This window comes from Stenotrophomonas sp. ZAC14A_NAIMI4_1, assembly GCF_003086915.1.
Lineage (GTDB): Bacteria > Pseudomonadota > Gammaproteobacteria > Xanthomonadales > Xanthomonadaceae > Stenotrophomonas.
The window spans coordinates 849,687-904,444 of record NZ_CP026002.1 but is presented as its reverse complement, the minus strand read 5'-3'; the positions used below and the strand labels follow the sequence as shown (position 1 = coordinate 904,444).

61 protein-coding genes (2 of these 61 cut by a window edge) are annotated in these 54,758 nt (G+C 65.9%); 50 read left to right on the top strand and 11 right to left on the bottom strand.

From position 1 onward, the window contains the following. The 30 genes from fusA to C1926_RS04015 all read left to right on the top strand — a co-directional run. Positions 1–462, top strand: the 3' end of a protein-coding gene (gene fusA / locus C1926_RS04165) for an elongation factor G (RefSeq protein WP_108758328.1). The gene continues 1,680 nt to the left of window position 1, outside the view; the window shows 462 of its 2,142 coding nt (coding positions 1,681–2,142); its start codon lies off the left edge, out of view; it ends in the stop codon at positions 460–462. A 51-nt stretch (positions 463–513) separates the two neighbouring features. Then, positions 514–1,704, top strand: coding sequence for an elongation factor Tu (gene tuf, locus C1926_RS04160; protein ID WP_108758327.1), 1,191 nt, complete (start codon positions 514–516; stop codon positions 1,702–1,704). Positions 1,705–2,036: 332 nt separating this feature from the next. Then, positions 2,037–2,348 (top strand): 30S ribosomal protein S10, encoded by a 312-nt coding sequence (gene rpsJ, locus C1926_RS04155; protein ID WP_010341589.1) that lies wholly within the window; start codon positions 2,037–2,039, stop codon positions 2,346–2,348. Positions 2,349–2,359: 11 nt separating this feature from the next. After that, entirely contained in the window at positions 2,360–3,010 is a 651-nt protein-coding gene (gene rplC / locus C1926_RS04150) for a 50S ribosomal protein L3 (protein ID WP_059066096.1), read from the top strand. Between the two features lie 12 nt (positions 3,011–3,022). Then, positions 3,023–3,628 (top strand): 50S ribosomal protein L4, encoded by a 606-nt coding sequence (gene rplD, locus C1926_RS04145; RefSeq protein ID WP_004145337.1) that lies wholly within the window; start codon positions 3,023–3,025, stop codon positions 3,626–3,628. Further along, positions 3,625–3,924 carry a 50S ribosomal protein L23 gene (gene rplW, locus C1926_RS04140; protein WP_079220754.1) on the top strand — a complete coding sequence of 100 codons (300 nt, stop codon included), beginning with the start codon at positions 3,625–3,627 and terminating at the stop codon, positions 3,922–3,924. Before rplD ends, rplW begins: the two co-directional genes overlap by 4 nt. 10 nt (positions 3,925–3,934) lie before the next feature. Continuing rightward, entirely contained in the window at positions 3,935–4,762 is an 828-nt protein-coding gene (rplB, locus tag C1926_RS04135) for a 50S ribosomal protein L2 (RefSeq protein WP_004145339.1), read from the top strand. A gap of 6 nt (positions 4,763–4,768) precedes the next feature. Beyond that, entirely contained in the window at positions 4,769–5,038 is a 270-nt protein-coding gene (gene rpsS / locus C1926_RS04130; RefSeq protein ID WP_004145340.1) for a 30S ribosomal protein S19, read from the top strand. Between the two features lie 12 nt (positions 5,039–5,050). Next, positions 5,051–5,386: a 50S ribosomal protein L22 gene (gene rplV, locus C1926_RS04125; RefSeq protein ID WP_004145348.1), complete on the top strand. Its 336-nt coding sequence runs from the start codon at positions 5,051–5,053 to the stop codon at positions 5,384–5,386. Between the two features lie 18 nt (positions 5,387–5,404). After that, complete coding sequence (gene rpsC / locus C1926_RS04120; protein ID WP_004145350.1) at positions 5,405–6,139, top strand: 30S ribosomal protein S3; 735 nt, start codon at positions 5,405–5,407, stop codon at positions 6,137–6,139. A gap of 5 nt (positions 6,140–6,144) precedes the next feature. After that, a complete protein-coding gene (gene rplP, locus C1926_RS04115) occupies positions 6,145–6,558 on the top strand; it encodes a 50S ribosomal protein L16 (protein WP_004154486.1) in 414 nt (137 codons plus the stop codon). Next, positions 6,558–6,743 carry a 50S ribosomal protein L29 gene (gene rpmC / locus C1926_RS04110; protein WP_004145353.1) on the top strand — a complete coding sequence of 62 codons (186 nt, stop codon included), beginning with the start codon at positions 6,558–6,560 and terminating at the stop codon, positions 6,741–6,743. Before rplP ends, rpmC begins: the two co-directional genes overlap by 1 nt. Positions 6,744–6,754: 11 nt before the next feature. Further along, positions 6,755–7,024, top strand: a complete 270-nt coding sequence (gene rpsQ, locus C1926_RS04105) for a 30S ribosomal protein S17 (protein WP_079220755.1) — start codon at positions 6,755–6,757, stop codon at positions 7,022–7,024. An 11-nt stretch (positions 7,025–7,035) separates the two neighbouring features. Beyond that, complete coding sequence (gene rplN / locus C1926_RS04100; protein ID WP_010483978.1) at positions 7,036–7,404, top strand: 50S ribosomal protein L14; 369 nt, start codon at positions 7,036–7,038, stop codon at positions 7,402–7,404. A 16-nt stretch (positions 7,405–7,420) separates the two neighbouring features. Then, complete coding sequence (gene rplX / locus C1926_RS04095) at positions 7,421–7,738, top strand: 50S ribosomal protein L24 (RefSeq protein ID WP_079220756.1); 318 nt, start codon at positions 7,421–7,423, stop codon at positions 7,736–7,738. Between the two features lie 11 nt (positions 7,739–7,749). Further along, positions 7,750–8,292 (top strand): 50S ribosomal protein L5, encoded by a 543-nt coding sequence (rplE, locus tag C1926_RS04090; protein ID WP_079220757.1) that lies wholly within the window; start codon positions 7,750–7,752, stop codon positions 8,290–8,292. 18 nt (positions 8,293–8,310) lie between these two features. After that, complete coding sequence (gene rpsN, locus C1926_RS04085) at positions 8,311–8,616, top strand: 30S ribosomal protein S14 (protein ID WP_079220758.1); 306 nt, start codon at positions 8,311–8,313, stop codon at positions 8,614–8,616. A gap of 256 nt (positions 8,617–8,872) precedes the next feature. After that, complete coding sequence (rpsH, locus tag C1926_RS04075; protein WP_005408210.1) at positions 8,873–9,271, top strand: 30S ribosomal protein S8; 399 nt, start codon at positions 8,873–8,875, stop codon at positions 9,269–9,271. Positions 9,272–9,289: 18 nt separating this feature from the next. Then, positions 9,290–9,814 carry a 50S ribosomal protein L6 gene (gene rplF / locus C1926_RS04070; protein WP_108758326.1) on the top strand — a complete coding sequence of 175 codons (525 nt, stop codon included), beginning with the start codon at positions 9,290–9,292 and terminating at the stop codon, positions 9,812–9,814. A gap of 32 nt (positions 9,815–9,846) precedes the next feature. Then, positions 9,847–10,200, top strand: coding sequence for a 50S ribosomal protein L18 (gene rplR / locus C1926_RS04065; RefSeq protein ID WP_079220760.1), 354 nt, complete (start codon positions 9,847–9,849; stop codon positions 10,198–10,200). Positions 10,201–10,361: 161 nt separating this feature from the next. Next, positions 10,362–10,904, top strand: coding sequence for a 30S ribosomal protein S5 (gene rpsE, locus C1926_RS04060; protein WP_004145411.1), 543 nt, complete (start codon positions 10,362–10,364; stop codon positions 10,902–10,904). Further along, the gene (gene rpmD, locus C1926_RS04055; protein WP_004154497.1) at positions 10,897–11,088 is read left to right on the top strand and encodes a 50S ribosomal protein L30; all 192 of its coding nucleotides are present in this window, start codon (positions 10,897–10,899) and stop codon (positions 11,086–11,088) included. Before rpsE ends, rpmD begins: the two co-directional genes overlap by 8 nt. Before the next feature lie 6 nt (positions 11,089–11,094). After that, positions 11,095–11,538: a 50S ribosomal protein L15 gene (gene rplO / locus C1926_RS04050; RefSeq protein ID WP_108758325.1), complete on the top strand. Its 444-nt coding sequence runs from the start codon at positions 11,095–11,097 to the stop codon at positions 11,536–11,538. A 7-nt stretch (positions 11,539–11,545) separates the two neighbouring features. Then, entirely contained in the window at positions 11,546–12,913 is a 1,368-nt protein-coding gene (gene secY / locus C1926_RS04045) for a preprotein translocase subunit SecY (protein ID WP_108746021.1), read from the top strand. 345 nt (positions 12,914–13,258) lie between these two features. Continuing rightward, entirely contained in the window at positions 13,259–13,615 is a 357-nt protein-coding gene (rpsM, locus tag C1926_RS04040; protein WP_025879318.1) for a 30S ribosomal protein S13, read from the top strand. An 11-nt stretch (positions 13,616–13,626) separates the two neighbouring features. Further along, positions 13,627–14,016 carry a 30S ribosomal protein S11 gene (gene rpsK / locus C1926_RS04035; protein WP_004145443.1) on the top strand — a complete coding sequence of 130 codons (390 nt, stop codon included), beginning with the start codon at positions 13,627–13,629 and terminating at the stop codon, positions 14,014–14,016. 15 nt (positions 14,017–14,031) lie between these two features. Next, on the top strand, positions 14,032–14,661 hold the full coding sequence (gene rpsD / locus C1926_RS04030; RefSeq protein ID WP_004145446.1) for a 30S ribosomal protein S4: 630 nt from the start codon (positions 14,032–14,034) through the stop codon (positions 14,659–14,661). A gap of 56 nt (positions 14,662–14,717) precedes the next feature. Then, on the top strand, positions 14,718–15,716 hold the full coding sequence (gene rpoA / locus C1926_RS04025) for a DNA-directed RNA polymerase subunit alpha (RefSeq protein WP_079220762.1): 999 nt from the start codon (positions 14,718–14,720) through the stop codon (positions 15,714–15,716). Between the two features lie 189 nt (positions 15,717–15,905). Next, positions 15,906–16,289: a 50S ribosomal protein L17 gene (gene rplQ / locus C1926_RS04020; protein ID WP_079220763.1), complete on the top strand. Its 384-nt coding sequence runs from the start codon at positions 15,906–15,908 to the stop codon at positions 16,287–16,289. Between the two features lie 270 nt (positions 16,290–16,559). Continuing rightward, positions 16,560–17,066, top strand: a complete 507-nt coding sequence (locus C1926_RS04015; protein WP_079220764.1) for a disulfide bond formation protein B — start codon at positions 16,560–16,562, stop codon at positions 17,064–17,066. 114 nt (positions 17,067–17,180) lie between these two features. Here the strand turns inward: C1926_RS04015 and C1926_RS04010 are convergent, their stop codons facing one another. Continuing rightward, a complete protein-coding gene (locus C1926_RS04010; protein WP_108758324.1) occupies positions 17,181–19,313 on the bottom strand; it encodes a TonB-dependent receptor in 2,133 nt (710 codons plus the stop codon). Between the two features lie 221 nt (positions 19,314–19,534). On the opposite strand from C1926_RS04010, the gene C1926_RS04005 reads away from it, so the two are divergent. Next, positions 19,535–20,926: a 3-deoxy-7-phosphoheptulonate synthase class II gene (locus C1926_RS04005; protein WP_079220766.1), complete on the top strand. Its 1,392-nt coding sequence runs from the start codon at positions 19,535–19,537 to the stop codon at positions 20,924–20,926. Positions 20,927–21,637: 711 nt separating this feature from the next. After that, positions 21,638–22,825 carry a mechanosensitive ion channel family protein gene (locus C1926_RS04000; protein ID WP_174214077.1) on the top strand — a complete coding sequence of 396 codons (1,188 nt, stop codon included), beginning with the start codon at positions 21,638–21,640 and terminating at the stop codon, positions 22,823–22,825. A gap of 70 nt (positions 22,826–22,895) precedes the next feature. Here C1926_RS04000 and C1926_RS03995 read toward each other — a convergent pair whose 3' ends face one another. From C1926_RS03995 to typA, 3 genes are read right to left on the bottom strand one after another with little or no spacing between them, the layout of a single operon-like run. Further along, positions 22,896–24,518 carry an amidase gene (locus C1926_RS03995; protein ID WP_108758323.1) on the bottom strand — a complete coding sequence of 541 codons (1,623 nt, stop codon included), beginning with the start codon at positions 24,516–24,518 and terminating at the stop codon, positions 22,896–22,898. A 41-nt stretch (positions 24,519–24,559) separates the two neighbouring features. Beyond that, complete coding sequence (locus tag C1926_RS03990) at positions 24,560–25,027, bottom strand: DUF2127 domain-containing protein (RefSeq protein WP_108758322.1); 468 nt, start codon at positions 25,025–25,027, stop codon at positions 24,560–24,562. Positions 25,028–25,036: 9 nt separating this feature from the next. Then, the gene (typA, locus tag C1926_RS03985; RefSeq protein WP_108758321.1) at positions 25,037–26,884 is read right to left on the bottom strand and encodes a translational GTPase TypA; all 1,848 of its coding nucleotides are present in this window, start codon (positions 26,882–26,884) and stop codon (positions 25,037–25,039) included. A 249-nt stretch (positions 26,885–27,133) separates the two neighbouring features. Here typA and C1926_RS03980 point away from each other — a divergent pair, with 249 nt between their 5' ends. From C1926_RS03980 to C1926_RS03955, 6 genes are all read left to right on the top strand, one after another. Further along, positions 27,134–27,625 (top strand): peptidylprolyl isomerase, encoded by a 492-nt coding sequence (locus C1926_RS03980; RefSeq protein ID WP_079220769.1) that lies wholly within the window; start codon positions 27,134–27,136, stop codon positions 27,623–27,625. A gap of 117 nt (positions 27,626–27,742) precedes the next feature. Continuing rightward, positions 27,743–28,729: a malate dehydrogenase gene (locus tag C1926_RS03975; RefSeq protein ID WP_079220770.1), complete on the top strand. Its 987-nt coding sequence runs from the start codon at positions 27,743–27,745 to the stop codon at positions 28,727–28,729. A 206-nt stretch (positions 28,730–28,935) separates the two neighbouring features. Beyond that, positions 28,936–29,550 carry an RluA family pseudouridine synthase gene (locus C1926_RS03970; protein ID WP_108758320.1) on the top strand — a complete coding sequence of 205 codons (615 nt, stop codon included), beginning with the start codon at positions 28,936–28,938 and terminating at the stop codon, positions 29,548–29,550. A 657-nt stretch (positions 29,551–30,207) separates the two neighbouring features. Then, positions 30,208–32,088, top strand: coding sequence for a propionate--CoA ligase (gene prpE, locus C1926_RS03965; RefSeq protein ID WP_108758319.1), 1,881 nt, complete (start codon positions 30,208–30,210; stop codon positions 32,086–32,088). A gap of 226 nt (positions 32,089–32,314) precedes the next feature. Continuing rightward, on the top strand, positions 32,315–32,818 hold the full coding sequence (locus C1926_RS03960) for a hypothetical protein (RefSeq protein WP_079220773.1): 504 nt from the start codon (positions 32,315–32,317) through the stop codon (positions 32,816–32,818). A gap of 50 nt (positions 32,819–32,868) precedes the next feature. Then, a complete protein-coding gene (locus C1926_RS03955) occupies positions 32,869–33,924 on the top strand; it encodes a suppressor of fused domain protein (RefSeq protein WP_108760621.1) in 1,056 nt (351 codons plus the stop codon). A gap of 122 nt (positions 33,925–34,046) precedes the next feature. On the opposite strand, the gene C1926_RS03950 is transcribed toward C1926_RS03955, so the two are convergent. From C1926_RS03950 to C1926_RS03935, 4 genes are all read right to left on the bottom strand, one after another. Next, positions 34,047–34,658, bottom strand: coding sequence for a glutathione S-transferase N-terminal domain-containing protein (locus C1926_RS03950; RefSeq protein ID WP_108758318.1), 612 nt, complete (start codon positions 34,656–34,658; stop codon positions 34,047–34,049). 86 nt (positions 34,659–34,744) lie between these two features. Next, entirely contained in the window at positions 34,745–35,203 is a 459-nt protein-coding gene (locus tag C1926_RS03945; protein ID WP_004154513.1) for a cell wall hydrolase, read from the bottom strand. Between the two features lie 294 nt (positions 35,204–35,497). After that, the gene (locus C1926_RS03940; protein ID WP_108758317.1) at positions 35,498–37,528 is read right to left on the bottom strand and encodes an NADPH-dependent 2,4-dienoyl-CoA reductase; all 2,031 of its coding nucleotides are present in this window, start codon (positions 37,526–37,528) and stop codon (positions 35,498–35,500) included. 105 nt (positions 37,529–37,633) lie between these two features. Further along, positions 37,634–38,275 (bottom strand): hypothetical protein, encoded by a 642-nt coding sequence (locus C1926_RS03935; protein WP_108746028.1) that lies wholly within the window; start codon positions 38,273–38,275, stop codon positions 37,634–37,636. A gap of 556 nt (positions 38,276–38,831) precedes the next feature. On the opposite strand from C1926_RS03935, the gene C1926_RS03930 reads away from it, so the two are divergent. From C1926_RS03930 to C1926_RS03915, 4 genes are all read left to right on the top strand, one after another. Next, positions 38,832–39,926 carry an OmpA family protein gene (locus C1926_RS03930; RefSeq protein ID WP_108758316.1) on the top strand — a complete coding sequence of 365 codons (1,095 nt, stop codon included), beginning with the start codon at positions 38,832–38,834 and terminating at the stop codon, positions 39,924–39,926. Positions 39,927–40,144: 218 nt separating this feature from the next. Beyond that, positions 40,145–40,657, top strand: coding sequence for a hypothetical protein (locus tag C1926_RS03925; RefSeq protein ID WP_079220776.1), 513 nt, complete (start codon positions 40,145–40,147; stop codon positions 40,655–40,657). Positions 40,658–40,677: 20 nt separating this feature from the next. Beyond that, positions 40,678–41,487, top strand: a complete 810-nt coding sequence (locus C1926_RS03920) for a pseudouridine synthase (protein ID WP_079220777.1) — start codon at positions 40,678–40,680, stop codon at positions 41,485–41,487. Positions 41,488–41,573: 86 nt separating this feature from the next. Continuing rightward, on the top strand, positions 41,574–41,909 hold the full coding sequence (locus tag C1926_RS03915) for a hypothetical protein (RefSeq protein WP_108758315.1): 336 nt from the start codon (positions 41,574–41,576) through the stop codon (positions 41,907–41,909). 117 nt (positions 41,910–42,026) lie between these two features. Here the strand turns inward: C1926_RS03915 and kbl are convergent, their stop codons facing one another. After that, positions 42,027–43,235: a glycine C-acetyltransferase gene (gene kbl, locus C1926_RS03910; protein WP_108758314.1), complete on the bottom strand. Its 1,209-nt coding sequence runs from the start codon at positions 43,233–43,235 to the stop codon at positions 42,027–42,029. A 196-nt stretch (positions 43,236–43,431) separates the two neighbouring features. Here kbl and C1926_RS03905 point away from each other — a divergent pair, with 196 nt between their 5' ends. Next, entirely contained in the window at positions 43,432–44,127 is a 696-nt protein-coding gene (locus tag C1926_RS03905) for a TorF family putative porin (protein WP_079220780.1), read from the top strand. 93 nt (positions 44,128–44,220) lie between these two features. Here the strand turns inward: C1926_RS03905 and tdh are convergent, their stop codons facing one another. Continuing rightward, the gene (gene tdh, locus C1926_RS03900) at positions 44,221–45,243 is read right to left on the bottom strand and encodes an L-threonine 3-dehydrogenase (RefSeq protein ID WP_079225101.1); all 1,023 of its coding nucleotides are present in this window, start codon (positions 45,241–45,243) and stop codon (positions 44,221–44,223) included. 214 nt (positions 45,244–45,457) lie between these two features. Between tdh and C1926_RS03895 the strand changes: the two genes are divergently transcribed. The 7 genes from C1926_RS03895 to C1926_RS03865 all read left to right on the top strand — a co-directional run bounded on the left by C1926_RS03895 (position 45,458) and on the right by C1926_RS03865 (position 54,074). Further along, entirely contained in the window at positions 45,458–47,620 is a 2,163-nt protein-coding gene (locus C1926_RS03895) for a S46 family peptidase (protein ID WP_108758313.1), read from the top strand. A gap of 271 nt (positions 47,621–47,891) precedes the next feature. Then, positions 47,892–48,536, top strand: a complete 645-nt coding sequence (locus tag C1926_RS03890) for a histidine phosphatase family protein (RefSeq protein WP_108758312.1) — start codon at positions 47,892–47,894, stop codon at positions 48,534–48,536. 34 nt (positions 48,537–48,570) lie between these two features. After that, positions 48,571–49,842, top strand: coding sequence for a bifunctional tetrahydrofolate synthase/dihydrofolate synthase (gene folC / locus C1926_RS03885; RefSeq protein ID WP_108758311.1), 1,272 nt, complete (start codon positions 48,571–48,573; stop codon positions 49,840–49,842). A gap of 79 nt (positions 49,843–49,921) precedes the next feature. Then, positions 49,922–50,956: an SPOR domain-containing protein gene (locus C1926_RS03880; protein ID WP_108758310.1), complete on the top strand. Its 1,035-nt coding sequence runs from the start codon at positions 49,922–49,924 to the stop codon at positions 50,954–50,956. A 37-nt stretch (positions 50,957–50,993) separates the two neighbouring features. Further along, positions 50,994–51,743: a CvpA family protein gene (locus C1926_RS03875; protein ID WP_108758309.1), complete on the top strand. Its 750-nt coding sequence runs from the start codon at positions 50,994–50,996 to the stop codon at positions 51,741–51,743. Between the two features lie 30 nt (positions 51,744–51,773). Further along, positions 51,774–53,240, top strand: coding sequence for an amidophosphoribosyltransferase (purF, locus tag C1926_RS03870; protein ID WP_079220786.1), 1,467 nt, complete (start codon positions 51,774–51,776; stop codon positions 53,238–53,240). Between the two features lie 9 nt (positions 53,241–53,249). After that, positions 53,250–54,074: a ferritin-like domain-containing protein gene (locus C1926_RS03865; protein ID WP_108758308.1), complete on the top strand. Its 825-nt coding sequence runs from the start codon at positions 53,250–53,252 to the stop codon at positions 54,072–54,074. A gap of 110 nt (positions 54,075–54,184) precedes the next feature. Here the strand turns inward: C1926_RS03865 and C1926_RS03860 are convergent, their stop codons facing one another. Further along, on the bottom strand, positions 54,185–54,758 hold the 3' end of the coding sequence (locus C1926_RS03860) for a DUF2235 domain-containing protein (RefSeq protein ID WP_108758307.1). It continues 893 nt past the right edge of the window; only the last 574 of its 1,467 coding nucleotides appear in the window; its start codon lies beyond the right edge, outside the window; the stop codon is at positions 54,185–54,187.

Here is a 54,758-nt window from a genome sequence, read left to right as displayed (position 1 = left end):
TCGATCGAAAAGGGCCTGCGCGAAACCATCACCAGCGGTCCGCTGGCTGGCTTCCCGGTGGTGGACGTGAAGGTCAAGCTGGTCTTCGGTTCGTACCACGACGTCGACTCCTCGGAAATGGCGTTCAAGCTCGCTTCGTCGATGGCCTTCAAGCAGGGCTTCGCCAAGGCCAAGCCGGTGCTGCTGGAGCCGATCATGAAGGTCGAGATCGTGACCCCGGAGGATTACCAGGGTGACGTGATGGGCGACGTGAGCCGTCGTCGTGGCGTGCTGCAGGGTTCTGACACCACTGGTGACGGCTCCGCTTCGATCATCAACGCGATGATCCCGCTGGGTGAAATGTTCGGTTACGCCACGGCTCTGCGTTCGCAGACCCAGGGCCGCGCCACCTTCACCATGGAATTCGACCATTACGAGCCGGCGCCGAACAACATCGCCGAAGCCGTCATGAAGAAGGGCTGAGCCTCGCTCAGCCTCTCCTGAAACCACTTACGACAATCAAGGGATACAACAATGGCAAAGGGTAAGTTCGAGCGCACCAAGCCGCACGTCAACGTCGGCACCATCGGTCACGTCGATCATGGCAAGACCACGCTGACCGCCGCGCTGACCAAGATCGGCGCCGAGCGCTTCGGTGGCGAATTCAAGGATTACTCGGCGATCGACGCCGCTCCGGAAGAGAAGGCTCGTGGTATCACGATCTCGACCGCACACGTCGAATACGAATCCACCGAGCGCCACTACGCGCACGTGGATTGCCCGGGCCATGCTGACTACGTCAAGAACATGATCACCGGTGCCGCCCAGATGGACGGCGCGATCCTGGTGTGCTCGGCCGCTGACGGCCCGATGCCGCAGACCCGCGAGCACATCCTGCTGTCGCGTCAGGTCGGCGTGCCGTACATCGTCGTGTTCCTGAACAAGGCCGACATGGTTGACGATGCCGAGCTGCTGGAACTGGTCGAAATGGAAGTCCGCGAGCTGCTGAGCAAGTACGACTTCCCGGGCGACGACACCCCGATCATCTCGGGTTCGGCCCGCCTGGCGCTGGAAGGCGACCAGAGCGACATCGGCGTGCCGGCCGTGATCAAGCTGGTCGAAGCTCTCGACAGCTGGATCCCGACCCCGGAGCGTGACGTCGACAAGCCGTTCCTGATGCCGGTGGAAGACGTGTTCTCGATCTCGGGCCGCGGCACCGTGGTGACCGGTCGTATCGAGCGCGGCGTGATCAAGGTCGGCGAAGAAATCGAAATCGTCGGCATCCGTCCGGTGCAGAAGACCACCGTGACCGGCGTCGAAATGTTCCGCAAGTTGCTGGACCAGGGTCAGGCAGGCGACAACGCCGGTCTGCTGCTGCGCGGCACCAAGCGTGACGACGTCGAGCGTGGCCAGGTTCTGGCCAAGCCGGGTTCGATCAAGCCGCACACCAAGTTCGACGCCGAAGTCTACGTGCTGTCGAAGGACGAGGGCGGCCGCCACACCCCGTTCTTCAAGGGCTACCGTCCGCAGTTCTACTTCCGTACCACCGACATCACCGGTGCGGTTGAGCTGCCGGAAGGCGTCGAGATGGTGATGCCGGGCGACAACATCAAGATGGTTGTCACCCTGATCAACCCGGTCGCCATGGACGCCGGCCTGCGCTTCGCAATCCGCGAAGGTGGCCGTACCGTCGGCGCCGGCGTGGTTGCCAGCATCCTCGAGTAATCTGCTACACTCTGCGCCCCGATGTTGCCTGGGTAGGGCATCGGGGCGTATCAAACGGGAAAGTAGGCACAGGATGTGCCTTGTGTTCCCCGGACCAGGAAGGGTCAATGCCATTCAGGCGGCGTCAACAGGAAACTGTTGACAGCTGCCTTGCGTGCCATTATGCTTCGTCGTCTGGGCAGGCCTGTTTCTAGGTCTGCCTACGTTTTTGAGGTCTACGGATTGACCTTGTCGGCCTGCAGGAGTGCGGGCCGTCCGTATTCAGGGATTTCATGGGACAAAGCAACCCAGAGGCTTTGTCTGTCGCTCTTTTAACGAAGGAACCTACCGCCATGGCGGACCAAAAGATCCGGATCCGGCTGAAAGCGTTCGATCATCGTCTGATCGACCGTTCGGCCAGCGAGATCGTTGAGACGGCCAAGCGGACCGGCGCGCAAGTGCGTGGCCCGATCCCGCTGCCGACCAAGATCGAGCGTTACACCATTCTCGTTTCCCCGCACGTCGACAAGGACGCGCGTGACCAGTACGAGACCCGCACGCACAAGCGCGTGCTCGATATCGTTGACCCGAATGACAAGACCGTGGACGCGCTGATGAAGCTCGAACTGGCTGCCGGCGTCGACGTTCAGATCAAGCTGACCTGAGGACTACGACCATGACGAAGAAGTATTCGTTGGGCTTCGTGGGCCGCAAGGCTGGCATGAGCCGCGTGTTCACTGAAGATGGCCGCTCCATCCCGGTGACCCTGATCGAAGCAACCCCGAACCGCATCGCGCAGATCAAGACCGTCGAAACCGACGGCTACAGCGCCGTGCAGGTGACCGTCGGCGCTCGTCGCGCTGCCCTGGTCAACAAGCCGGAAGCCGGCCACTTCGCCAAGGCGAAGGTGGAAGCGGGTCGTGGCCTGTGGGAATTCCGCGTTGAAGACGCGCAGCTCGGCGATTTCGCCGTTGGCGGCGAAGTCAAGGCGGACATCTTTGAAGTCGGCCAGATCGTCGACGTCCAGGGTGTCACCAAGGGTAAGGGCTTCCAGGGCACCATCAAGCGCTACAACTTCCGTATGGGTGACGCTACCCACGGTAACTCGCTGTCGCATCGCGCGCCGGGTTCGCTGGGTCAGCGCCAGACGCCGGGTCGCGTGTTCCCGGGCAAGAAGATGTCCGGTCACATGGGCTCCGTGCAGCAGAGCACCCAGAACCTGGAAGTTGTCAAGGTCGACGTCGAACGCGGTCTGATCGCGGTTCGCGGCGCCGTTCCGGGCGCGGCGGGTGGCGACGTGATCGTCCGTCCGGCGAGCAAGGCATAAGGAGAGATGACGATGGAACTCGTTATCACGGGTAGCAATAACAAGGTCTCGGTCTCCGACGCCGTGTTCGGTCGCGATTTCAGCGAAGATCTGGTCCACCAGGTCGTCGTTGCTTACCGCAACGCCGGTCGCGCCGGCACCAAGGCGCAGAAGACTCGCTCCGAAGTGGCAGGTACCACCAAGAAGTCGAAGAAGCAGAAGGGCGGCGGCGCGCGTCATGGCGCACTGACGGCTCCGATCTTCGTCGGCGGCGGTGTCACCTTCGCGGCGAAGCCGCGCAGCTTCGAGCAGAAGGTCAATCGTAAGCAGTACCGTGCCGCCATGTGCGCGATCCTGTCCGAGCTGAACCGTCAGGGCCGTCTGACCATCGTGGAGTCCTTCGATGTCGAAGTGACCAACACGAAGGGTCTGATCGCCAAGCTGGCCGGCCTGGAAGTGGGCAAGCGCCCGCTGATCGTCACTGAAGAAGCCTCCGAGCACCTGTACCTGTCCGCCCGCAATCTGCCGTACGTGCAGGTGCGTGACGTCCAGGGTCTGGACCCGGTGTCGCTGGTCGGTGCCGACACGGTCGTCATCACCGCTGATGCGGTCAAGAAGGTCGAGGAGTGGCTGGCATGAACAGCAACGAAAAAATCTTCAGCGTGCTGCGTGCCCCGCGTGTCTCCGAAAAGACCGCTCGCATTCAGGAACTCTCCAACCAGTATGCCTTCGAAGTTTCGAACGAAGCCACCAAAGCCGATGTAAAGGCCGCGGTTGAGCAGCTGTTCGGCGTCAAGGTCGAGGCTGTCAACGTGGTCAACGTCAAGGGCAAGAACAAGTCCTTCCGTAACCGTGCTGGCCGCCGCGGCGATTGGCGTAAGGCTTACGTTCGCCTGGCCGACGGCCAGTCGATCGATGTAACGGCCAAGGCCTGAGGTACATCCCATGCCATTGATGAAATTCAAGCCCACTTCCCCCGGCCGCCGTTCGGCCGTGCGCGTGGTTACCCCCGACCTGCACAAGGGTGCTCCGCACGCCGCACTGGTCGAGTCGCAGAGCCGCTCGGGTGGTCGTAACCACCATGGCCGCATCACCGTGCGTCACGTCGGTGGTGGTGCCAAGCAGCACTACCGCATCATCGACTTCAAGCGCAACAAGCTGGGCATCCCGGCGCGCGTGGAACGCATCGAATACGATCCGAACCGCACCGCCCACATCGCCCTGCTGTGCTACGTCGACGGCGAGCGTCGCTACATCATCGCCCCGAAGGGCCTGAAGGCTGGTGATCAGGTGATCGCTGGTTCGGATGCCCCGATCAAGGCTGGCAACACCCTGCCGCTGCGCAACATCCCGGTCGGTACCACCATCCACTGCATCGAACTGAAGCCCGGCAAGGGCGCTCAGATCGCCCGCGCCGCTGGTGCGGCCGTGCAGCTGGTTGCCCGCGAAGGCATCTACGCCACCCTGCGCCTGCGCTCGGGTGAAATGCGTAAGGTTCCGGTCGAGTGCTGCGCCACCATCGGTGAAGTCGGCAACGACGAGCACAGCCTGGAAAAGCTGGGCAAGGCCGGTGCCAAGCGTTGGCGCGGCGTCCGCCCGACCGTTCGTGGTGCTGCCATGAACCCGGTTGACCACCCGCACGGTGGTGGTGAGGCCAAGGCCGGCCAGGGTAATCCGCATCCGGTCACCCCGTGGGGTGTCCCGACCAAGGGTTACAAGACGCGCCATAACAAGCGCACTCAGCAGTTCATCGTCCGCGATCGTAGGGGCTAATCGACCATGGCACGTTCACTCAAGAAGGGCCCGTTTGTCGATCACCACCTGGTTGCTAAGGTGGCTGCCGCTGCGGGTAGCAAGCGTCCGATCAAGACCTGGTCGCGTCGTTCGATGATCCTGCCTGACATGGTAGGCGTCACCATTGCCGTGCATAACGGCAAGAACCACATCCCGGTTCTCGTCAACGAGAACATGGTCGGCCACAAGCTCGGCGAATTTGCCATCACCCGGACCTTCAAGGGTCACGGTGGTGACAAGAAGTCGGGTAAGTAAGGAGAGATGACAATGGAAGCGAAAGCCATCCTGCGCACTGCGCGCATCTCCCCGCAGAAGGCTCGTCTGGTCGCTGACCAGGTGCGCGGTCTGCCGGCCGAACGTGCGGTCAACCTGCTGAAGTTCTCGGACAAGAAGGCTGCCCACCTGATCAAGAAGGTGGTGGAGTCGGCTATTGCAAATGCCGAGAACAACCAGGGCGCCGACGTCGACGAGCTGAAGGTTCAGACCATCATGGTTGATGAAGGTCCGACCCTGAAGCGTTTCATGGCGCGGGCGAAAGGCCGCGGTACCCGCATCCTCAAGCGCACCAGCCACATCACTGTGGTTGTGGGCGCCGCCAAGTAAGCGGATAAGGAAAAGACCATGGGTCATAAAGTTCATCCGATTGGTATCCGCCTCGGCATTTCCAAGGACTGGAACTCCAAGTGGTACGCCAACAAGGCCGAGTTCGCTGGTTACCTGGCAGCCGACCTGAAAGTGCGCGAAATGCTGCGCAAGAAGCTGGCTCAGGCCGGCATCAGCAAGATCCTGATCGAGCGTCCGGCCAAGACCGCTCGCGTGACGATCCACACCGCCCGTCCGGGCGTGGTGATCGGCAAGCGCGGTGAGGACATCGAGAAGCTGCGCAAGGAAGTGAGCGAGATGATGGGCGTCCCGGCGCACATCAACGTCACCGAAGTGCGCAAGCCGGAACTGGACGCTCAGCTCGTTGCCGAGTCGATCGCCCAGCAGCTGGAGCGTCGCATCATGTTCCGCCGCGCCATGAAGCGCTCGGTCGGCAACGCGATGCGCCTGGGTGCCCTGGGCATCAAGGTCAACGTGGGTGGCCGCCTCAACGGTGCAGAAATCGCCCGTTCGGAGTGGTACCGCGAAGGCCGCGTGCCGCTGCACACCCTGCGTGCCGACATCGACTATGGCTTCGCTGAAGCCAAGACGACCTACGGCATCATCGGCATCAAGGTCTGGATCTACAAGGGCGAGGTCTTTGATTTCTCCCAGGTTGGCCAGGAAAAGCAGGACGACACCCCGTCGCGCAACGATCGTCACGATCGCGGCGACCGCGGTGACCGTCAGCGCCCGGCTCGTGAAGCGAGGTAACGACAATGTTGCAACCCAAGCGAACCAAGTACCGCAAGGTGCACAAGGGCCGTAACGACGGCCTGAGCTGGAGCGCCAACGCTGTCAGCTTCGGCGAGTACGGCCTCAAGGCAACCGCCCACGGCCAGCTGACCGCGCGTCAGATCGAAGCGGCCCGCCGCTCGATCAGCCGCTACGTCAAGCGCGGTGGCAAGATGTGGATCCGTGTGTTCCCCGACAAGCCCATCACCAAGAAGCCCATCGAAGTTCGAATGGGTTCGGGTAAGGGCAACGTGGAATACTGGGTGGCCCAGATCCAGCCCGGCCGCATGATCTATGAAATCGAGGGTGTCTCGGAGGAAGTGGCACGCGAGGCGTTCCGCCTGGCCGCCGCCAAGCTCTCGGTCACCACCACTTTCGTGACCCGGACGGTGCGCTGATGGAACTGAAAACTCTCCGTGAAAAGTCGGCTGACGAACTGAAGGCCCACCTGATCGACCTGCGTAAGGAACAGTTCTCTGTCCGTATGCAGCAGGTCACCGGCCAGCTGCCGAAGACTCACGATATCCGCCGCGTCCGTCGTGAGATTGCTCGCGTCAAGACGCTGCTCGGCAGCACGAAGTAAGGACGGCCGCTATGAGCGACAATATCGAAAACAAGGCGCTGCGCACGGTCGAAGGCCGTGTCGTCAGCAACAAGATGGACAAGACGGTTACCGTCCTGGTTGAGCGTCAGGTCAAGCACGCGTTGTACGGCAAGTACATCAAGCGCTCGACGAAGCTGCACGCCCACGATGCCGACAACGCCTGCAAGGAAGGCGATGTCGTCCGCGTGACCGAGATTGCTCCGATGTCCAAGACCAAGAACTGGCGCGTGGTGGAAGTCATCACGCGCGCGGCTGAATAAGGAGCTGAATCATGATCCAGATGCAGAGCTACCTTGACGTCGCGGACAATTCGGGTGCCAAGCAGGTGATGTGCTTCAAGGTGCTGGGTGGTTCCAAGCGCCGTTACGCCGGCATCGGCGACATCATCAAGGTCACCGTGAAGGATGCGATTCCGCGCGGCAAGGTCAAGAAGGGTGAAGTGTATGACGCCGTCGTGGTGCGTACCCGCAAGGGTGTGCGTCGCGCCGACGGTTCGCTGATCCGCTTCGACGGCAACGCTGCCGTCCTGCTGAACAACAAGCAGGAGCCGATCGGCACCCGTATCTTCGGGCCGGTGACTCGTGAACTTCGCTCTGAGAAGTTCATGAAGATCGTCTCGCTCGCTCCCGAAGTGCTGTGAGCGACAGGAGATAATCATGGCTAACCGTATCAAGAAGGGCGACCAGGTTGTCGTCAACGCCGGCAAGGACAAGGGCAAGCAGGGCGAAGTCGTCCGCGTCGACGGCGACCGTGTGGTCGTCGGCAACGTGAACATCGTCAAGCGCCACACCAAGCCGAACCCGCAGGCAGGTGTTGCCGGCGGCGTGGTCGAGCGCGAAGCTTCGATCCATATCTCCAACGTGAATGTGCTGAACCCGGCTTCGGGCAAGGGCGAACGCGTTGGCTTCAAGGTGCTGGAGGATGGACGCAAACTGCGTGTGTTCCGCTCCAGCGGTGAGGCGCTTGACGCCTGAGGAATGAGAAGATGAGTTCCCGTCTCGAAAAGTTCTACAAGGAAGAAGTGGTACCGGCGCTGATGAAGCAGTTCGGTTACACCAATCCGATGGAAGTGCCGAAGCTTGTCAAGGTCACCCTGAACATGGGTGTCGGCGAAGCGGCCACCAACAAGAAGATCCTGGAAAACGCCGTCGGCGACATGACCAAGATTTCCGGCCAGAAGCCGGTTGTCACCAAGTCGCGCGTGTCGGTTGCGTCGTTCAAGATCCGTGATGGTTGGCCGATCGGCTGCAAGACCACGCTGCGTCGCCACAAGATGTACGAGTTCCTGGATCGCCTGATCAACATCTCGCTGCCGCGCGTGCGCGACTTCCGTGGTGTTTCCGGTCGTTCCTTCGACGGTCGCGGCAACTTCAACATGGGTGTGAAGGAACAGATCATCTTCCCGGAAATCGACTTCGACGCTGTCGACGCGATCCGCGGCATGGATATCGCCATCACCACCACTGCGAAGACCGATGCGGAAGCGAAGGCGCTGCTGGCAGCGTTCAAGTTCCCGTTCCGTAACTGATCCGTCGAGGAATCCGAAATGGCAAAGACCTCCATGGTCAACCGCGACATCAAGCGGGAAAAGCTGGCAAAGAAGTACGCTGAAAAGCGTGCGGCTCTGAAGAAGATCGTGTCCTCCGTGGACGCGACCTACGAAGAGAAGATCGACGCCGCAACCAAGCTGGCCAAGCTGCCGCGCGATTCGTCGCCGAGCCGCCACCGCAACCGTTGCGAACTGTCGGGTCGTCCGCGTGGCGTCTACAGCAAGTTCGGCCTGGGCCGTAACAAGCTGCGCGAAGCCACCATGCGTGGCGACGTCCCGGGTCTGCGCAAGGCCAGCTGGTAATCCCAGCCGGCCCTGTGATCAGGAGCCCCTTCGGGGGTTCCTGAACCGGGCAGGGGAGGCATTCAGCCTTCCCGACGCAAAAAACCGAAGAGCCCGGCGCAAGCCGGGCTCTTTTGGCGTATACTCCCGCGTCTTGCTCTGTGCAAACGGGGTAGCAGGGCAGGCCATCGGCCTGCTGCAACAAGGGACCTGGCCCGTTTCCAGGAGACAACAGATTTTCGCGAAAGCGGATATCGGTGCACTCAAAGGTACTCATATGAGCATGACTGATCCCATCGCCGACCTGCTGGTCCGCATCAAGAATGCGGCAGCGGTTGGCAAGCAGACGGTGAAAGCCCCGTCGTCCAAGATCAAGGTTGCGATCGCCCAGGTCCTGAAGGACGAGGGTTACATCACCGACCTGCGCGTGACCCAGCTGGAAAACAACAAGTCCGAGCTGGAAATCGTGCTGAAGTATTTCGAAGGCAAGCCGGTCATCGCGACCCTGAAGCGCTTCTCGCGTTCGGGCCTGCGCCAGTACCGCGGCAAGAGCGAGCTGCCGAAGGTCATGAATGGCCTGGGTATCTCCATCATTTCCACCTCCAAGGGCATCATGACTGATGCGCAGGCGCGCCAGCTGGGCGTCGGCGGCGAAGTCCTGTGCTTCGTGGCCTAAGGCGAAAGGAGTAATACTATGTCCCGCGTAGCCAAGAAGCCCGTCACCCTGGGTAAGACTGAACTGAACGTCCAGGCCGATTCCGTCACCGTCAAGGGCCCGAAGGGCACCCTGTCGCTGTCGAAGCCGGCCGGCATTGCCATCAACGTCGACAACGGCGTTGCCACCCTGAGCACCGAGAACGCTGACCTGGTCCCGCTGACCGGCACCGTCCGCGCCATCCTGGCCAACATGGTCAAGGGTGTTTCCGAAGGCTTCGAGCGCAAGCTGGAGCTGGTCGGCGTGGGCTACCGTGCTGCCATGCAGGGCAAGGATCTGAGCCTGTCGCTCGGTTACTCGCACCCGATCGTGTTCGTGGCGCCGGAAGGCATCACCATCACCACCCCGACCCAGACCGAAATTCTGGTGCAGGGCGCTGACAAGCAGGTCGTCGGTGAAGTCGCCGCCAAGATCCGTGCGTTCCGCAAGCCGGAACCGTACAAGGGCAAGGGCGTGAAGTACTCCGACGAAGTCATCATCCGTAAGGAAGCCAAGAAGGCCTAATTAGGCTCTTCCGCTTTCAAGGGAAAAAAATCATGAACAAGAACATCGCCCGCCTGCGTCGCGCCAAGTCGACCCGCGCCCACATCCGTGAGCTCGGCGTCGCCCGCCTGTCGGTGCTGCGCACCGGCCAGCACCTGTACGCCCAGGTCTTCACCGCTGACGGTTCCAAGGTGCTGGCTGCCGCCAACACCACCCAGACCGACATCATGGAAGGCCTGAAGAACGGCAAGAACGCCGATGCCGCCGCCAAGGTCGGCCGTATCGTCGCTGAGCGTGCCAAGGCCGCTGGCGTCGAGAAGGTTGCCTTCGATCGTTCGGGCTACCGCTACCACGGCCGCATCAAGGCCCTGGCAGAAGCCGCCCGCGAAGCCGGCCTGCAGTTCTAAGGGATAAGGGCAGGGGACTTCTGGTCCCCTGTCCGCCTGCTCGCCCGCCTGAGTGAGGCGGGGCGGCGCCGCTCTTCTGCAGCGGCCCACCGCACCAACGCGGTACTTCACAACCATAAGCGGCCTCGAGCCGTACATACCCAAACTACCAAGGAATCAAGATGGCAGAAGAACGTCAGCAGCGGGGTCGCGATCGCGACCGTAACCGCGAAGAGAAAGTCGACGACGGCATGATCGAAAAGCTGGTCGCGGTCAACCGCGTCAGCAAGACCGTCAAGGGTGGCCGCCAGTTCACCTTCACCGCCCTGACCGTGGTCGGCGACGGCGAAGGCAAGGTCGGTTTCGGTTATGGCAAGGCGCGCGAAGTGCCGGTCGCCATCCAGAAGTCGATGGAACAGGCTCGCAAGAACCTGGTCAGCGTTGACCTGAACAACGGCACCCTGTGGCACACCATCAAGGATGGTCATGGCGCAGCCCGCGTGTTCATGCAGCCGGCTTCCGAAGGTACCGGCGTCATCGCCGGCGGTGCCATGCGCGCCGTGCTGGAAGCGGTTGGCGTGAAGAACGTGCTGGCCAAGGCCACCGGTTCGCGCAACCCGATCAACCTGGTGCGTGCCACCGTGAAGGGCCTGTCTGCTGCGCAGTCGCCGGCTCGCATCGCGGCCAAGCGCGGCAAGAAGGTGGAGGAACTCAACCATGGCTAATGAGTCCAACAAGACTGTGAAGGTGCGCCTGGTGCGCGGCCTGCGTGGTACCCAGTCGCGTCACCGCCTGTCGGTGCGTGCCCTGGGCCTGAACAAGCTCAACGATGTCCGTGAACTGAAGGACAGCCCGCAGGTTCGCGGTCTGATCAACACCGTTCACTACCTCGTCAAGGTTGAGGAGTAATCGATCATGACTCTGCGTCTCAATGAACTGAGCCCGGCACCGGGCGCCCGCACCGAGCGCACCCGCGTCGGTCGCGGTATCGGCTCGGGCCTGGGCAAGACTGCCGGTCGCGGCCACAAGGGCTCGTTCGCCCGTAAGGGTGGCGGCAAGATCAAGGCTGGCTTCGAAGGCGGCCAGACCCCCATGCAGCGTCGTCTGCCGAAGATCGGCTTCCGTTCGCCGATCGCGAAGGACACCGCTGAAGTGCTGCTGTACGCGCTGGACAAGCTGCCGGCCGGCGAGATCGACTTCGCTGCCCTGCGTGCTGCCAAGCTGGTCCCGAGCACTGCAAAGAAGGCCAAGGTCGTCCTCAAGGGCGAACTGACCAAGGCGTTCACCCTGAAGGGTATTGCTGCCACGGCTGGTGCCAAGGCTGCAATCGAAGCTGCCGGCGGCAGCGTGACGGAGTAAGAAAATCATGGCGCAAGCTGGCATCGGTAACCTCGCGGGCGGAATGGGCAAGTTCACTGAACTTCGCCAACGTTTGCTGTTCGTCGTCGGGGCTTTGATCGTCTATCGCATCGGCTGTTATGTGCCGGTGCCGGGCGTCAATCCCGATGCCATGCTTGCCATGATGCAACAGCAGGGCGGCGGCATCGTGGACATGTTCAACATGTTCTCGGGCGGCGCCCTGCACCGTTTGAGCATCTTCGCGCTCAACGTGATGCCGTACATCTCGGCATCGATCGTGATGCAGCTGGCCACCCACATCTTCCCCGCCTTGAAGGCGATGCAGAAGGAAGGTGAGTCCGGCCGCCGCAAGATCACCCAGTATTCGCGCATCGGCGCCGTGCTGCTGGCGGTGGTGCAGGGCGGTTCGATCGCCCTGGCGCTGCAGAACCAGGTGGCACCGTCGGGCGCTGCGGTCGTCTACGCGCCGGGCATGGGCTTCGTGCTCACCGCCGTGGTCGCACTGACCGCCGGCACCATGTTCCTGATGTGGGTCGGTGAGCAGGTCACCGAGCGCGGCATCGGCAACGGCGTGTCGCTGATCATCTTCGCCGGTATCGTGGCGGGCCTGCCGGGTGCGGTCATCCACACCTTCGACGCCTACCGCGACGGCAACATCCAGTTCATCCAGCTGCTGCTGATCGCCATCGTCGTCCTCGCCTTCACCTTCTTCGTGGTGTTCGTCGAGCGCGGCCAGCGCCGGATCACGGTCAACTACGCGCGCCGCCAGGGCGGTCGCAACGCGTACATGAACCAGACCTCGTTCCTGCCGCTGAAGCTGAACATGGCCGGCGTCATCCCGGCGATCTTCGCCTCGAGCCTGCTGGCCTTCCCGGCCACCCTGGCCATGTGGTCCGGCCAGGCCGCCAACCAGAGCGCCGTCGGCCAGACCCTGCAGAAGGTCGCCAACGCACTGGGCCCGGGCGAGCCGCTGCACATGATCGTGTTCGCTGCGCTGATCACCGGTTTTGCGTTCTTCTATACCGCGCTGGTGTTCAACTCGCAGGAAACCGCCGACAACCTGAAGAAGTCGGGCGCGCTGATTCCGGGCATCCGTCCGGGCAAGGCCACCGCCGATTACATCGACGGCGTGCTGACCCGCCTGACGGCTGCAGGTTCGGCTTACCTGGTGATCGTCTGCCTGCTGCCGGAACTGATGCGCACGCAGCTGAACGCCTCGTTCTACTTCGGTGGTACTTCGCTGCTGATCGTCGTGGTGGTGGTGATGGACTTCATCGCCCAGGTGCAGGCGCACCTGATGTCCCACCAGTACGAGAGCCTGCTGAAGAAGGCCAACCTGAAGGGCGGCAACCGCGGCGGTTTTGCCCGCGGCTGATAAGCCTGTTATACTTTCGTCTTCCTGACGTGATGGTCCTCCGCTTCGCGGACTCTGGCCACACAAACGAAGGGCGGCCCCCGCAGCGGTTCCGGGTGGGGGTGTGGCGAGGTGGTCCTGCGCTGGAGTAGCGCGGGCGGCCCCGGGGAAACCCAGGTCCAACCTTGTCCGGCGCCGGAGCCTGGGCACACTCCCCAGGCCGGGTCCATGAAACTTCAATGTTTCACGGGCTTCCATGTAAACCGGAACCTTGTTAGTATCGCTAGTTCACTTTTTTGATCCATCCTGCCGGATTGGCGTGCCTGAGGCGCGCTGTCGGCCATCACTCAGCTGGAGAACCGCGTCATGGCGCGTATTGCAGGCGTCAACCTGCCAGCCCAGAAGCACGTCTGGGTCGGGTTGCAAAGCATTTACGGCATCGGCCGTACCCGTTCGAAGAAGGTCTGCGAAGTCGCAGGCGTCACTTCGACCACCAAGATCCGCGATCTGTCGGAGCCGGAAATCGAGCGCCTGCGCGCCGAAGTCGGCAAGTACATCGTGGAAGGCGATCTGCGCCGTGAAATCGGCATTGCGATCAAGCGCCTGATGGACCTGGGCTGCTACCGCGGCCTGCGTCACCGTCGCGGCCTGCCGCTGCGTGGCCAGCGCACCCGTACCAACGCCCGCACCCGCAAGGGCCCGCGCAAGGCGATCAGGAAGTAAGGGACCTATAAATGGCTAAGCCTGCTGCTAAGACCAAGAAGAAGATCAAGCGCGTCGTCACCGACGGCGTTGCCCACGTCCACGCTTCGTTCAACAACACCATCGTGACCATCACCGACCGCCAGGGCAACGCTCTGTCGTGGGCGACCTCCGGTGGCGCTGGCTTCCGCGGTTCGCGCAAGTCGACCCCGTTCGCTGCCCAGGTGGCTGCTGAAAAGGCCGGTCGTGCTGCGCTGGACTACGGCGTGAAGTCGCTGGAAGTCCGCATCAAGGGTCCGGGTCCGGGCCGTGAGTCGGCCGTGCGTTCGTTGAACAACGTCGGCTACAAGATCACCAACATCATCGACGTGACGCCTATCCCGCACAACGGGTGCCGTCCGCCGAAGAAGCGTCGCGTCTAAAGGGAGCGATAAGAAATGGCTCGTTATATCGGTCCTACCTGTAAGCTCGCCCGTCGCGAAGGCGCCGACCTGTCCCTGAAGAGCCCGGCGCGTGCGCTGGACTCCAAGTGCAAGCTGGAGCAGAAGCCCGGCCAGCACGGCGCCACTGCCCGCAAGGGCAAGCTGTCCGACTACGCCACCCAGCTGCGTGAAAAGCAGAAGGTCAAGCGTATCTACGGCCTGCTGGAGCGTCAGTTCCGCAACTACTACAAGAAGGCCTCGACCAAGAAGGGCAACACCGGCGAGAACCTGCTGCAGCTGCTGGAAACCCGCCTGGACAACGTCGTCTACCGCATGGGCTTCGCCGTGACCCGTCCGGCTGCCCGTCAGCTGGTGTCGCACCGCGGCGTCACCGTGAATGGCAAGTCGGTCAACCTGGCTTCGTACCAGGTCAAGGCTGGCGACGCCATCGCTCTGTCTGAAAAGGCTGCCAAGCAGCTGCGCGTCCAGGAAGCCCTGACCGTCGCCGCCCAGCATGACCTGAGCCCGTCGTGGGTTGAAGTGGATTCCGGCAAGTTCACCGGCATCTTCAAGGCTGTTCCGGATCGTTCGGATCTGCCTGCGGACATCAACGAAGCGCTGATCGTCGAGCTGTATTCGAAGTAATTCATCATTGGAGAGCCCCCGGCGACGGCCGGGGGTTCACTAGGAGAACCCGCAACATGACGGTTACCGCCAACCAGGTTCTGCGTCCTCGCGGTCCGCAGATCGAACGCCTTACCGACACCCGTGCAAAGGTCGTTATCGAACCTTTGGAGCGGGGTTACGGGCATACGCTGGGTAATGCCCTGCGTCGCGTGCTGCTGTCGTCCATCCCGGGCTTCGCCATCACGGAAGTCGAAATCGACGGCGTGTTGCACGAGTACACCACGGTCGAAGGTCTGCAGGAGGACGTGCTCGAAGTCCTGCTGAACCTGAAGGACGTGGCCATCCGTATGCATTCCGGCGACAGCGCCACCCTGTCCCTGTCCAAGCAGGGCCCGGGCGTTGTCACTGCTGCTGACATCAAGGTCGACCACAATGTGGAGATCCTGAACAGCGATCATGTGATCTGCCACCTGACCAAGGATACGGCGATCAACATGCGTCTGAAGATCGAACGTGGTTTCGGCTACCAGCCGGCTGCCGCGCGTCGTCGTCCGGACGAAGAAACCCGTGCCATCGGCCGCCTGGTCCTGGATGCCTCGTTCTCGCCGGTCCGCCGCGTCGCCTATGCCGTGGAAGCGGCTCGTGTCGAACAGCGTACCGACCTGGACAAGCTGGTCATCGATATCGAGACCAACGGCACCATCGACGCCGAGGAAGCCGTGCGCACCGCCGCCGACATCCTCAGCGACCAGCTGTCGGTGTTCGGTGACTTCACCCACCGCGACCGCGGTGCAGCCAAGCCGGCCAACAACGGGGTGGATCCGGTGCTGCTGCGCCCGATCGACGATCTGGAGCTGACCGTGCGTTCGGCCAACTGCCTGAAGGCCGAAAGCATCTACTACATCGGCGATCTGATCCAGAAGACCGAAGTGGAGCTGCTGAAGACCCCGAACCTGGGCAAGAAGTCGCTCACCGAGATCAAGGAAGTGCTGGCTCAGCGCGGCCTGTCCCTCGGCATGAAGCTGGAGAACTGGCCGCCGGCCGGCGTCGCCAGCCACGGCATGCTGGGCTGATATCGGTAATGCCTGGAGGCTCCACCGTTCGCGGTGGGGCCTTCAACGCAACATACATGCCACGACGAACCGCAGGTTCGCGGGCAGGTCGTCCAGGACGGATGGCCAGGACCAACCGCAGTCCGCGCAGCAACGCCAGGATGGCGACAACGATCCACACAGCCTCATCATTAACCAAGGAATATCACCATGCGTCACATGAAGTCTGGCCGTAAGTTCAACCGCACCAGCGCCCACCGCGAAGCGATGTTCAAGAACATGGCCGCCTCGCTGTTCAAGCACGAGCTGATCAAGACCACTCTGCCGAAGGCCAAGGAACTGCGCCGCGTTGCCGAGCCGCTGATCACCCTGGCCAAGGTCGACTCCGTCGCCAACCGCCGTCTGGCCTTCGCCCGCCTGCGTGACAACGAAGCCGTGGGCAACCTGTTCACCATCCTGGGCCCGCGCTACGCGAACCGTCCGGGCGGCTACCTGCGTCTGCTGAAGTGCGGCTTCCGCGCCGGCGACAATGCTCCGATGGCCTACGTCGAGCTGGTCGACCGTCCGGCCGTGGCCGAGGAAGTGGCCGAGTAATCGGACCGCTCCAACGCGATACAGCGAAAGCCCGGCCTCTGCCGGGCTTTTGCGTTTCCAGGGGTCGGATCCCTTTCCGCACGTTCCAAGGGGTCGGATCCCTTTCCGCAGGAAAGGGCTCTGACCCCATGCAGGCAGCACAGCGGGTCAGAGCCCTTGGCATGCGCAAGGGGATCTGACCCACACCGTTCCGACAGGCGTGCCGTGTGGCGGTTCGAACGGGAGGCGCTCTCGGTTACGCTTGGCGCCTGATCCGTTCGAGCGTTCACGATGAATCCTTTGCGCTGGCCCTTCCGCGCCCAGTTCCTGCTGGGCTTCCTGATCTGCGCGGGCCTGCTCGGCTTCGCCATCTTCCTGCAGTTGAAGATGGGGCTGGAGCCTTGTCCGCTGTGCATCTTCCAGCGGCTGGCATTCGCTGCACTGGGCCTGCTGTTCCTGATCGGCGCTTTGCACGGTCCCTCCAACCGGCCGGGCCGCGCGACCTACGGCATCCTCGCCTTCATTGCCGCTGCTGTCGGGTTCGGCATCGCAGCACGCCATGTGTACGTGCAGATGCTGCCGCCGGAGATGGGTTCCACCTGCGGCCCGCCGCTGGCGTTCCTGAGCGAGACCATGGGACCGCTGGAAGTGTTCCGCACCGTGCTGACCGGCACCGGCAACTGCGGCAACATCGACTGGACCTTCCTGGGCATGACCATGCCGATGTGGTCGGGCGTGTGGTTCGTCCTGCTGGCGCTGTGGGCGCTGGTGGTGTCGCTGCGCAAGGTCAAGCGCTGAAAACACGGTGGGGTCGGATCCCTTTGCATCGCAAAGGGCTCCGACCCCATTCGTTGCGGGGTCAGAGCCCTTTCCTGCGGAAAGGGATCCGACCCCAGACACCCCGGCTCTACTTCAGAAGTCCTGCTGCAGGCTCAGGTAGGCACCGCGGCGCGGGCCCCACTGCGGGGCGAACACACCCACACCGCCGCCATCACGCAGCTGGTAGCTGCGATCCAGTGCATTGATCAACGCCACCTGCATGTGCAGCGGATGCCCGCTGTCGGCATTGAAGTCGTGGCCGGCGCTGAGGTTCAACTGCAGGTAGGACGGCAGTTCGCCCCCGTTGGGCACGGTGTCGGTATCGGAGCGCAGGCCGCTGCCGAACACGTAGTTCGCGCCGATGCGATTGTGGCCGGCGAAGGCATAGCTGAAACCGCCTGACGAGGTCAGCTTCTGGTCGTGGTCCAGGTGGATCCAGTGGTCGGCCACGTAGGCCAGTGCTTCCGGGTCGAGGTTGTACTGGCTGGTGATGACGTCGGTGCCGATGGCCTTGTTCAGGGCGGCATTGAAGTAGGCGCTGAAGGGACCGTTGCTGTAGTCGGCGCTGAATTCCAGGCCACGGATGTGGCCGCGGCGGTAGTTGAACGTCGAGTAGATGTAGGCGGCGCCGAACTGGCCTTCGTCCTGCAGGCGCGATACGCGCCGGTCGTAGGCATCCAGGCCCAGGGTCAGGTGGTCGCCGACCTGCTGGGAGACACCGATGTCGTAGTAGTCGCTGCGCTCGGCCAGCGGGATGTTGTTGCCACCGGACGGCTGTGCGTTGGTGGTGCCGTCATACAGGCTGATGTCGCTGGTGGCGATCAGCTCGCTCGCGGGCGGGGTGAAGTAGCGCGAGTAGCCGGCATGCACGGTGGTGCTGACGCTGGCAGTCCAGACCACGCCCAGGCGCGGGCTGAGCTGGCCCTCGGTCTGGCCGAAGGACTTGTAGCGATCACCGCGCAGGCCGTAGTTGACCGTCCAGTCGTCGCCGATCTTCCATTCGTCCTGCACGTAGACCGCCAGGGTGGTGGCCTTGAACGCGCTGTTGTCGGCAATCTGCAGCGGCGTGGTGCTCGCCTGCGCACCGTCATCGTCGACCGGGAACACCCAGCTGTTGGTGCTGGCACGGGCGCGTTCCTGGTTGCCGTATACGCCGTAGCGCAGCGTGTGGTTGTCGCCCAGCGGCGTGGAAAAATCCGCCTGCAGCGTATTGGCGCGGTTGCTGCGCTGGACCTGCGAGGCGACGCCACTGAACACCAGGTCGCCGGCCACGTCGGGATTGAAGCCAACATCGCTGTAGCGCTGCCCGGCCGAGACCTGGTAGGCGGTCTCGCCCAGCGTGCCCTGCAGCACCAGCATGCCGAAGCGGGTGGTTTCGCGCTGGGTCTCATCCAGCTGGCTGGAATCGAAGGTGGTCGTGTCCAGGTAGCCGAACTGCGGCGACTGCCCGGGGTTGACCGGAATCTGGAAGCGGTTGTTGGCGAAGCCGGCGAACACGCTCAGGCGGGTGGTGTCGTTGACCAGGTAGGTCAGGTCGGCGAAAGCTTTGCCCTGGTGGGTATCGTCATGCTCCGGCTTGCGCGAACTGGTCGGGTTTTCAAGGCCGACCTCGTTCTGGTCGTAGTTGCCGGTCAGGAACCAGCTCCAGCGCCCCTGCGAGCCCCACCAGGAGGCATTCGGATTGACCTTGCCGAACGAGCCGGTGGTGATGCCGACGCTGCCGCCATTGCCGAGTTCGGCGCCACTGCGGGTGGTGATGTCGACCACCGCGGCGGTGCGCTCGCCGAACTGCGCCGGCAACGCGCCGTCCATCAGCCGGATGCTCTTGATCGTGCGCGCATCCAGGGTCTGGCCGAAGCCGGAGATCGATTCCGGCAGCAGCACGCCGTTGATGCGGTACTGCAGGTTGGCGTGGTCGCCGCGCACGTGCACGCCACCGTAGGAATCCTGGACCACGCCGGGCGCCTGCAGCAGTACCTGGCTGAGCGGCGCGGACGCCCCCAGCGGCTGCTTCTGGATGTCCTCGGCGGTGATCTGGTACTGGCTGCTGCCGATGTCGGGCGACAGCGCGTTGCGCGCCTGGTCGAGCTGGGCGCTGACGGTGACCGTATCGAGGTCGTTCACCGGCGCCGCGTCGGTGCCGGCATCGGCGGCCAGGGCGAGGTTGGGCAGGCTGGCCAGGGCCAGGGCGAAAGTGATGCCGGTAGCGAGCAGGGAGGGCTTCATGGCGGATGGGCTGTGGAAGGGGCCGGTAGGGGTGACTGGATTGTTACTTCGTAACACTGCGGAGCGAATCATGCGCCTGTCCGGGGGGCTGTGGGCATGCGGTTTGTGGCCGCTCGCGCTGACCTTTCCCCGGCGTTCAGCCATGTGCAGGCGTCGCCCGGGCCTTTGCGGCAGCGGCCGGCTCTGCGACCATGACCGTCCCCCACCCCCGGAATCCTGCAATGAGCCTGTCCGCCGTTCCGCCCGTCTCTGATCCTGCTGCGACCGCTGCTGGCGCTGGCTGGTCGCCGGAGAGCTGGCGTGGCAAGACCGCCCTGCAGATGCCGACCTATCCCGATCCGATTGCCCTGGACGCGGCCCTGCATGAGCTGAAGCGGCTGCCGCCGCTGGTGACCTCGTGGGAGATCCTGGCGCTGAAGCAGCAGCTGGCTGATGCGCAGGAGGGCAAGCGCTTCCTGTTGCAGGGCGGTGACTGCGCGGAGAATTTCAGCGACTGCGAATCGGGCACGATCTCCAACCGCCTGAAGGTGCTGCTGCAGATGAGCCTGGTGCTGGTGCACGGCCTGCGCCAGCCGGTGATCCGCGTTGGCCGCTTCGCCGGCCAGTACGCCAAGCCGCGTTCGGCCGACACCGAGACCCGCGATGGTGTGACCCTGCCGAGCTACCGCGGCGATGTGATCAACGCGCCGGCATTCACCGAGGCTGCGCGCCTGCCGGACCCGAAGCGGATGCTGCAGGCCCACGCGCATTCGGCGATGACGATGAACTTCGTGCGGGCGCTGATCGATGGTGGCTTCGCCGACCTGCACCACCCCGAGTACTGGAACCTGGAGTGGGTGCGGCATTCGCCGCTGGCCGCCGAGTACCAGAAGATGGTGGCCTCGATCGGCGACGCGGTGCACTTCATGGAGACCCTGGCCGGGGCCCGCGTGCACAACCTCAACCGCATCGATTTCTACACCTCGCACGAAGCGCTGCTGCTGCCCTACGAGCAGGCCCTGACCCGCCAGGTGCCGCGCCAGCAGGGCTGGTTGAACCTGAGCACGCATTACCCGTGGATCGGCATGCGCACTGCCGCGCTGGATGGCGCGCATGTGGAATACCTGCGTGGCGTACGCAACCCGATCGCGATCAAGGTGGGCCCGTCGGTGCAGCCGGACCAATTGCTGCGGTTGATCGACGTGCTGAACCCGGACGACGAACCCGGCCGCCTGAGTTTCATCCACCGCATGGGGGCGGCGCAGATTGCCGAGAAGCTGCCGCCGCTGCTGGACGCGGTGAAGCGCGATGGTCGTCGCGTGCTGTGGGTGTGTGATGCGATGCACGGCAATACCGAGAGCACGGCCAACGGCTTCAAGACGCGTCGCTTCGACAACGTGCGGGGCGAGGTGGAAATGTCCTTCGACCTGCACGCTGCGGCGGGCACGCGGCTGGGTGGCGTGCACCTGGAGCTGACCGGCGAGGACGTGACCGAATGCACCGGTGGTGCGCGCGAGTTGACCGAGCGTGACCTGGAGCGTGCGTATCGCTCGACGGTGGACCCGCGGTTGAACTATGAGCAGTCGCTGGAGATCGCGATGGCGATCGTGCGCAAGCAGGAGCAGGCGCGGTAGGTTTTTTCTGCAGGGCTTGCAGCCCTGCACCTGCCAAAGCCAAAGCCAAAGCCAAAGCGGCATTCCGTGGGATGGCGGGGCGGTGTGGGTGGTCAGGACACGCCGTAAACCCCCCTCCGGGGTCCGGCCCAGCCGCTGGCGGCTGTGCGTTCGGGCGCTTGCGAAGCAGTACTTCGCAAGCAAAGCGCCCTCACCCATGGGGGCTCGATGGCGCCATCCATGGCGCCAACGGTCCTGCCCACCCACACCGCCCCACCTCTGGCAGATCCCTGCGATCTGTTGGTGGGTGCCGACCGTTGGTCGGCACATCTGTCAGATATCGAATGAATTCATCCACGCATGGCGTGGATCTACTGGCAACGCCGGCTGCTGGTAGGTGTCGACCTTGGTCGACACGATCTTTCTGTCAGATATCAATATTCAAAATGGGGTCGGAGCCCGTTGCGCAGCAACGGGATCCGACCCCGTGCCGTACCGTCAGATCGCGGAAAACTGTCGAAGGCGGGGTGGGTCCGGTTGAGGGGGTGTGAGCGGCATGGATGCCGCGACCAAGCCCCCAGGGATGGGTTTACGGCGTCCCCCTCAACCGGACCCACCCCGCCATCCCTCAGTAAACCCGCCTTTGACGTTGACGTTGACGTTGACGTTGACGTTGACGTTGACGTTTGCGGGTGCAGGGTGCCAACCCTGCATACAACACGCTCATGCGCCATGCGCGACCCTGTCCATTCGCATGTTCGAGTGGAGGTGGCAAGCGTGCATTGGCAGCACATGCAGGCCTATGCGTGGCCGTTGGGACTGGCGCTGGTGATCGGCGGCATCGGTGCCTGGGTGATCCTGTGGATCTATCACCGGCTGAAAGGGCGTGATCGGCGCCGTGCGCGCATCGGTCGTGTGCTCGGCCTGCCACTGGCCACGGCATTGCCGCTGCTGCTGCTGATTCCCGCGCTGCAGGCGACGCCATTGCAGGATCCGCTGCTGGGCAATCTGCAACGGGTGCTGCACATCAGCCTGGTGGCGTGTTTCATCTGGCTGCTGGTACGCGGTGTCAGCGCCATCGAGCGCGCCATCCTGCGCAGCAATCCCATCGACGTAGCCGACAACCTCGAAGCGCGCCGCATCCAGACCCAGACCCGTGTGCTCAGCCGGGTGATCATGGGCGGCATCATCGTCCTCGGCGCCTCGCTGGTGCTGCTGCAGTTCGACATGGTGGCGAAGATCGGTTCGGCGCTGCTGGCGTCGGCCGGGTTGATCGGCCTGGTGGCCGGTATCGCGGCCAAGCCGGTGTTCGGCAACCTGATCGCCGGCCTGCAGATCGCCGTGACCCAGCCGATCCGCCTCGATGACGTGGTGATCGTGGAGGGCGAGTGGGGGCGCATCGAGGAGATCGGCAGCAGCTACGTGGTGGTGCGTATCTGGGATGAGCGGCGGATGGTGGTGCCGTTGACCTGGTTCATCGAAAACCCCTTCCAGAACTGGACGCGACGCAGCGCCGACCTGCTCGGCACCGCGTTCTTCTGGCTGGACTACCGCGCGCCCATCGCGGCGATCCGTGCCGAGCTGGAGCGCATCTGCCGTGGCGAGGCGCTGTGGGATGGCCGCGTGTGCGTGACCCAGGTGACCGATACCAGCGAACGCGCGATCCAGGTGCGCCTGCTGGTCAGTGCGCGCAGCTCCGGCGATGCCTTCGACCTGCGCTGCCTGGTGCGCGAACGGATGCTGGATTTCCTCGCCCGCGAACATCCGCAGTCGCTGCCGCAGGTGCGTGCGCGCCTGCAGCACGAGGATGAGCTGGACATGCCGCGCGGGCCGCGTGCGCGCACGGCGGACGTGCGTTCGCCGGGTGCGGAGGATGGTGAGGCGGCGATCGTGCCGGGGGAGCCGGAACCCGAACGGTAGCGCCGGGCCATGCCCGGCGAGCGCAGCGGCACGTGCCGTCCGCCGGGCATGGCCCGGCGCTACCAGATGATTACGGGTCGCCGGCGTCGATCAGGGCGTCGGTGGCAAACCGTGGCGGCTGCCGCGCGCGGGTGCGCTGTTCGTACGCGTAGGCCATCTCGATCAGCTTCGGCTCGCTCCAGGCGGTGCCCATGAACAGCAGGCCGGCGGGCAGGCCGTCGATCTGCCCCATCGGCACGCTCAGGCTGGGGTAGCCGGCCACGGCGGCGGCGCTGTAGCTCTCGCCCGGGAAATCATCACCGCTGCTGCGCAGCGGCCAGGCGATGCCGGTGGTCGGGGCGATCAGGCCATCGAGCTGGTGTGCCGCCAGCACCGCGTCGATGCCCTCAGGGCCCGCCAGGCGCCTCGCGTCGCTGCGTGCACGGATGTAGGCGGGGGCGGCCAGCCCGGCGGTGGCGTCGGCCTCCTGCAGCAGCTGCTGGCCGAACAGCCCCAGTTCCTGCTTCGCATGGGCCTGGTTGAAGGCGATCAGCTCGGCCAGGCTGCGCATCGGGGCCTGGTAGGTGGCGAAGTAGCGCTCCAGCCCGGCCTTGAACTCGTACAGCAGGACGGTACGCTCGGCCTCGTCCCAGGCGCCCTGGTTGGGCATGGCCACCGGCACCACCACTGCCCCGGCGCGGCGCAGCTCGGCCACAGCGTGGTCCATCAGCGGCGACATGCCACGGTACTTCAGCAGTGGCGTCTGCAGCAGGCCCAGGCGCTTGCCGCGCAGGCCCTGCGGGTCCAGCCGCGCGGTGTAATCGTAGACGGCGCGGCCAGGCATGGTGGCGGTGGCCGGGTCGGCATCATCGCGGCCGGCGATGGCGGTCAGCACGGCGGCCGCATCGGCCACGCTGCGGGTCATCGGCCCGGCGGTGTCCTGGCTGAAGGAGATCGGGATGATGCCTTCGCGGCTGACCAGGCCGACGGTGGGCTTCAGCCCGACCACGCCATTGATGGCCGCCGGGCAGACGATGCTGCCGTCGGTTTCGGTGCCGATCGCCACGCTGGCCAGGTTTGCGGCCACGGCCACCGCGCTGCCGCTGCTGGAGCCACAGGGCGAATGGCTGAGGCGGTAGGGGTTGCGGGTCTGGCCGCCGCGGGCGCTCCAGCCGGAGATCGAGTCGTTGCCGCGGAAGTTGGCCCATTCGCTGAGGTTGGTCTTGCCCAGCACCACCGCGCCGGCCTCGCGCAGGCGGCGCACCAGGTAGGCATCGCCGGGCTTGAAGCCCTGCAGCGCCAGCGAGCCGGCCGTGGTGGCCATGGGCGCGGCGTTGATGTTGTCCTTCAGCAGCACCGGGATGCCATGCAGCGGGCCGCGCAGGCGGCCTGCACGGCGCTCGCGGTCGCGCTCGGCCGCTTCCTTCAGGGCATCGGGGTTCAGCTCCAGCACCGCGCGCAGGCGCGGCCCGGTGCGGTCCAGGGCAGCAATGCGCTTGAGGTAGGCGGCGGTGAGGGTGGCGCTGTCCAGTTCACCGCTGACCATCCGTGCCTGCAGGTCGGCCACGTCGGTTTCGGCGTAGGGGAAGGGCACGTTGCTGCTGCCGGGTGCGGCGGCGTGCGCCGCGGGTGTGGCCGGACTGCAGCCCACGGCAAGCAGCGCGGGCAGGGCCGCGATCAGGCAGGTCAGCAGGGAAGGCAGGAACGGGCGCATCGGACGGCTGGGTCGGCTCCAATCGTCAGTGTAGCGGCTGCTCAGTGGCGGCGCTTGCGCAGGTCGCGGGCGAGGACGTAGACGACGATCAGGTTGATCGCCAGCACGCTCCAGGACGCCCAGCCGGGATGGCGGACCACCGCGTAGATGTCGAAGGGCAGGTAGATCGAGGCCGTCAGGCAGCCGAGCCAGGAGGCCCAGGCCTTGGCCTTCCACAGGCCCCAGGCTTCGACCAGGTGCAGCAGGCCGTAGCCGATCATCGCCGCTGCGGCCAGGTGCACCGCGTCGGGACTGATCATGTTCAACAGCGAGGGCAGGGTGCCGTGATCCGGGTCCAGGCTGAAACGCCGGATCAGGGCATTGACCCCATCGCGAAGCGGCTGCGGACCGAGCATTTCCAGCCCGGTCGCAGCCAACAACGCCAGCATCGCCTTGCTCGCTTCGAGCAGGGCGATGACGTGGAGACCCGGATGCCGGTGCGGATCCGGGTTGTAGCCGTTCTGGCTCACGGGTCAGGCTCAGCCGCCGCGCGAAGCCTTCTTGCGGTCGCTTTCGGTCAGGAACTTCTTGCGCAGGCGGATCTCCTTCGGGGTGATCTCGACCAGCTCGTCGTCCTCGATGAAGTCCAGGGCCTGTTCCAGCGAGTACTTGATCGCCGGGGTCAGCTGGATCGCATCGTCCTTGCCCGAAGCGCGCATGTTGGTCAGCGGCTTGGTCTTGATCGCGTTGACGGTCAGGTCGTTGTCCTTGGAGTGGATACCGACCAGCTGGCCTTCATACACGTTGTCGCCTTCAGCGGCGAACAGCTTGCCGCGTTCCTGCAGCGGGCCAAGCGAGTAGGCCGGCGTGGTGCCCGGCGCATTGGCGATCATCACGCCGTTGATTCGCTTGGCAATCGCGCCCTGTTCCTTCGGACCGTAATGGTCGAACACGTGGAACAGCAGGCCCGAACCCTGGGTCAGGGTCTTGAACTCGTTCTGGAAACCGATCAGGCCACGGGCCGGGATCGAGTATTCCAGGCGCACGCGGCCCTTGCCGTCCGGCTCCATGTTCTTCAGCTGGCCCTTGCGGGTGCCCAGCTTTTCCATCACGCCGCCCTGGTGGATTTCTTCGATGTCCACCACCAGCTGTTCGATCGGCTCCATCATCTGGCCGTCGATTTCCTTGATGATGACTTCCGGGCGCGACACGGCCAGCTCGTAGCCTTCGCGACGCATGTTCTCGATCAGCACCGACAGGTGCAGTTCGCCACGGCCGGAGACCAGGAACTTGTCGGCGTCTTCCAGCTGTTCGACCTTCAGGGCCACGTTGTGGACCTTTTCACGGTCCAGGCGGTCCTTGATCTGGCGGCTGGTCAGGAACTTGCCACCGGACAGGTCCTTGTTGCCGGCGAACGGCGAGTTGTTGACCTGGAAGGTCATCGAGATGGTCGGCTCGTCGACGGTCAGTGCCGGCAGCGCTTCCGGGGTTTCCGGGTGGCACAGGGTGTCGGAGATGGTCAGCTCCGGAATACCGGAGATGGCGACGATGTCACCGGCTTCGGCGGTGTCCTGCTCGATGCGCTCCAGGCCCAGGAAGCCCAGCACCTGCGCGACCTTGCCGTTGCGCTTCTTGCCTTCACGGTCGATGACCGCGACCTGCATGTTCTTCTTCAGGGTGCCGCGCTGGATGCGGCCGATGCCGATGACGCCCACGAAGTTGTTGTAGTCCAGCTGGCTGATGCGCATCTGGAAGGCACCTTCCGGATCGACTTCCGGCTTCGGCGCATGCTGCATGATCGCTTCGTACAGCGGGGTCATGTCGCCGTCGCGCACGGTGTCTTCCAGGCCGGCGTAGCCGTTCAGGGCCGAGGCATAGACGATCGGGAAGTCCAGCTGCTCGTTGGTGGCGCCGAGCTTGTCGAACAGGTCGAAGACCTGGTCGATGACCCACTCCGGACGCGAACCCGGGCGGTCAACCTTGTTGACCACGACGATCGGCTTGAAGCCCATCGCGAAGGCCTTCTGGGTGACGAAGCGGGTCTGCGGCATCGGGCCGTCCATGGCGTCGACCAGGATCAGCACGGTGTCGACCATCGACAGCACGCGCTCGACCTCGCCGCCGAAGTCGGCGTGCCCCGGGGTGTCGACGATGTTGATCCGGTTCTTGATGCCGGTCTTCTTGTCTTCCCAGGTGATGGCGGTGTTCTTGGCCAGGATGGTGATGCCGCGTTCCTTTTCCTGGTCGTTGCTGTCCATCACGCGCTCGGCGAGGACGGTACGCTCGGACAGGGTGCCGGACTGCTTCAGCAGCTGGTCGACCAGGGTGGTCTTGCCATGGTCGACGTGGGCGACGATGGCGATGTTGCGAAGGTTTTCGATGGACATACGAAAGGGGGCCAGTCGGCGCCGGATTTGGAAAAAGAAGTCCAACATTATACGTCGAAGTTGACGATTCGCGAAAACCTTGATTTCAGGCCCGGGCAGAGGCCCATTCAGGGGCCTGCCCGGGCTGGCTGAACGGTGCCCCCCGGCCGGCGGGACCGGTCCCGTTGGCCCATGGTCGAAGGCGCCGCTGCCACGAGCCGGGTGTAAACTAGGCGGCTAGACGCAACCCCATCTGCATCAAGGATCTTCATGTCCCTCATCGCCACTTTCGACACCACCCAGGGCCCGATCAAGGTCGAGCTGTTCGCCGACAAGGCGCCGCTGACGGTTGCCAACTTCGTCAACCTGGTCAAGCAGGGCTTCTATGACGGCCTGATCTTCCACCGCGTGATCGCCGACTTCATGATCCAGGGCGGCTGCCCGCAGGGTCGTGGCACCGGCGGCCCGGGCTACAAGTTCGAGGACGAGAAGAACGGCGTGAAGCACGAGGTCGGCTCGCTGTCGATGGCCAATGCCGGCCCGAACACCAATGGCAGCCAGTTCTTCATCACCCACATCAAGACCGACTGGCTGGACGGCCGCCACACCGTCTTCGGCAAGGTCCTGGAAGGCCAGGCCATCGTCGATTCGGTCAAGCAGGGCGACGTGATCCATTCGATCACCCTGGAAGGCGACGTCGACGCCGCGCTGGCCGCACAGGCCGACCGCGTCGCCGAGTGGAACAAGATCCTCGCCGCCTGATCCCCCTTCGAAACGGCCACCCCTCGGTGGCCGTTTCCCTGTTCCCCGCCGCCCGCCAGGCCTGCGTGCCACGCCCGCGGCGTTCCATCCAACGCTTGCAAGCAAGAGGAAACCCCCATGAAAGCACCCGTTCGTGTTGCCGTGACCGGCGCTGCCGGCCAGATCGGTTACGCCCTGCTGTTCCGCATCGCCTCCGGCGAAATGCTGGGCAAGGACCAGCCGGTCATCCTGCAGCTGCTGGAACTGCCGGTCGACAAGGCCCAGGCCGCCCTGAAGGGCGTGATGATGGAGCTGGAAGACTGCGCCTTCCCGCTGCTGGCCGGCATGGTCGGCACCGACGACGCCGAAGTGGCCTTCAAGGATGCCGACATCGCCCTGCTGGTCGGCGCGCGTCCGCGCGGCCCGGGCATGGAGCGCAAGGACCTGCTGCTGGAAAACGCCAAGATCTTCACCGCCCAGGGCGCGGCGCTGAACAAGGTCGCCAGCCGTGACGTGAAGGTGCTGGTGGTCGGCAACCCGGCCAACACCAATGCCTACATCGCCATGAAGTCGGCCCCGGACCTGAAGCCGGAAAACTTCACCGCCATGCTGCGCCTGGACCACAACCGCGCGCTGAGCCAGCTGTCGACCAAGCTCGGCAAGCCGGTCGGTGGCATGGAGAAGCTGGTCGTGTGGGGCAACCACAGCCCGACCATGTACCCGGACTACCGTTTCGCCACCGCCGATGGTGCTTCCATCGCCGATGCGATCAACGACCAGGAATGGAACGCCAACACCTTCATCCCGACCGTGGGCAAGCGCGGCGCGGCGATCATCGAAGCCCGTGGCTCGTCCTCGGCTGCTTCGGCCGCCAACGCTGCCATCGACCACGTGCGTGACTGGGTGCTGGGCAGCAACGGCAAGTGGGTCACCATGGGCGTGCCGTCCGACGGTTCCTACGGCATTCCGGAAGGCGTGATCTTCGGCTTCGCCGTGACCACCGAGAATGGCAAGTACACCCTGGTCAAGGATCTGCCGATCGACGACTTCAGCCAGAAGTACATCGACAAGACCCTGGCCGAGCTGGAAGAAGAGCGCTCCGGCGTCGCCCACCTGCTGGGCTGATACCGGCGTTGACCGGTAGGTACCGGCCGCTGGTCGGTACGTGATCCAGAAGGTAGGTGCCGACCGTTGGTCGGTACGTGATCCAGAAGGTAGGTGCCGACCGTTGGTCGGTACGTGATCCAGAAGGTAGGTGCCGACCGTTGGTCGGTACCAAGCAACGGGGAAGCTCAGGCTTCCCCGTTGCTGTTTGAGGGCCAGGGATACTGATGATCCACCTGCATTACATCGACGACGCACTGCTGGTGGCCGAGAAGCCGGCCGGCCTGTTGTCCGTGCCCGGCCGCAGCGAAGAAAACCAGGACTGCGTGGTGGCGCGTCTGCAGGCGCTGTACCCGGATGCGTTGACCGTGCATCGCCTGGACCAGGTGACGTCGGGCCTGCTGCTGCATGCGCGCGGCAAGGCGATGCAGGCGGCATTGTCGATGCAGTTCGAGCAGCGCAGTGTCAGCAAGCGCTACGAGGCGGTGCTGGAGGGGCTGCTGGAGGCAGAGGCCGGCGCGGTGGACCTGCCGTTGATCGTGGACTGGCCGAACCGGCCGAAGCAGCAGGTCGACCACGAACGTGGCAAGCCGGCGCTGACGCGGTGGCGCGTGCTCGCCCGCGATGTGCAGGCGCAGCGCACGCGCGTGGCGCTGGAGCCGGTGACCGGGCGCAGCCATCAGCTGCGGCTGCACATGGCCAGTCTTGGCCATCCCATCGTGGGTGATGTGCTGTATGGCGCCACGCCGGCGCAGCGGGTGTACCTGCATGCGTGCGCGCTGGCGTTCAGCCACCCGGTGACGGGTGCCGCGCTGGCGTTCGAGTCCGCGGCTCCGTTCTAAGGGGGAGGTGGGTTCGGCAGGGCTGCGCCCTGCACCTGCTTCAAGCCACGGCAACGTCAAAAGCCAGAGCGGCATTCCGTGGGATGGCGGGGCACTGTGGGTTTGCGGGGACGCCGTAAACCCATCCATGGGGGCTTGGTCGCCGCATCCATGCGGCTCACACCCCGCAAACCCACAGTGCCCCGCCTTCGACAATTTCACTCGGCTGTTGGTAACGGCGACTGTGCGGCTGTTGGTAGGTGTCGACCGTTGGTCGACACATCTGTCAGATATCGAAATTCTTCTGGGGTCAGAGCCCGTTGCGCAGCAACGGGATCCGACCCCGTGCCGACCAACGGTCGGCACCCACCAGAGCAGAGCGCCGTCCCGACAGATCGCAGGGAACTGTCGAAGGCGGGGTGGGTCCGGTTGAGGGGGTGTGAGCGGCATGGATGCCGCGACCAAGCCCCTATGGACGGGTTCACGGCGTCCCCCTCAACCGGACCCACCCCGCCTACTCTCAGGAAACCCGCTTCTGCTGTTGCTTCGGCTTCGGCTTCTGCAGGTGCAGGGCGGCAGCCCTGCATGAAAAACCCCACCCCCTACCAAGGTAGGGCGGCCCGCATGCCAGCGCGGGACTATCCTCGAATGCATGACTTCGTCTGGGAGGGCTGCGTCATGAATTACGAGGAAACCTACCGCCGCTCGATCGACGAGCCGGAGGCGTTCTGGGGCGAGGAAGCCAAGCGCATCTACTGGCATGTGCCGCCGAAGCAGGTGCTGGACTACAGCAATCCACCGTTCCGCCGCTGGTATGTCGGGGGCGAAACCAACCTCTGCTACAACGCCGTCGATCGCCACCTCGTTGATCGGCCCGACCAGCTCGCGCTGGTGGCGGTCTCCACCGAAACCAACATCACCCGCGAAATCACCTACCGCCAGCTGTACCGCGAGGTGAATGACTTCGCCGCAGTGCTGCAGCGCCTGGGCGTGGGCCACGGTGACCGCGTGGTCATCTACATGCCCAACATGGCCGAAGCCGTGTTCGCCATGCTGGCGTGCGCGCGCATCGGTGCGGTGCATTCGGTGGTGTTCGGTGGCTTCGCCGCGCACAACCTGGCGCTGCGCATCGACGACGCCAGGCCGAAGCTGCTGATCGCCGCCGATGCCGGCATGCGCGGTGGCAAGGTCATCCCGTACAAGGCCATGGTGGACGCTGCCTGCGCCGAGGCGACCAGCCCGCCGCCACACGTGCTGATCGTTTCGCGCGGCCTGGATCCGGCCGAGCCGCGCGTGCCCGGCCGCGATGTCGACTACGCCGCACTGCGCGCGCAGGTGGGTGAAGTGGACGTGCCGGTGAAGTGGCTCGAGTCCAGCGAACCCAGCTACCTGCTCTATACCTCCGGCACCACCGGCAAGCCCAAGGGCGTGCAGCGCGACGTGGGCGGCTATGCCGTGGCGATGGCGCAGTCGATGCAGACGGTGTTCGACTGCCAGCCGGGCCAGGTGATGTTCTCCACCTCGGACGTGGGCTGGGCCGTCGGCCATTCCTACAACGTGTATGGGCCGCTGATCGGTGGCTGCACCTCGCTGCTCTATGAAGGGCTGCCGACCAACCCGGACCCGGGCATCTGGTGGGCGCTGTGCGAGCAGTACAACGTGCGCACGATGTTCTCCTCGCCCACCGCCATCCGCGTGCTGAAGAAGCACGATGCCGACTTCATCCACCGCCACGACCTGGACGCGCTGAAGTACCTGTTCCTGGCGGGCGAACCGTTGGATGAACCCACCGCGCACTGGATCAGCGAGGCGCTGGGCAAGCCGATCATCGACAACTACTGGCAGACCGAAACCGGCTGGCCCGCGCTGACGTTGTTGCCGGGGCTGGACATGAAGCCGGTACGCTTCGGTTCGCCGGGCTTCCCCAACCTCGGCTATCGCATGAAGGTGATCGACGAGAACACCGGCGAGGAAGTCGCAGCCGGGCAGAAGGGCGTGCTGGTGGTGACCCCGCCGCTGCCGCCGGGCTGCATGAGCACGGTGTGGAACGACGATGCGCGTTTCATGCAGAGCTACTTCAGCCACTTCAAGGAACTGCTGTACAGCTCGCTGGACTGGGCCATCCGCGATGACGACGGCTACACCTTCATCCTCGGCCGCACCGATGATGTGATCAACGTGGCCGGGCACCGCCTGGGCACGCGCGAGATCGAGGAAGCCATCTCCGGCCACCCGCGCGTGGCCGAGGCGGCGGTGATCGGGGTCAAGGACGAGCTGAAGGGGCAGGTGCCACTGGTGTTCGTCACCCTCAAGCAGGGGCTCAACGGCGAGGACCCGGCGCCGGTAGTGGCCGAGATGATGGCGGCGGTGACCGCCTCGCTCGGTGCGGTGGCCCGGCCGGCACACGTGCACGTGGTCAACGCGCTGCCCAAGACCCGCTCGGGCAAGCTGCTGCGGCGCTCGCTGCAGGCGCTGGCCGAGCAGCGCGACCCGGGCGACCTGTCGACCCTGGATGACCCCGGGGCATTGGAAGAAATCCGCCGCGCGCTGGGGCGGTAAGCGGTCTGGTAGCGCCGGGCCATGCCCGGCGAGCGCGAAGCGCGGAAAAGCCGCCAGGCATGGCCTGGCGCTACCCATCCGCCAGACATGCGCTAAGCTCGCCCTGTCATCGATCTGCAACAGAGCCTGCGCTTCGGGGAAGCTGCGCCGGCGCTGACGATGGCGACCAAAGGGGGCGCGCCCGTCCGGGCGCGCAGATGAAGCGCATCAAGGATTGGGGGGATGCATGGCACTGCTGCACGCCAAGACGGCCGCTGGCCGCCAGGAAATCGAAGACCGTGGCCGGCGCCTGCCGGCGGGATTGCGTTCGATCCTGTTGATGGTCGATGGCCGCCGCGATGACAACGAACTGCGTGGCCTGCTCGAAGGCCTGCGCGCGCCGCCGGATGCGCTGCAGCAACTGGCGGCACTTGAGCTGATCGAAGTGGTCGGCGGCGCGGTCGAGCCGGTGGCCGCGCGTGCCCTCAGCAGCGGCCGCGAACAGGACCCGGCGCTGTACCAGCAGTTGTACGAGGCGATGAGCGAGGCAGTACGCCGCCATCTGGGCCTGAAGGGCTACTTCATGCAGCTGAAGATCGAGCGCTGCAAGGATGCGCTGTCGCTGGAGCGGCTCTGCCCGGAACTGCTGGATGCGGTGGCGAAGGCACGCAGCCCGGCACTGGCCCAGCGTTGGTGGCAGGAAACCCAGGTGCTGCTGTCGCCGGCGGCGGGCGAGGTCGTGCAGGCCTGATGTGGCGGGTAAAGTGGGCGGTGGACTCCACTGCCCTCGAGGATGCCTGCGTGCAGGACGAACACGACACCACCGACACGCCCGGTTGGGACGCCATCAATGCGGCGCTGGCACCGCTGTATGCCGGCCAGGAGCCGCGCCACTACGGCACTGCGTTGCCCTACACGCTGGGTGGCCAGGATCCGCTGGACGGCATCAGCGTGTACTGGGCCGACGCCCCCGTGCCGCACTGGCACTACATCACCTACGGCTTCTCCGAGCTGTATGCGAAGGAAAGCAGTGATGCCGGCACCAGCGGCTACGGCTTCGAGCTGACCTTCCGCCTGGCAGCCAGCGCCGACGAGCATGCCGGCAGCACGCCGCCGGTGTGGCCGTTGAACCTGCTGCAGAACCTGGCGCGCTATGTGTTCGGCAGCGGCAACGTGTTCGAAGATGGCCACCATCTCGACGCCAACGGCCCGATCGCACTGGAGACGGACACCCGGCTCTGCCATCTGGCCTTCATCGCCGATCCGCAGCTGCCGGCGCGCGATACCGCCAACGGGCACCTGCAGTTCCTGCAGCTGGTCGGCTTGACCGACGAAGAAATGGAGGCGATCCGGCGCTGGTCGACCCGCGGTGTGCTGCAGGCCCTGCAGCCGGCGATGCCGCTGTGGATCACCGACCTGCACCGAGGCAACCTGCTCGATGATCCTGCGTTGGCCGCGCAGGCACGGAAGGGCAGTGAGCGTGAAGGCTCGACCACCGGCATGTTGTTCATCGAGACCCTGGGGTGGCGGCAGGAGGCGGGCGTGACCACGCTGGTGCTGGGCGCCGGCCAGGTTCCCAGCGTGTCCGAGCTGCTGGGCCTGCGTCTGCGCCATGGCAAGCCGCTGGAGCTGGTCAGCCGTGAGCGGCAGTGGACGTTCGTCCCGGCCGATGGCGACAGCGTTGAAGAGGTAGAAGGCGACAGCGCGCACTGGATGCTGGATGAGGCGGGGCTGCAGGCGATGGCAGCGGTGCCGGCCGAACGCGGCCTGTACCTGGTGGGGTCAAGGCTGCGCATCGAGGTGGTGCCGACCCAGTTGCGCGACGGCAAGGGTGCCGTCATCCGCGAGATCGGCTGAGCGCGACGAACGCGGCAGATGCGTAGAGTCGAGCTTGCTCGACTGATTGACCCGTGGTCATCGGGGTCAGAGCCGTCTGCTGCGCAGACGGATCCGACCCCGCGTCTGGCCCCGTCCCGGCCTCAGGCCAGGCCTTCGGCCTTCAGCACGGCCTGCACGCCCGCGTCGGCTTCCATGCGGGTCTTGAACGCAGCCACGTTGTCCAGGCCGACCAGGTCGACCTTGGCGGCCGCAGCCCAGCGCAGGGTGATGTAGAAGTAGGGATCGGCGAAGCTGCGGAAACCGGCCAGCCACGGCTTGTCGGCCAGCTGCTTGTCGGCGGTTTCGAACAGGCCGCGCAGGCGCTTGCGCGCGGCGGCGCGGATGGCGTCGAACTGGCCTTCATCGGCGATGAACTTGGCCGGCCCGAACAGCGGCGAGAACGCCGGGTGCACGTCCGAATTGACGAAGGACAGCCAGCGGGTGGCTTCGGCGCGCTGCTGCGCGCTGCCATCGCCGCCCAGGCCGGCCTGCGGGAAGGTGTCGGCGATGTAGCCCATGATGGCTGCGTTCTGCAGCAGGATGAAATCGCCATCGACCAGCGCAGGCACCGCGCCGGCCGGGTTGATCTTGAGGAAGTCCGGACCCTTCAGGGTGTCCTTGTCCAGCAGTTCCACTTCATAGGGCTGGCCGGTCCACTGCAGGGCGATGTGGTCGGCGGTGGAACAGGCACCAGGCTTGCTGTACAGCTTCATGGGGACTCCAGGCGGGGTGTGGCGGGAAACGCCCACTATCCCAGAGCCTGCCGGCGTGCGGCAACGCTGCCGCCGGCAACAGATCGTTACGACTGGCGAGGCTTGAGGTTCTGCACCTTATAGAAGGTGTGGTCGCCGATGGTCGCCACCTGGTAGGCATTGCGCCAGTTCGGGCTGGCGATGGACAGCGCGGCGAAGTGGCTGGCACCGGGGACGATCTCGCGGCGTTCGCCGGCCGGCAGCGCCCAGTTGCGCTCGGCGTCGAAGGCCACGTTCATCGCTTCGCTCCAGGCCGCGTCGTTGCCCAGCTGGGTGCCGGGGGAGACGATGGTCGGGGCGAACTGCTTGCGCGCGGTGACCACCTGGCACATCGAATCGCCCCACAGGCCGCTGTCGAGGCGGCGCAATGCGACTTCGGCGACGGCCTGCTGGCCGCGCAGGGTCTGGTCGCGGGCTTCCAGGTAAACGGTGGTGCTCAAACACAATGAATCAGCGGCCGGCTGCGGCAACAACTGCGACAGCCAGAGAATCCAGGCCAGTTTCATATAACTCCTTGCTCCGTGTGGGCCGCAGCCCGGGGTTCCAGCAGCGGGGGCTGCGGGCCGGGATACGACTTGGCGTCATGGGGAGGCGGCCATCGGGGCCGCCCCGTGGGCGGCCCCAAAAGAAACGATCATCCGATCGAGGGGGCCGCGCCGGCTCACCGGGAACTGGCTGGTGAGCAGAAAGTCGGCGCAAGGTAGGGGGGGATTACCCAACGCATCCTGAATCGGCTTGCTTGACATTCAGGTTCGGGCGGAGGGACGGAAATCACATTCCGCCCCCCATTCAGGCTCGGACTACAGGGCAGCGGCCACCCGGCTGCCCTGATCGATCGCACGTTTTGCATCCAGTTCCGCAGCCACATCGGCGCCGCCGATCAGCTGCGCGGCGATGCCGGCGGCCTGCAGTTCGGCCTGCAGTGCGCGGTTCGGTTCCTGTCCGGCGCAGACCACCACGTGGTCGACCGGCAGCAGCTGCTCACTGCCATCCACACGGATGCGCAGGCCATCGTCATCCACGCCCAGGTACTCCACGCCGCCGAGCATGCGCACGCCCTTGGCCTTCAGCGTGGCGCGGTGGATCCAGCCGGTGGTCTTGCCCAGGCGCGCACCGGGCTTGCCGGCGCTTCGCTGCAGCAGCCACAGCCGGCGCGGCGAGGCTTCCACCTGCGGGCTGGCCAGCGCGCCGCGGGCCTCGAAATGGCGGTCCACGCCCCATTCGGCCATCCAGCGCTGCGGGTCCAGCGAGGGCGAGGGGCCCGCATGGCTGAGGAACTCGCCGACATCGAAGCCGATGCCGCCGGCACCGATGATCGCCGCGTTGGGGCCGACGTCGACCCGCCCCAGCAGCACGTCCAGGTAGGTGATCACCTTGGCGTGGTCGGCACCGGGGAAATCGACCTTGCGCGGGGTGATGCCGGTGGCCAGCACCACCTCGTCGAAGCCGGCCAGCGCAGCCGCATCGGCGCGGGTATCCAGGCGCAGCTGCACGCCGGTTTCCTGCAGCTTGTGGCGGAAGTAGCGCAGGGTCTCGTGGAACTCTTCCTTGCCCGGGATGCGCTTGGCCACGTTGAACTGGCCGCCGATCTCCGCGCCGGCATCGAACAGGGTGACCTGGTGGCCACGCTCGGCGGCCACCGTGGCGCAGGCCAGGCCGGCCGGGCCTGCGCCGACCACCGCGATCTTCTTCGGCGCGGTGGTGGGGTGGTAGACCAGCTCGGTCTCGTGCGCGGCACGCGGGTTGACCAGGCAGCTGGCCAGCTTGTTCTCGAACACGTGGTCCAGGCAGGCCTGGTTGCAGGCGATGCACGTGTTGATCGCCTCGGCGCGGCCGGCACGGGCCTTGTTCGGCCACTGCGGGTCGGCCAGCAGCGGGCGCGCCAGCGACACCATGTCGGCGCCACCACCGGCCAGGATGCGCTCGGCCACTTCGGGCATGTTGATGCGGTTGGTGGCGACCAGCGGCACCTTCACGTGCGGCTTGAGCTTGGCGGTGACCCCGGCGAAGGCTGCGCGTGGCACCGACGTGGCGATGGTCGGGATGCGCGCCTCGTGCCAGCCGATGCCGGAATTGATGATCGTCGCGCCGGCGGCTTCGATGGCCTGTGCCTGCTGCACGATCTCTTCCCAGTTGCTGCCGTCATCGACCAGGTCGACCAGCGACAGCCGGTAGATGATGATGAAGTCCGGGCCGCAGGCCTCACGGATGCGGCGCACGATCTCCACCGCGAAGCGCATGCGCTGGCGCGCGTCGCCGCCCCAGGTATCGGTGCGCGTGTTGGTGCGCGGGGCGATGAACTCGTTGATGAGGTAGCCCTCCGAGCCCATCACTTCGACGCCGTCGTAGCCGGCCTCGCGGGCCAGCTTCGCGCTGCGGGCGTAGTCGGCGATATGGCGTTCGACGCCACTGGCCGACAGCGCGCGCGGAGTGAACGGGTTGATCGGCGCCTTCAGCTTGGACGGCGCCACCGACAGCGGGTGATAGGCATAGCGGCCGGCATGCAGCAGCTGCAGGCAGATCTTTGCGCCGTGCTGGTGCGCGGCGGCGGTGAGCTGCTTGTGCGGGCGCACTTCCCAAGGCCACGACAGCTTGCCGCCGAACGGCTTCAGCCAGCCAACCACATTCGGGGCGAAGCCACCGGTCACGATCAGGCCGACGCCACCTTCGGCGCGCTCGGCGAAATAGGCGGCCAGGCGCGGGAAGTCGCGCGCGCGATCTTCCAGGCCGGTGTGCATCGAGCCCATCAGCACCCGGTTGCGCAGCTGGGTAAAGCCCAGGTCCAGCGGGGAGAACAGGTGCGGATAGGCGGTTTCGTTGGCTGGCGACATGGTCGATACGCTTGCGTACGGAAGCGCGCAGGGTGCCGCGAAACTTCGGCCGGGGCAAGGGCTGCCGCAGCGTCGGGTAGCGCCGGGCCATGCCCGGCGGCGCGGTCATCCGTGGCCGCGCTGCGCGCTCGCCGGGCGTGGCCCGGCGCTACCCCCCACCGGGCGGCCGATGCCAAACCAGCCCAGAGTCAGGCCGCACAGCGGGCCGATCAGCACGGCGAAGGCCAGCGTGCCCAGGCCGATGTTGCCGCCCAGCCACCAGCCCACCGCCAGGGCACTGCCTTCGATGAGGGTGCGGACCTGCCAGATCGGCCGGCCGGTGCGCGCGTGCAGGCCGGTCATCAGCCCGTCGCGTGGGCCGGGGCCGAGGCGTGCGCCGATGTACAGGCCGGTGGCCAGTGCGATCAGCAGCAGGCCGGCGCAGAACAGCAGCAACTGCCAGGCCAGGCCGGCTGCCGGTGGCAGCAACCACAGGCCGAACTGCGCGGACGGGCCGATCAGCAGCACATTGAGCACGGTGCCCACGCCGGGCTTCTGCCGCAGCGGCCACCACAACAGCAGCACCACCAGGCCGACCAGGTTGGTGACCAGGCCGAACGAAAGCGGCGAATGCAGGGTAATCCCCTGTGAAAGCACGTCCCACGGCGCCACGCCGATGGCCGCACGCACCATCAGGGCGATGCCGAATCCATACAGGAACAGGCCGGTGACAAGCTGGAGCAGGCGCAGGGGGAGGGCGGTGGGCATGGGGGTTCCGGGGGAGGGGGAATCTGTTCCCACCGTAGTCCTGCTTTGGCCGTCGTTATAGATACAGATGCGGAGCAATGCACGTGTACAGCGGCAACGCGGCCAGTGACGTGAATGGCGTTAACCCGGACCTGCGGTTCACGACGCTGCAAAGGCCGGGGCGGGAAAGAAGAAAATCGCTCGACGCCGGGGCATTCACCCCTTGGCCGGCGAAGTATGTGCCCGCCTCATTTGGTTCCTCACGACAATGGGCGCGCGCTGAATCTCCCGATGTAGCGGTTCGGCAAACCTGTCGCTTACTCCCCTTAATCCCCTCCAAACCCTTGTCGCACGGGGGTCTTGCGGATTTTCATGATCCTGTATAGGGTTTCAATGTCGGACCGGTGGCTGGTCGGGTGCGACGCTTCACATGTTACGGGACTGTTAACATGACCTTCACCCGCCTGAGCATAATGTTCGCGGCGGTGGCGTGCTGAATCGGCTGTCGAACATCGACGCAGTAGTGCTGGCCCATGCCTCTACCGGTTTCATACCCCCGAAATAGGAGCTGTACTCAATGAACAAGAAGATCCTTACTGCAGCGCTGCTGGGTGGTCTGGCTTTCGCCCAGGCTGCGTCCGCGCAGGAGTTCGATGACCGCTGGTACCTGACCGGTTCGGCCGGCTTCAACTTCCAGGACAGCGACCGCCTGACCAACGATGCTCCGTTCGTCACCCTGGGCCTGGGTAAGTTCATCAGCCCGGAGTGGTCGCTGGACGGTGAGCTGAACTACCAGAACCCGAATTTCGATGCCAACCAGGATCTGAACTGGTCGCAGTACGGCATCTCGTTCGACCTGCGTCGCCACTTCATCAGCGAAGGCCGCGGCTGGAACCCGTACATCGTCGGTGGCCTGGGCTACCAGAAGTCGGAAGAAGAGTACCCGGCCAACAGCCTGAACGGCCCGCGTGATCGCAAGGACGGTCATGCCGCGGCCAAGCTGGGCGTCGGCCTGCAGACCACCTTCGAAAAGCGCGTTGCTGTCCGCGCCGAAGTGGCCTACCGTGCTGTCTTCGACGACAAGAGCATTGCTGCTCCGAACGAAGACTGGTTCGGCGACGTGCTGGCTTCGGTCGGCGTCGTGATCCCGCTGGGCCCGGCCCCGGTGGCTGCTGTTGCCCCGGCTCCGGCTCCGGTTGCCCCGAGCTGCGCCGACCTGGATGACGACGGTGACGGCGTCAACAACTGCGACGACAAGTGCCCGAACTCGCAGCCGGGCCAGACCATCGGTCCGGACGGTTGCCCGGTGCCGGTGTCGATCGACCTGAAGGGCGTGAACTTCGACTTCGACAAGTCGAACCTGCGTCCGGACGCTGTGGCCATCCTGTCGGAAGCTTCGGAAATCCTGAAGCGTTACCCGGACCTGCGCGTTGAAGTCGCCGGTCACACCGACTCGAAGGGTACCGACGCTTACAACCAGAAGCTGTCCGAGCGTCGCGCCACCGCCGTGTACAACTACCTGACCCAGAACGGTGTGGACGCTGGCCGTCTGCAGGGCCCGATCGGCTACGGCGAGAGCCGTCCGATTGCCCCGAACACCAACCCGGATGGTTCGGATAACCCGGAAGGTCGCGCCAAGAACCGTCGTACCGAGCTGAACGTCCAGAACTAAGTTCTGACGCTCTGCCAGTAAGACACAGCAGGACCCGGCTTCGGCCGGGTCTTGTTGTTTGTGGGCCCTGGAACGCGGGTCGCTCCCGCTGCCGGCAACCGTTCGTCGGTATTTTGCCCGCAAAACCAATGAGTTGCCGTATTCATTGAAAGTGGCGCTTGAAAGCTGTCGCGGCATTGCTAAACTCGCCGCGTCACTTCCTTTCGTGGATGCCCCTCATGCTGCGCTCTGCATCGGCCGCCGTCCTGGCGCTGGCCCTGGTTCCCGTCGCCCACGCGGCGGTCGATTGCTCGGTCAACACCAGCGCCTCGCCGCTGCCCCTGCCGGCCACGGCCATCGCGCCGGTGGCCGATGAGCTGTACATCCGCGGTACCCAGCTGGGCATGTCTGCCGGCGTGCTGGGCAGCAGCTACGATCCCTCGCAGTCGCTGGACCAGGTGCTGCAGCGCCTGCGTATCGATGGTTGCCAGAACATCGCCAAGGCCATCCCCAGCGCACCGGCGGTGAAGCCCAACGATCCGGCCGCCTACAAGCCGCAGACCGAGTTCGACAACACGCCGTGGCGCTTCGACATGAGCCAGAACGGCAAGCGCATGACCGCTGAAGAGTTCGACGCCTGGATGAAGGCGCGTGGCGTGCGCGTGGTCAAGGCGCGCCCGGCGCCGGCTGCCGCTGCCGTCCCGGCCACCACCGAAGCACCGGCTGAGACCAAGCCGGGCGAAAAGAAGTAAGCCGCGCGGGGAGCAGAGGCTTGCGCACGCGCCGCCCTCCTGCCACCCCCGCCGCCCGCTCCCACGCTCCGCGTGGGCGTGCGAAGCCCGCTGCCGCACCCGCCGGTGTCCGCCATGGCCTGGCGCGCGTGCTGTCCAAGGCGGGCGTCTGCTCGCGTACCGAAGCCGCACGCTGGATCGCCGATGGCCGCGTGCGGGTGTCCGGGCGCATCGTCCGCGATCCCGAATTCCCGATCGCGCAGCCGGCACCGCCCATCGAAGTGGACGGCCAGCCGCTGGGCGCGCCGAAGCGCCTGTACCTGATGCTCAACAAGCCGCGCGGGGTGGTGACCACCGCGCAGGACGAGCGCGGCCGCGATACCGTCTACCGCTGCTTCGATGGCGCCGGGCTGCCCTGGATCGCACCCGTCGGGCGGCTGGACAAGGCCAGCGAGGGCCTGCTGCTGTTCAGCAACGACCCGCAGTGGGCCGCGCGCCTCACCGACCCGCAGACCGGGCCGGACAAGACCTACCACGTACAGATCGACCGCCTGCCGGACGAGGCCACGCTGGCCGCGCTGCAGGCCGGCATCGACGACGAGGGCGAGTTCCTGGTCGCCCGGGCCGTGCGCGTGCTGCGCAGCGGCGACAAGACCGCATGGCTGGAGGTGGTCCTCGAAGAGGGACGCAACCGCCATATCCGCCGCCTGCTGGCGGCCTTCGACCTGCAGGTGCTGCGCCTGGTCCGGGTTGCGATCGGCGGGCTGGCGCTCGGCGATCTCGGCAAGGGCCAGTGGCGGGTACTGGAGGTCAGCGACCAGCAGCGGCTGGGGGCCGCTGCACCGGGCTGATGTCCGGCCCACGGCCGGCAGTCGCCGGCCACCGTTCCAGGCGTAGGGGGCGCCTGGTTTTCGATTTACTTGAACGGAGCGTGCCCATGTACCCGACCCTCGACCGAACCCTGCGCTGCGCCGGCCTGTTGCTGCCGCTTGCGCTGCTGGCCGCCTGCAGTGGCCACAAGAAAGTGGCCAAGGCCGAAGTCCCGGCGGAAATGCCGGTGGTGGAAGTGAAAACCCCGGAACTGGACGGCCGCGGCAGTTACCGCTTCATGATGAGCGACGGCGACCACAAGATGACCGCCGATGAGTTCGATGCCTGGATGAAGGCCAACGGCATCCGCGTGGCCAAGGGCAATGCGCAGGACGCCGCCGCCAAGCCGGTGGTGGTGGCCAGCAAGGACGAGCCCAAGGACAAGAAGAAAAAGAAGAAGTGACGCGCGTAGCGCGTCACGCCGGTAGCGCCGGGCCGTGCCCGGCGAGCGCGTAGCGCGGAGGCTGTTGCTGGGGTCAGAGCCCTTTCCTGCGGAAAGGGATCCGACCCCGGGGCATCATCAGCCCTTGATGACGCCCAGTTCCAGGCCGATGCGGGTGAACGCATCGATGGCGCGGTCCAGGTGTTCGCGCGTGTGTGCGGCGCTGATCTGGGTACGGATGCGTGCCTGGCCCTTGGGCACGACCGGGAAGAAGAAGCCGATCGCGTAGATGCCTTCTTCCAGCAGGCGCTGGGCGAACTTCTGCGCCAGCGGTGCGTCGTACAGCATCACCGGGCTGATCGGGTGCACGCCCGGCTTCACGTCGAAACCGGCGGCAACCATCTTTTCGCGGAAGTAGCGGGTGTTTTCCACCAGGGTGTCGCGCAGGTCATCGGCGGCGGCCAGCATCTCGAAGGCCTTGATGCCAGCGGCGACCACGTGCGGCGGCAGCGAGTTGGAGAACAGGTACGGGCGCGAGCGCTGGCGCAGCAGCTCGATCACTTCGGCGCTGGCACAGGTGAAGCCGCCCAGAGCGCCGCCCATGGCCTTGCCCAGGGTGCCGGTGATGATGTCGATCTTCTCCAGCACGCCCTTCACTTCGGCCGAGCCGCGGCCGCTGGCACCGAGGAAGCCGGTGGCGTGGCATTCGTCGATGTGCACCAGGGCGTTGTACTTCTTCGCCAGCGCGGTGATCTCGTCCAGCGGGGCGATGAAGCCGTCCATCGAGAACACGCCGTCGGTGGTGATCAGCTTGGTCTTGCAGCCGGCGGCGTCAGCGGCCTGCAGCTGCGCTTCCAGATCGGCCATGTCGCAGTTGGCGTAGCGGAAGCGCTTGGCCTTGCACAGGCGCACGCCATCGATGATCGAGGCGTGGTTCAGTGCGTCGGAAATGATCGCGTCGTTCTCGCCCAGCAGCGGCTCGAACAGGCCGCCGTTGGCATCGAAGCAGGCCGCATACAGGATGGTGTCCTGCTTGCCGAAGAAGTCGGCGATCTGCTTTTCCAGCTGCTTGTGCAGGTCCTGGGTGCCGCAGATGAAGCGCACCGAGGCCATGCCGAAGCCGTGGGTATCCAGGGCGTCCTTGGCCGCCTGGATCAGGTCCGGGTGGTCGGCCAGGCCCAGGTAGTTGTTGGCGCAGAAGTTGAGCACGGTGCGGCCATCGTCGAGGGTGATCTCGGCCGACTGCGGGCTGGTGATGATCCGCTCGGACTTGAACAGGCCCTGGGCGCGGATGGCGTCCAGTTCCTCGGCGTAGTGGCGGGTCAGGGCAGAGGAGGTCTCGGTCATGGCGTGGGCACGGCTCAGCACGGGAAACCGCTGATTCTACCGGGCAACGGTGGCCGGCAGCCGTCCGCGGCGGGCCATCGCCATGGCCGGCACATGTTGCATCGCAATATCAAACAGGTTAAAAAACCGTGAACCGGTAGCGATGCCGCCGGCCGCGCCACCCGCCTCCCCCCGCCACCGCCATCCGGAGATGCACATGAAGCCTGCCCGCAGCTGCCTCGCCCTCGCCGCCGCCCTCTGTCTCGCCCCCTTCGCCGCCAGTGCCCAGGATGAGGCCGCATCGCCGTACAGCTGGAACGTGACCGGCGTGTCCGACTACGTGTTCCGTGGCGTCTCCCAGACTGATGAAGATCCCACCCTGCAGGCCGGCTTCACCTATACCAGCCCGGTTGGCCTTTACGCCGGTGTGTGGGGATCGGGTGTCGATTTCGGGCCGGGCGACCCGAACGTCGAGCTGGACTACCTGATCGGCTACGGCATCGACGTCAGCGACAAGGTCAACTTCGACGTGCTGCTCAACCGCTACACCTATCCCGGTGCCAGCGAACTGAACTACAACGAGTTGATCACGACCACCACGTTTGCTGAGCAGTACAAGCTTACCGTGGCCTACACCAACGACCTTTCCGGTTCGGATACCAAGAGCTGGTACTACGCCGTTGGCGGGGAGTGGGGCCTGCCGCAGGACTTCACGCTGAGCGCCAACGTCGGCCGCACCACGCTTGAAACGGATTACGGCAAGGATTACACCGATTTCAACGTCGGCGTATCCCGTCAGTTCGGCATGTTCAACCTGGGCGTGGCCTACCACGGCACCGATGGCGCAGGCCGCGACAACAACGGCAAGCTGGCCGACAACCGCGTTGTGTTCACCGTCGCGATCGGTAACTGATCCGGCGCTGCTGTTGCCCACGAAAAAGGCGCCCGATGGGCGCCTTTTTCTTTGCCGCAACGCCGGGCATGGCCCGGCGCTACCGTATGCCGGTCAGTTCCAGCTGAGGACCACCTTGCCGGCCTTGCCTTCTTCCATCAGGTCGAAGCCCTTCTGGAAATCGTCGATCGGCAGCTGGTGGGTCATCACCTTGCCCAGCGGGAAGCCGGACAGCACCAGCTGGGTCATCTTGTACCAGGTCTCGTACATCTTGCGGCCGTAGATGCCCTGCACGGTCAGGCCCTTGAAGATGATCTTGTCCCAGTCGCAGCCGGCGCCCCTGGGCATGATGCCCAGCATGGCGATCTTGCCGCCGTGGTACATGCAGTCGAGCATGTCGTTGAAGGCACGCGGGTTGCCGCTCATTTCCAGGCCCACGTCGAAGCCCTCCATGTGCAGTTCCTTCATCACGTCCTTCAGCGACTGGTTGGCGACGTTGACCACGCGGGTGGCACCCATGTCGGCGGCCAGCTTCAGGCGGAAGTCGTTGACGTCGGTGACGACCACGTTGCGTGCGCCGATGTGCTTGCAGATGCCCGCGGCGATGATGCCGATCGGGCCTGCGCCGGTGATCAGCACGTCCTCGCCGATGACGTCAAATTCCAGCGCGCAGTGCGCGGCATTGCCGTACGGGTCGAAGAAGGCGGCCAGTTCCGACGGGATCTGGTCGGGGATCGGCCACAGGTTGCTGGCCGGCATCACCATGTATTCGGCGAAGGCGCCGTTGACGTTGACGCCGATGCCGACGGTGTTCGGGCACAGGTGCGGGCGGCCGCCGCGGCAGTTGCGGCAGTGGCCGCAGACGATGTGGCCTTCGGCCGAGACGCGCTGGCCGACTTCATAGCCGGTGACGGCCGAGCCGAGTTCGGCGATGCGGCCCACGAACTCGTGGCCGATGGTCAGGCCCGGCTTGATGGTGCGCTGGCTCCAGTCGTCCCACAGGTAGATGTGCAGGTCGGTACCGCAGATGGCGGTCTTTTCCAGCTTGATCAGGACCTCGTTCGGGCCCGGGGTCGGCACCGGAACCTCTTCGAGCCAGATGCCCTTGGCTGCTTCGCGCTTGACCAGGGCCTTCATCGTTTGCTGCGCCATCGGGTGGAACTCATCTGGGGGAAAACGCGGATTATAGAGGGCTGCTCGGAATTCCCATGTTGCGCTGCGGGTGCATTGAGCCCCCGGTAGCGCCGGGCCATGCCCGGCGGAAGCAGTGGCCCGGCCCATGACTTCCGGGCATCGGGGCGGGGCAGGGGGCTGGGCTACACTCGGCGGTTCTTTCACCAGGGGCCGCTCGATGCGCTCGAACCTGCTTGCATTCTCCGTCGTCGCCAGCCTCGGGCTGGTCCAGGTCGCCCATGCCGCCGAAGGCATGTGGGTGCCGCAGCAGCTGCCGGAGATTGCCGGCCCGCTGCAGAAGGCCGGCCTGAAGCTGTCCCCTGAACAGCTGGCCGACCTGACCGGCGACCCGATGGGTGCGGTGGTTGCGCTGGGTGGCTGCACCGCCAGCTTCGTCTCCCCGCAGGGCCTGGTGGTCACCAACCACCACTGTGCCTACGGCGCCATCCAGCTCAATTCGACCGCGCAGAAGAACCTGATCAAGGACGGCTTCAACGCGCCGACCCAGAAGGACGAACTGAGCGCCGGCCCGAACGCCCGCGTGTTCGTGCTCGACCAGATCACCGACGTCACGGCCCAGGCCAAGGCCGCCATCGCCGCCGCCGGCAAGGATCCGCTGGCCCGCAGCCGCGCCCTGGATGCCTTCGACAAGGCCCAGGTGGCCGCCTGTGAAGCCGACGCCGGCTTCCGCTGCCGCCTGTACTCGTTCAGCGGCGGCAACACCTACCGCCTGTTCCGCAACATGGAAATCAAGGACGTGCGCCTGGTCTACGCGCCCCCGGGCAGCGTCGGCAAGTTCGGCGGCGACATCGACAACTGGATGTGGCCGCGCCACACCGGCGATTTCTCGTTCTACCGCGCCTACGTCGGCAAGGACGGCAAGCCGGCGGCGTTCTCGGCCGACAACGTGCCCTACCAGCCCAAGCACTTCCTGAAGTTCGCCGACCAGCCGCTGGGCGCCGACGACTTCGTGATGGTGGCCGGTTACCCGGGCCGCACCAACCGCTACGCCCTGGCCGGTGAGTTCAACGAGACCGCCAGCTTCACCTACCCGACCATCGCCCGCCATTACAACGCGGTGCTGAAGATGATCGACGAGGCCGGCAAGGCCGACCCGGACGTGAAGGTGAAGTACGCCGCCACCGCTGCCAGCATGAACAACGTGGCCAAGAACTACCTGGGCCAGCTGGAAGGCTTCAAGCGCATCGATGCCGCTGGCCAGAAGCAGGCCGAGGAAGCGGCTGTGCTGGCGTGGCTGAAGAAGCAGGGCACCGCCGGCAAGCCGGCCCTGGCCGCGCACGCGCAGCTGCTCCAGCACCTGGACACCAGCAAGGCCACGCGCGAGCGCGACCTGTTCGTGTCGCAGTTCAACAACACCTCGGCGGTCAGCGCCGCCATCACCCTGTACCGCCTGTCGATCGAGCGCGCCAAGCCGGACGCCGAGCGCGAAGCGGGCTACCAGCAGCGCGACCTGACCACCATCGAAGGTGGCCTGAAGCAGATGGACCGCCGCTACGTGGCGAAGATGGACCAGCAGCTGCAGACCTACTGGCTGGACCAGTACGTGGCCCTGCCGGCCGCGCAGCGTGACAACGAAGTGCTGAACACCTGGCTGGGCGGCAGCAACGAGGCCGCCGTGAAGTCGCTGGTGGGCAAGCTGTCGGGCACCCAGCTGGGCAACCTCGACACGCGCCTGAAGTGGTTCAACGCCGACCGCGCCGCCTTCGAAGCCAGCACCGATCCGGCGATCCAGTACGCGGTGGCCGTCATGCCGGCGCTGCTGAAGCAGGAAGAGCAGCGCAAGATCCGCGAGGGCGAATCGCTGACCGCGCGTCCGCTGTACCTGCAGGCCGTGGCCGACTACAAGAAGAGCAAGGGCGAGTTCGTCTACCCGGACGCCAACCTGTCGCTGCGAATCACCTTCGGCAACGTCATGGGCTATGGCAAGGACGGCGTGCAGTACACCCCGTTCACCACCCTGGAAGGCGTGGCGGCCAAGGAAACCGGCGAAGACCCGTTCGATTCGCCGAAGGCGCTGCTGGATGCGGTCAAGGCCAAGCGTTACGGCGGCCTGGAAGACAAGCGCATCGGTTCGGTGCCGGTGAACTTCCTGTCCAACCTGGACATCACCGGCGGCAACTCCGGTTCGCCGGTGCTGGACGCGCACGGCAAGCTGGTCGGCCTGGCCTTCGACGGCAACTGGGAATCGGTCAGCTCCAACTGGGTGTTCGACCCGGTGATGACCCGCATGATCGCCGTGGACAGCCGTTACATGCAGTGGATCATGCAGGAAGTGGCGCCGGCGCCGCAGCTGCTGAAGGAACTGAACCTGTCCAAATAAGGTAGTGCCGGCCGCTGGCCGGCAACTCCACCGGGCGGATCATCCACGCATGGCGTGGATCTACTGACCTGGCCAAATAAGGTAGTGCCGGCCGCTGGCCGGCAACGCTGGCGGTAACCGTCTGCAACCTGAAACCCCGCGACCCCGGTCGCGGGGTTTTTTCATGCCCCGACCGGCCGGGTCCGCCGAACAGGTATCATCCCTGTTCCGCGTACTTCACAGGATGTGAACGAAACGCGGAAACCTCCTCCCCCCAGGACCCCTTGTTCGCATGCGCATCCTGCTTGCCCGTCACGGCGAAACGCCGTGGAACGCCGAAGGCCGCTACCAGGGCCAGATCGACATCCCGCTTTCGCCCATCGGCGAAGCCCAGGCCCAGGCCCTGGGCGCCCGTCTCGCTTCGGTGGACATCGCCCGTGCCGTGGCGTCGCCGCTGTCGCGCGCCCAGCTGACCGCCCAGCTCGCCCTCGGCGCCGACCGCGCCGGCATGCTGCAGACCGAACCGGACCTGCAGGAAATCGCCCACGGTGAGTGGGAAGGCCTGCTGGCCAGCGAGATCAACGATAAAGACCCGTCGCGCCTGAAGGCCTGGCGCGAGGAACCCGATACCGTGCTGATGCCCGGCGGCGAATCGCTGCGCCTGGTGCTCGAGCGCAGCTGGCGCGGCCTGGCCCGTGCCGCCGAAGGCCTCGGCGAACATGACACCCTGCTGGTGGTCGCCCATGACGCGGTCAACCGGGTGATCCTGTGCAAGGTGCTGGGCCTGCCGATTTCCCGCCTGTGGACCTTCCGCCAGGCCCCGACCACCCTGAACCTGCTCGAAGGCGCCGACCTGGACAGCCTGGAAGTGGTGCGCCTGAACGACTGCGCCCACCACACGCCGTTCTTCGGCGAAGCCAAGCACCGCGCGCTCTGATCCCGAACCACCTGCTTCTGCTGGAACCCCTGCCGTGACGAACACCCCGACCACCCTGGCCGACTGGCTGGACTACATCGAACGCCAGCACCCGGCGACCATCGACATGGGCCTGGAGCGCGTGCGCGCCGTGGCCACCGCGATGGGCCTGGGCGCGCCGGCCAAGCGCACCATCGTGGTCGGTGGCACCAACGGCAAGGGTTCCACGGTGGCGTTCATCGAGGCCATCGGCCGTGCCGCCGGCTGGAAGGTCGGCGCGTACACCTCGCCACACCTGCTGCGCTACAACGAGCGGGTGCGCATCGATGGCCAGGACGTGGAGGACGCCGCGCTGGTCGCGGCGTTCAACACGGTGGAAGCCGCGCGCGGTGGAATCACCCTGACCTATTTCGAGTACGGCACCCTGGCCGCGCTGCAGCTGTTTGCCGATGCCGGGCTGGACCTGGCCGTGCTGGAAGTGGGCCTGGGCGGGCGCCTGGATGCAGTCAACATCATCGATGCCGACGTTTCGGTCATCACCACCGTGGACATCGACCATGCCGAGTGGCTGGGCGAGGACCGCGAGGCGATCGGCGCCGAGAAGGCCGGCATCATCCGCGGCTGGAAGCCGGTGATCCTGGGCGAGACCGACCCGCCGTCCAGCGTGCTGGACCGGGCCTATCGGCTGGGTGCCAACGCCATCCGCGGCGGCAGCGATTATTTCCATGAGCCGATCGATGCCCAGCGCTGGCGCTGGCGCGATGTCGGTCTGCGCATGGAACTGCCGACCCCGTCGCTGGCCGCTCCGATCCAGCTGGCCAATGCCGGTGCTGCCATCGCCGCGCTGCGCGCGCTGGACCGGCCGGTGCCGCGTGCGGCCTGGGCCGCCGGCATCGCCGCCGCGCGCATCGCTGGCCGCATGCAGGCCTTCGAGCGTGATGGTGTGCAGATCCGCGTGGACGTCGGCCACAACCCGCAGGCCGCGGGCCAGCTGGCCCGCGCGCTGAACGCCGACGTGGCGCCCGGCCGCACCCTGGCGGTGTACGCGGCGCTGCAGGACAAGGACGCCGCAGGCGTGGTGCAGGCGCTGCAGGACAGCGTCGCGCAGTGGACCCTGGCCGGGCTGGAAGGCCCCCGTGGGCAGAGCGCGCAGCAGTTGCAGGCACGCCTGGCCGATACCCCGGCCGCGACGGCCGCGCTGGCCGACAGCGTCGAGCAGGCGCTGCAGCAGGCGTTGGCCCAGGCCGAGCGCGGCGACCGGGTGCTGGTGTTCGGCTCGTTCCACACCGCAGCGGCAGCGCTGCAGTGGCTGCAGGACCATCCCTGATCCACGTTCAGCCAGCGCCGACGCCGTTCGTCCCGGCACCCGTATAATCGACCCATCTCCAGCCTGTCGCCTGCCTCACGTGGATACGCCCCTGAAACAGCGTCTGATTGGTGCCATCGTCCTGGTGGCCTTGGCCGTGATTTTCCTGCCGATGCTGGTCAAGGGGCCTGCCCCGGACAGCGGCGTGGCCAATGTGCCCATTGCCGCGCCCGACGCGCCGGCCGATGGCCAGTTCGAAACCCGTGAACTGCCGCTGGTCGCCCCGGCCGGTGGCGCCACCGGCCTGCAGAGCGGCCAGGTCAAGCCGGTCGAGGACGCCGCCGCGCCGGCGACCCCGCCCACCGTGGATACCTCGCCGGCCGTCGCCGCCGGCAACTACGCCGTCACCTTCGGTGCCTACGGCAGCCAGGCCGACGCCGATGCGGTCATCGCCTACCTGAAGCGTTCGCAGCTGCCGGGCTTCACCGAAACCGCATCGATCAATGGTCGCCCGGCCTGGCGCGTGCGCGTGGGGCCGTATGCCGACCGTGCGCAGGCCGAAGCCGCGCGCCTGCAGGCGGTGAAGGTCCGCGGTGACGTCAAGGCAGAAGTCATCACCCTGGATGCCAGCACCGCGCCGTCTTCGGCCGTGGCTGCCACCCCGGCCGCGCCGAGCGCCAGCACGCCGGTTGCTGCACCGTCGCCGTCGGCTGCCGCCAACCCGGTACGCAGCGAAAGCCTGCCGGCCAGCACCCCGGCCGCCGCCACGCCGCCGGCCCCCAAGCCGGAAGCCCCCAAGCCGCAGCCCAAGCCTGAACCGGCCAAGCCGCAGCCGAAGCCGGAAGCAACGGCCAGCAAGCCCGAGGCCCCGGCCACGCCGGCAGCCCCGGCTGCCAGCGGCATCGGCTTTGCCGTGCAGCTGGGTGCATTCGGCCAGGCCAACGATGCCAATGCGCTGCGCGACAAGGTCCGCGCCGCCGGTTTCAGCGCCTTCGTCGAGCAGGTCCGCACCGAGAAGGGCACCCTGCATCGCGTGCGCGTCGGGCCGGTGGCCAACCGCGCCGACGCCGAGCAGCTGAAGGCGCAGGTCGCCGCCAAGGTCGGCGTGGCCGGCATGGTCCGACCACACCCATGATCCGGCCGATCGCCCGCCGTAAGCAGGAGGGGGCGACGTGATCGACATCGTGCTGGGCGTGCTGATTGCCGCCTCGGTGCTGTTCGGCCTGATGCGTGGCTTCATCGGCACTGTCGTCGCACTGCTGTCCTGGCTGCTTGCAGCCTGGGCGGCCTTCACCTTCGGCAGTGAGGCCGCACACGCCTGGGCCGCGCCGCAGCCGCCCGGCAGTGGCCACTACCTGGCGGGTTACCTGGGCGTCTTCATCGCAACGGTGGTGGTGGTCGGCCTGCTGGGCCTGCTGCTCAAGGCTGCCATCAAGCTGACCCTGCTGGGCGGCGTGGATCGCCTGCTCGGCGGCGCGCTGGGCCTGCTGCGCGGGCTGTTGCTGGCCAGCGTGCTCCTGCTGCTGGCGGGCTTCACTGCGTTGCCGGGCGAGCCGTCGTGGCAGCAGTCGCAGCTGCGGCCGCTGCTGCAGCCGGCCGTCGCCTGGATGCAGGCGCAGCTGCCGGCCTGGGGGGAGGGCCTGCCACTGGATGGTCTGCTGCCCGACCATCTGCCCTTGCCCCTGCCGGAAAACGCCCCATCTGCTGTGCAGGTGTTGGGCAAGCCGGGCATCACAGGCGATAATGGCGTCCTCAACGAGGTAGTGGCGGGCGGCGGATGGCCGCGGCCCGTGGACGCACAGCAGGAGCCCGTCGCGGCTTCGGCACTGCCCAGCAGCATCGAGCCGGCGCCCGAGCGTCCGGCACGGCCCGCGCCCGCTGCGGGCGGAACCCCAGGCCAGGTACGGCCACCTTCCTTGTAACTGGGCACGGCCCAGCGGAGACCTCGCACCATGTGTGGCATCGTCGGAATCGTCGGCAACCAGAACGTCGCCGGGCAGTTGTATGACGGCTTGACCGTCCTCCAGCATCGCGGCCAGGACGCGGCAGGCATCGCCACCGCCAGCGGCAGCCGCCTGCGGGTGCAGAAGGCCACCGGCCTGGTCCGCGACGTGTTCGACGCCCGCACCATGTCCACCCTGGAAGGCAACATCGGCATCGCCCACGTGCGTTACCCGACCGCGGGTTCGGAAGGCATGGACGAAGCGCAGCCGTTCTACGTCAATTCGCCCTACGGCATCGCGCTGGCCCACAACGGCAACCTGATCAACACCGAAGACCTGCGCCGCCAGGTGTTCGAGCAGGACCGCCGCAACGTCAACACCGATTCGGACAGCGAAGTGCTGCTGAACGTGTTTGCCTACGAACTGGAACAGCAGCGCCAGCTCAGCCCGGAAGCGGCGATCCGTGCCGTGGCCGGCGTGCACCGCCGCTGCAAGGGCGGCTATGCGGTGGTCAGCGTGGTGCTGGGCCTGGGCCTGGTCGCCTTCCGCGACCCGCATGGCATCCGCCCGCTGGTACTGGGCAAGCGCAGCCACGCCGAAGGCGACGAATACATCGTGGCGTCCGAATCGGCGGCGCTGGACGTGCTGGGCTTCCAGCGCGTGCGCGACGTGCAGCCGGGCGAAGCGCTGGTGATCACCGCGCGCGGCGAGCTGTTCTCGGAAATCTGCGCCGAGCCGGCCGAGCACACCCCGTGCATCTTCGAATACGTGTACTTCGCACGCCCGGATTCGATGATCGACAACGTCTCGGTGCACAAGGCGCGCATGCGCATGGGCATCAAGCTGGGCGAGAAGATCCTGCGCCTGCGCCCGGACCACGACATCGACACCATCATCCCGATCCCGGACACCTCGCGCGATGCCGCGCTGGAAATCTCCAACGTGCTCGGCGTGAAGTACCGCGAAGGCTTCATCAAGAACCGCTACATCGGCCGCACCTTCATCATGCCGGGGCAGGGTGAGCGGGTGAAGTCGGTGCGCCGCAAGCTCAACCCGATCCACCTGGAGTTCCGCAACCGCGTGGTGCTGCTGGTGGACGACTCGATCGTGCGCGGCACCACCAGCCAGCAGATCGTGCAGATGGCCCGTGATGCGGGCGCGCGAAAGGTCTACCTGGCCAGCGCCGCGCCGCCGGTGCGCTTCCCGAACATCTACGGCATCGACATGCCGGCGGCCGAGGAACTGGTAGCGCACAACCGCACGGTGGAAGAGATCGAAGCCCACCTGGGCTGCGACTGGCTGATCTACCAGGACATCGAGGACATGGAAGCGGCGGTGAGCGAGGGCAATCCGGCGCTGCGCAATTTCGATTCGTCCTGCTTCAACGGCCATTACCCGACGGGCATCGAGCCGGGCTACTTCGAGCGCATCCAGCAGCTGCGTTCGGACGACGCCAAGCACAAGCGCCGCGCCTGAGGCACAGCCGTGGTCGATGTCCCCGACGTCGGTGGCGACCTGCTGCGCGCTGCGCAGCAGTGCCTTGCCGAAGCCGACCCGCTGCGCAAGGTGGCGCTGACCCAGGCCTACGCGTCGGCGTTCCGCGCCGGGCGCCTGAAGGTGGCCGCCGACGCGCCGCCGCCTGAAGCGATCCGCATGCCCGGCCGCCCCGCGCGGCTGGTGCTGGTGCACCCGCGGCAGGTGCCGCGGCGTGGACTGGGCGGGGTGGAAGGCCGCGCCGCCTTCATCCACGCCATTGCCCACATCGAACTGAACGCGATCGACCTGGCCTGGGATGCGGTGTATCGCTTCCGTGGCCTGCCCGCGGCGTTCCATGCCGACTGGGTGAGCTGCGCCGACGACGAGTCGCGGCACTTCCTGCTGCTGCGCGAGCGGCTGCAGGTGCATGGCCACGAGTACGCCGATTTCCCCGCGCACAACGGCCTGTGGGAGATGTGCGAGAAGACCGCGCATGACGGCCTGGCACGCATGGCGCTGGTACCCCGCGTACTGGAAGCGCGCGGGCTGGACGTGACGCCCGGCATGATCGAGAAGCTGCGCAATGTCGGCGACGCTGAAACCGCCGATGTGCTGGAAGTGATCCTGCGCGAGGAAGTCGCGCATGTTGCTGCCGGTTCGCGCTGGTACCGCTGGTACTGCGAACGCGCCGGCGTCGAGCCGCGCGCACGCTTCAAGGAACTGCTGCTGGAATATGCCGGCGGCTACCTGCACGGTCCGTTCAATCTGGAAGCGCGCCTGCTGGCAGGCTTCGATGCCGACGAGTTGGCCAACCTGATCGAACAGGCGGGTTGATCACGCCGCTGGCGCCATCCACGCATGGCGTGGATCTACTTCAGGTACCGGGCCGCGATGCACGTCACGCACCGGGTCGCGGGTAGATCCACGCCACGCGTGGATGCGCGTCACGCGTTGGGCAGCACCACGCGCTTGCCGTCCACCGTCGGCCGGTTGATGTAGAACAGGCCGGGCCCGGGCCGGTACGGCAACTCGCTCACGCCGGCATCGGCCGCATAGGTCAGCGCGGTGTCGCCCAGTGCATCGAAGTTCCAGTGCGCCGACTGCATCAGGTAGCGGCGGCGCAGCAGCGCTTCCTGGGTCGGGGTCAGTGCCTGTCCCTCCAGCAAGCGCCGTGCGATCGGCTGCAGGTTGGCAGGCAACGCCCAGTCCGCCACGTCGGCCGCTTCGGCCGTCCACTGCACGCCGGCTTCTCTGGCCTGCCGCTGCATCACCTGCAGGCCGATCAGCTGGTAGCGCCAGTCGATGGGCCGGCGCAGCACCACCGCTGCGGTCACGTACATCACGGGGCTCAGCAATACGCTGCGGCTGCCGGCACGGCGCTGCTGCTGCCACTGGTGCCAGACATCCACCCACACCTCTTTCTCGTCCAGGCCCAGCTGCTGCCGCCAGCGTTCGGCATCGGCCTGCGCTTCGGCGTACACCGTGGTCGCCTGCAGCTGCGCCAGTGAGGGCGTCTGG

What these genes read in the sequence shown, in the direction of transcription:
- tuf (WP_108758327.1), top strand. Translation starts at nt 514, where the DNA reads ATGGCAAAGGGTAAGTTCGAGCGCACCAAGCCGCACGTCAACGTCGGC.
- rpsJ (WP_010341589.1), top strand. Translation starts at nt 2,037, where the DNA reads ATGGCGGACCAAAAGATCCGGATCCGGCTGAAAGCGTTCGATCATCGT.
- rplC (WP_059066096.1), top strand. Translation starts at nt 2,360, where the DNA reads ATGACGAAGAAGTATTCGTTGGGCTTCGTGGGCCGCAAGGCTGGCATG.
- rplD (WP_004145337.1), top strand. Translation starts at nt 3,023, where the DNA reads ATGGAACTCGTTATCACGGGTAGCAATAACAAGGTCTCGGTCTCCGAC.
- rplW (WP_079220754.1), top strand. Translation starts at nt 3,625, where the DNA reads ATGAACAGCAACGAAAAAATCTTCAGCGTGCTGCGTGCCCCGCGTGTC.
- rplB (WP_004145339.1), top strand. Translation starts at nt 3,935, where the DNA reads ATGCCATTGATGAAATTCAAGCCCACTTCCCCCGGCCGCCGTTCGGCC.
- rpsS (WP_004145340.1), top strand. Translation starts at nt 4,769, where the DNA reads ATGGCACGTTCACTCAAGAAGGGCCCGTTTGTCGATCACCACCTGGTT.
- rplV (WP_004145348.1), top strand. Translation starts at nt 5,051, where the DNA reads ATGGAAGCGAAAGCCATCCTGCGCACTGCGCGCATCTCCCCGCAGAAG.
- rpsC (WP_004145350.1), top strand. Translation starts at nt 5,405, where the DNA reads ATGGGTCATAAAGTTCATCCGATTGGTATCCGCCTCGGCATTTCCAAG.
- rplP (WP_004154486.1), top strand. Translation starts at nt 6,145, where the DNA reads ATGTTGCAACCCAAGCGAACCAAGTACCGCAAGGTGCACAAGGGCCGT.
- rpmC (WP_004145353.1), top strand. Translation starts at nt 6,558, where the DNA reads ATGGAACTGAAAACTCTCCGTGAAAAGTCGGCTGACGAACTGAAGGCC.
- rpsQ (WP_079220755.1), top strand. Translation starts at nt 6,755, where the DNA reads ATGAGCGACAATATCGAAAACAAGGCGCTGCGCACGGTCGAAGGCCGT.
- rplN (WP_010483978.1), top strand. Translation starts at nt 7,036, where the DNA reads ATGATCCAGATGCAGAGCTACCTTGACGTCGCGGACAATTCGGGTGCC.
- rplX (WP_079220756.1), top strand. Translation starts at nt 7,421, where the DNA reads ATGGCTAACCGTATCAAGAAGGGCGACCAGGTTGTCGTCAACGCCGGC.
- rplE (WP_079220757.1), top strand. Translation starts at nt 7,750, where the DNA reads ATGAGTTCCCGTCTCGAAAAGTTCTACAAGGAAGAAGTGGTACCGGCG.
- rpsN (WP_079220758.1), top strand. Translation starts at nt 8,311, where the DNA reads ATGGCAAAGACCTCCATGGTCAACCGCGACATCAAGCGGGAAAAGCTG.
- rpsH (WP_005408210.1), top strand. Translation starts at nt 8,873, where the DNA reads ATGAGCATGACTGATCCCATCGCCGACCTGCTGGTCCGCATCAAGAAT.
- rplF (WP_108758326.1), top strand. Translation starts at nt 9,290, where the DNA reads ATGTCCCGCGTAGCCAAGAAGCCCGTCACCCTGGGTAAGACTGAACTG.
- rplR (WP_079220760.1), top strand. Translation starts at nt 9,847, where the DNA reads ATGAACAAGAACATCGCCCGCCTGCGTCGCGCCAAGTCGACCCGCGCC.
- rpsE (WP_004145411.1), top strand. Translation starts at nt 10,362, where the DNA reads ATGGCAGAAGAACGTCAGCAGCGGGGTCGCGATCGCGACCGTAACCGC.
- rpmD (WP_004154497.1), top strand. Translation starts at nt 10,897, where the DNA reads ATGGCTAATGAGTCCAACAAGACTGTGAAGGTGCGCCTGGTGCGCGGC.
- rplO (WP_108758325.1), top strand. Translation starts at nt 11,095, where the DNA reads ATGACTCTGCGTCTCAATGAACTGAGCCCGGCACCGGGCGCCCGCACC.
- secY (WP_108746021.1), top strand. Translation starts at nt 11,546, where the DNA reads ATGGCGCAAGCTGGCATCGGTAACCTCGCGGGCGGAATGGGCAAGTTC.
- rpsM (WP_025879318.1), top strand. Translation starts at nt 13,259, where the DNA reads ATGGCGCGTATTGCAGGCGTCAACCTGCCAGCCCAGAAGCACGTCTGG.
- rpsK (WP_004145443.1), top strand. Translation starts at nt 13,627, where the DNA reads ATGGCTAAGCCTGCTGCTAAGACCAAGAAGAAGATCAAGCGCGTCGTC.
- rpsD (WP_004145446.1), top strand. Translation starts at nt 14,032, where the DNA reads ATGGCTCGTTATATCGGTCCTACCTGTAAGCTCGCCCGTCGCGAAGGC.
- rpoA (WP_079220762.1), top strand. Translation starts at nt 14,718, where the DNA reads ATGACGGTTACCGCCAACCAGGTTCTGCGTCCTCGCGGTCCGCAGATC.
- rplQ (WP_079220763.1), top strand. Translation starts at nt 15,906, where the DNA reads ATGCGTCACATGAAGTCTGGCCGTAAGTTCAACCGCACCAGCGCCCAC.
- C1926_RS04015 (WP_079220764.1), top strand. Translation starts at nt 16,560, where the DNA reads ATGAATCCTTTGCGCTGGCCCTTCCGCGCCCAGTTCCTGCTGGGCTTC.
- C1926_RS04010 (WP_108758324.1), bottom strand. Translation starts at nt 19,313, where the DNA reads ATGAAGCCCTCCCTGCTCGCTACCGGCATCACTTTCGCCCTGGCCCTG.
- C1926_RS04005 (WP_079220766.1), top strand. Translation starts at nt 19,535, where the DNA reads ATGAGCCTGTCCGCCGTTCCGCCCGTCTCTGATCCTGCTGCGACCGCT.
- C1926_RS04000 (WP_174214077.1), top strand. Translation starts at nt 21,638, where the DNA reads ATGCGCGACCCTGTCCATTCGCATGTTCGAGTGGAGGTGGCAAGCGTG.
- C1926_RS03995 (WP_108758323.1), bottom strand. Translation starts at nt 24,518, where the DNA reads ATGCGCCCGTTCCTGCCTTCCCTGCTGACCTGCCTGATCGCGGCCCTG.
- typA (WP_108758321.1), bottom strand. Translation starts at nt 26,884, where the DNA reads ATGTCCATCGAAAACCTTCGCAACATCGCCATCGTCGCCCACGTCGAC.
- C1926_RS03980 (WP_079220769.1), top strand. Translation starts at nt 27,134, where the DNA reads ATGTCCCTCATCGCCACTTTCGACACCACCCAGGGCCCGATCAAGGTC.
- C1926_RS03975 (WP_079220770.1), top strand. Translation starts at nt 27,743, where the DNA reads ATGAAAGCACCCGTTCGTGTTGCCGTGACCGGCGCTGCCGGCCAGATC.
- C1926_RS03970 (WP_108758320.1), top strand. Translation starts at nt 28,936, where the DNA reads ATGATCCACCTGCATTACATCGACGACGCACTGCTGGTGGCCGAGAAG.
- prpE (WP_108758319.1), top strand. Translation starts at nt 30,208, where the DNA reads ATGAATTACGAGGAAACCTACCGCCGCTCGATCGACGAGCCGGAGGCG.
- C1926_RS03960 (WP_079220773.1), top strand. Translation starts at nt 32,315, where the DNA reads ATGGCACTGCTGCACGCCAAGACGGCCGCTGGCCGCCAGGAAATCGAA.
- C1926_RS03950 (WP_108758318.1), bottom strand. Translation starts at nt 34,658, where the DNA reads ATGAAGCTGTACAGCAAGCCTGGTGCCTGTTCCACCGCCGACCACATC.
- C1926_RS03945 (WP_004154513.1), bottom strand. Translation starts at nt 35,203, where the DNA reads ATGAAACTGGCCTGGATTCTCTGGCTGTCGCAGTTGTTGCCGCAGCCG.
- C1926_RS03940 (WP_108758317.1), bottom strand. Translation starts at nt 37,528, where the DNA reads ATGTCGCCAGCCAACGAAACCGCCTATCCGCACCTGTTCTCCCCGCTG.
- C1926_RS03935 (WP_108746028.1), bottom strand. Translation starts at nt 38,275, where the DNA reads ATGCCCACCGCCCTCCCCCTGCGCCTGCTCCAGCTTGTCACCGGCCTG.
- C1926_RS03930 (WP_108758316.1), top strand. Translation starts at nt 38,832, where the DNA reads ATGAACAAGAAGATCCTTACTGCAGCGCTGCTGGGTGGTCTGGCTTTC.
- C1926_RS03925 (WP_079220776.1), top strand. Translation starts at nt 40,145, where the DNA reads ATGCTGCGCTCTGCATCGGCCGCCGTCCTGGCGCTGGCCCTGGTTCCC.
- C1926_RS03915 (WP_108758315.1), top strand. Translation starts at nt 41,574, where the DNA reads ATGTACCCGACCCTCGACCGAACCCTGCGCTGCGCCGGCCTGTTGCTG.
- kbl (WP_108758314.1), bottom strand. Translation starts at nt 43,235, where the DNA reads ATGACCGAGACCTCCTCTGCCCTGACCCGCCACTACGCCGAGGAACTG.
- C1926_RS03905 (WP_079220780.1), top strand. Translation starts at nt 43,432, where the DNA reads ATGAAGCCTGCCCGCAGCTGCCTCGCCCTCGCCGCCGCCCTCTGTCTC.
- tdh (WP_079225101.1), bottom strand. Translation starts at nt 45,243, where the DNA reads ATGAAGGCCCTGGTCAAGCGCGAAGCAGCCAAGGGCATCTGGCTCGAA.
- C1926_RS03895 (WP_108758313.1), top strand. Translation starts at nt 45,458, where the DNA reads ATGCGCTCGAACCTGCTTGCATTCTCCGTCGTCGCCAGCCTCGGGCTG.
- C1926_RS03890 (WP_108758312.1), top strand. Translation starts at nt 47,892, where the DNA reads ATGCGCATCCTGCTTGCCCGTCACGGCGAAACGCCGTGGAACGCCGAA.
- purF (WP_079220786.1), top strand. Translation starts at nt 51,774, where the DNA reads ATGTGTGGCATCGTCGGAATCGTCGGCAACCAGAACGTCGCCGGGCAG.